We start from the raw sequence: 57,671 nt of genomic DNA on the forward strand, positions 1-57,671 counted from the left end.
GCAGTGAAACGATGCATCGCCGATGGTAGTGTGGGGTTTCCCCATGTGAGAGTAGGTCATCGTCAAGATTAAATTCCGAAACCCCATTTGCGAAAGCAGATGGGGTTTTGTTTTGGGCGCGAAAAAAGCCCAGTAAGGGCCGGTTGGTCCTTTCATCGACGTTTTCAGTCCCGGGCAAGTTTATGATTTTTGAGTGCGTTTCGGTCGCTGCTGGAGTCAATCTACCCGGCACTCCGAAGCGCTCTCCAGCGGGTCCTTGGGGGCTCGTAAGTGGCGATGAGCGGTAGGGGAAAGGGTCGTGTTGCCTTGAGGTGTCTGGGCGCTCCTGGGGAGGGCTCGGCACGATAGATCGCCTGCTAAAGGAAGGCTTGATGCGTTCCGCGCTTTTCTGCAGGCGAAAAAAAAGACCTTGAATTTCAAGGTCTTTTTTTAAGATGGTGCCCCGAGGGAGACTCGAATAATAGCATAACTGTATAATTAATATAGTTTTTTGCATGTGTACACTTCCACGTTGTACCGTGAAGTGTACACCCTACCAGCCTCCAATAAGGGCTGGTGTCGATGGAAGCCTGATTGGATTTCTCCATCCAATTTCCGACGAGCTGTGAATAATATCTACAAAAAATTGGTTACGGATAGACTCCCTGGTCTGCCAAAAAATGTCGAACTGATACATGGCGAACTTTCGCGATTAGTCGGGCGTCATGAGCACAGCAAGCGTTATCTTGATGAACTCCTCGTTTCGATCGATCGTGTCTAGGGCGCCCCGAACATTGTCGGCGACGTCCGCCGATCCGCGCATCTCTACCCAGTTCGAAAGCTCCATGATGGCGGCCTCCAGGGCGAGCTGGTTTTCGTTGATCTTAAATAGCAGGGAAGGGAGTAAGTCTGAGTTTGGCGTTGTGCAATCCTCCGTGAAATTTTCAGCGTAGCAGGAGGATTACTGACCTCGGTAGGGAGTTGCGCATGGTCGGAAGGACACCGGGAGGAGGGTGCATCCACAGTCGACTGCTGCCAGTCATGAAGGGCCGCAGTCGACCGATTCTGTTGAAAAAGTCGACCATGGTTTCCACGGCAGAAAAGTACGCGTCCGAGATTGAAATTTTTACTTTTGGCAGAGGTTTCCAGACGCAGATTTCACGCAGCAGCTTGCAAAAATGGTGTTCTCACTAGGCAATGGCCAGGCAGTTTTGGATAACCGACTTTTTCAACAGAATCGACCCGGAGCGGACATTGGCGAAACTTATGTGTACGAGTACTGAGTAAGCGTCCGGAAACTCACTTTCCGAACGGTAAGCACCAGTGGAAATTCGCTAGCTGGCCCAGTTTTTGTTGCTGGCGCTTGCTGTAGCGTATGCCTACACTCCAAAAGCCTATCGTACCAGTGTAGGAAGACGGACAAGCTCTGCAAGGGCGTTCACAAGGATATGTCGAGTTGGATCGTGAGCAATTACCTACCAGTAGATGCATTTTGAAAACAAAGCCGCGCTGGGGAGCGTTGCTTGCGCTGGGAGGCTTGTTGGTGCTGAGCATGCCATGCGTGGAAGCACGTACGCTGTCCCAGATTCGGGAAAGTGGCGTCCTGCGCATATGCGTGGCTGGCTCAAGCGCTTCCTTCTACCGGACCAATGCGGAGGCGTTCGCGCAATCACTTGGTTTACGCCCACAGGTAACGGAACTGCCGAGTTTCGATGCGCAGTTTCACGACGATCGGGGCGAGACCGTACGCGAGGCAAGCTACGACCCGAAGCTACTCGCCGACGGCAGCTGTGATCTTTATCCAAATGACTTGCAGATCGTCCCTTGGCGCGAAACGAAGATGTTGCTCGTGCCCTACTACCGGGTCCGCAACCTGGTCATCGCCCATCGCTCCAACCAGTCCCTGGGCAACGAGGTGTCTGATTTGCTCGGTCTGACGGCGGCAGTGCAGAAGGGCACGGGCTACGAGCAGTGGATCGATGAAGCCAACCGCGGTCCTCTCTCCAGTCAGCCGGTCAGAATAGTGTATGCGCCAACCGAACAGGCGGTGAAACTGGTCGCCGATGCGAAGGTGGATTTCACGGTGTTGGGTAGTGAAAGCGCGCTGCGCTGGGCTCGTGAAGATCCCGAACGTCTCTCCATTGCGTTTCCGGTCAGCGAAGCGACCAGCGTTGGGTGGGGTGTTGCGCGCAACGCGCCGGATCTCGCACGAGCGCTGGAGCAGTTCTTCCAGTCCAGCAATCGCATTGATTCGCCGCTCGATGCGAGCTGGCGGCGGTACTATCGCGTATCGCTCATGGAGTACCGGCTGTTCGAGGAGTCCCTCAACGAGGACGGCCTCGATATTAAAACCGTAATGAGCTGGGCGATACCGAGCTTGGTCGCGGTCCTGCTGTTGCTCGGCGCCATGCTGGCCTGGAACCGACGCCTCAACCGGGAAGTAGACGAGCGCAAGCGCGTTGCCGCAGAGCTAGCCGAGCGCGAGGCTTTCACCCGCGCGCTCATGGATACCAGCCCCGCCAGCCTGGTGCTGGCAGATCGGAACGGAGCTGTCAGGGAAGTAAGCCAACGCTTTTCACAGGCGACCGGTTATGTCAGCGAGGACCTGCTCGGGCGCAACGCCACGAGCCTGTATTTCGACCCTGAGGAGCGCGAACGCTTCCTCGAACTGCTGACACGAAACGGCAAGGTCGAAAACTTCGAGACCCGCCTGCTGCACAAAAATGGATCAATTCTCTGGGTTCTGGTCGGTGCATCATTCGTGACAATCCACGGTGAGACCCTGGTCGCCAGTTGGGTGCGCGATGTCACGGATCATCATGCGGCAGCAGTGGCGCTTAGCGAAGAACGCGCGCGGCTGCAGGCAATCCTCGATACGAGTCCAATCAACATAGCCTTTTCTACCCAGGGCGTGATCCGCTTCGCCAACCCCCGCTTTTGTGAAACGTTCGGCGTAGGCGTCGGTGACGCTGCTTCGCAGATTTACGCGAATGGGCATGATCGCGAAGCCATCGTCGAACGCCTCACGGACGACGGCATCGCAAAGGACCAGGAAGTACCGATGCGTGACCGGCAGGGGCGCGAACGCACCATACTTGTCACCTACCTGCCAATCCAGATCCAGGGGGAGCAAGGGCTGCTCCACTGGCTGCAGGACATCACCGAGCGCAAGGCAGTAGAGCAGGTGCAACAGCGGGCGAAGGAGATTGCTGAAGAGGCGACGCGGGCAAAAAGCGACTTCCTTGCAAACATGAGTCACGAAATCCGCACGCCCATGAATGCGATCATCGGCATGTCCTACCTTGCGCTGAAGACTTCGCTGGACCAGCGGCAGCGCGATTATGTCTCGAAGATCCACAACGCGGGCACTTCGCTGCTTGGCATCATCAACGACATCCTCGACTTCTCCAAGATCGAGGCCGGAAAGCTCAGCGTCGAGGCCGTGCCGTTTGAGATCGATGCGGTGCTCGACAACGTGTCCTCGCTGATTGCGCAAAAGGCCTACGACAGGGGTATTGAGCTGCTGTTCGACCGGGCGTCGGACGTTCCCGGGACGCTGCTTGGAGATCCGCTGCGCCTGGGCCAGGTCATCCTGAACCTGGTAGGCAATGCAGTGAAATTCACCGAGCATGGGCAGGTGACGGTCGTGGTTCGCAACCTGGGCCGCACCGGCGACAAAGTTCAACTGCAGGTTCGTGTACGCGATACCGGTATCGGCATGACTCCCGAGCAGGCCGGGCGACTCTTTGAGGCCTTTGCCCAAGCCGATAGCTCCACCACGCGACAATTCGGCGGTACCGGCCTGGGCCTTGCCATCTCGAAGCGCATCGTCGAGCTGATGAGCGGAACGATCGCGGTGGACTCCGAACCGGGCAACGGCAGCACGTTCTCTTTCAGCGTCTGGCTTGGTCTTGACCAGCACATGCGTACGCAGCGCCAGATTGTCCCTTCGGAGCTCGCCGGAGCGCGGGTCCTGGTCGTCGATGACAATGCCGACGCGCGCCAGATCCTTTCCGATATGCTTCGCGTAGCGGGACTTTCACCGGTCGCGGTGGCGTCAGGCGAGGCTGCTCTGCAGACCCTTCGCGCTGCGGCGGCCGACGACCCGTTCCGGGTGCTATTGGTGGATTGGCAGATGCCAGAGATGGATGGCATCGAGACGACGCGCCGGGCGCTTGGCCTGCAGCCTACATTGTACGCCGTCATGGTCAGTGCATTTGGGCATGACGAAATGCACGCCGCTGCGCAAGCGGTCGGCATTCGCGCGTTCCTGGTCAAGCCGGTCAACCAGTCCTCGCTGGTAGAGGTACTGGTCAACTTATTCGCGCCGCAAACGGGCGTGGTGGCGGTAACCGTACCCATTGCGCAGGCGCAGGTGCTCGCCGGAGTGCGCCTGCTCGTCGCGGAGGACAACGAAATCAACCAACAGATTGCCAGGGAGCTTCTCGAGGCTGCCGGTGCCCTGGTGGAAGTTGCCGGCAACGGCTGCGAGGCGCTGTCGATGTTGGCTGCAGCGCAATACGACGCGGTGCTGATGGACGTACAGATGCCGCAGATGGATGGTCTCGAGACGACCCGGCGTATTCGCGTCGAGCCTCACTGCGCACAGATCCCGGTGATTGCTATGACCGCACATGCCAGGGTCGAGGACCGGGAGCGCTGCATCGAGGCGGGCATGGTCGACCATGTGACCAAGCCCGTGGATCCGCAAGCACTCATCGCCACGGTTCTGCGCTGGGTCGTACCTCGGTCGGCGGCAGTGGAGCCGTCCAGCGTCGCATCGGGCGAGGAGCGCCTACCGGACATTCCAGGGCTAGATAGCGCCGACGGACTGAGGCGAGTGGCTGGCAATCGCCAGCTATACATCAAGCTGCTGGGTCAATTTGCCGACCGCAGGGCTTTGGAAGGGCAAGCGCTGGGGAACGCGCTGCGCGCGGGTGATCGGGCGACGGCCGAGCGAATGGCCCATACCGTTAAAGGCGTTGCAGGCAACCTCGGCTTCAGCGGCCTGCAAGTCATGGCCGGTAAGCTGGAAACCGCGATCAGGGCGCACGCCGAGTCGGACGCATTAGTGAATGAATTGATCGAAGCGCTCTCGCTGGCCGTGCATGCGATCCGCCAAGCGCTGGGTAGCGGCCAGGCAGCACCGGCGGTGGTATCGAGCGTCGACTGGGCACAGCATGCCATAGCGCTCATGCACCTGCTGGAGGCCAATGACGGAGCAGCGCCGGATTATATGGAGCAGTATGCGGATTCGTTGCGCGGAGCACTCGGCCAGGACAGTTTCGAGCAGTTGCTGAATGAGGTGAACAACTTTGACTTCGAGGCCGCACGGCTAACACTCAAACGTGCATCGACGGCCCGCGATACCCCGTGCTGGAGGGAGCATCATGAGTGAAACGCTAAACTACTCACTTAGCCCGATCATCCTCATTGTCGATGATACGCCGGAGAACATTACGCTGATCAATGGCCTGCTGAAGGACATCTACCGCACGCGGGTGGCCATCAGCGGTGAGCGCGCGCTGAAGGCAGCGGTGCAGGAGCCTCGCCCGGATCTGATTCTGCTCGACATCATGATGCCTGATCTGTCGGGGTATGAGGTGGCAGAGCAGCTCAAGCGCGATCCGCGCACCGCTGATATCCCGATCATCTTCATCACCGCCATGGCGACAATGGAAGACGAGATCCTGGGTTTGCAGATGGGCGCCGTGGACTACATCACCAAGCCGATCAATCCACCCATCGTGCTGGCACGGGTGGAAACCCAATTGAAGGTCAAGGCGGCCGCCGACTTTTTGCGTGATCAGAAGGCTTACCTTGAGCAGGAAGTTCAGCGCCGCACCGCCGAGGTCATCGCCATCCAGGATGTGACCATTCAGGCCATGACCTCGCTGGCCGAAACCCGCGACAATGAGACGGGTAACCACATTCGACGAACTCAGCACTACGTCAGACTACTGGCCGAGATGCTTCGCGAACATCCGAGGTTCCAGCATTTTCTCAATGACGAGAGCATCCGCCTGCTGTTCAAGTCGGCTCCACTGCATGACATCGGCAAGATCGGCATACCCGATGGCATACTGCTCAAGCCGGGGCGCCTCACGCCGGAAGAGTTCGAGACGATGAAGACCCATACGGTACTGGGACGCGATGCCATCCGGAATGCCGAAGAGCAGTTAGGCACCTCGGTGGCATTTCTGCGCCTTGCCAAGGAGATCGCCTACAGCCACCATGAAAAGTGGGATGGTACCGGTTATCCCGACGGGCTGAGTGCCGATGACATCCCCATCAGCGCCAGGCTCATGGCGGTGGCGGATGTCTATGACGCGCTGATTAGCCGACGCGTATACAAGAAGGGCATGTCACACGATCAGGCGCTGGAGATAATCCGCCAGGGATGTGCTACGCATTTCGATCCAGAAATCTGCGAGGTTTTCCTGGCCAACCATGAGCAATTCCAGGCTATCGCGGTGCGTTTTGCTGATAGCGGTCAGGATGGCTAATCAACGCGTCGCCGTGAAATCAATGCCCAGGGCTTTTGGTCATTTTTTTTGAGGTTTTGAAATACCCCGTAGAGGCAATGCGCACTCCATCGATCATTTGGCATCACATCTGCTTGAACGTCCGTCATGGGTCGTTTTCTGCCTCTCGCGATGGACAGAAAACGGCCAGAAGCGGACAGCGCTTACCTAGAGCTTTGCACGGTAAAAATACTCTAATAGCCTGCTGAACAAACTTCGCTCCTGGCCCTCAACATATGCTCCCTTCCGACATCGAAGAATGGCTCCAATCTAACTCTTCCTCTGGCTATAGAGCACATTTGCTAGCTCACCAAGCTGACGTCTGGTTTTACGTCACCACGTTGGAAATCGAGGGTACTGAGCTAGCCGATCTTTATTTTCGTCACGGCGCAATGCCTGTTCGGGGATGGTATGAGTTGATCGAAATCGATCAGGTTGAGCAGGTGACTACCTACGCGATCAACGAGCTTGGAGTACCAGTTGGTTATCTGGCTCTTACCGGAGTAGTGGGGCAAGGCATCGTGCTCTACAACCGCTCATCCCAAGCTGTGTTTGATGTAGAGTTCGGTCAGTTCGACCTTCTTCTAAAGGGCGAATTAGCACCTATCGCAACTACGTTTAGTGGCTTCCTCCGGTGGTGTCGTGACCGCGATCAGGACGACTAAAGCAATGGGGAGCGGAAATAGTTTTTCGTCCGCTTCTGGCCGTTTTCTGACCTTCGCTTAGTGGGTGAGCTGCCAGGATTTTCCTAGACGATGAGTGAGTAATTGTATGGTCAACAAATAGTAATAGCGCGTCGATTCAGTGCGCTGGTTTAGATGGTGATTCAAAAACCATGCAAGGTGTTTTCTCTGCCAAGTCCATGGATTGTCGCATTGCCAGCGCTCAGCGATCGCTGTTTGGATAGTCTTCGCCTGACGCAGGTGGCGTTGGCGTGTGGTGTGTGATCCGGTCAAGACGCCCGCCAGGAACAGCTCCATATCGAATGCCGTGTTCATGCTCGACCACCAATGTAAGCCGATACCACGCCGATACGGCCGTGCCCCAGCTCATAGTTGATTTGTACTCGGGCCTCCTGATCGAGGTGTCGGTTGAGCTGATAGCAATGGCCACCGTTGATAGGCGCGGGATGATGGGTGATTTGCTCGTAACGTTCGCATGCATAGGCTGCCCGCAATTCATGGAAGCCTTTGAGGTTGTTCTTATGGAGGATGTCCCGTGCGGGGCCGACGATTCCCTGCAAGAAATCGAGGTAGCGTTCGTTCGGTGCAAGCAGGTTGCGGCTATCGTCGGGCGAGACCTTTTCGGCAAACTTCAGTGCGTCCCGAATATGATCATCCTCCCCGATCCAGCGAGGTGCTGACGCGCCTGAACGGCCACCTTTGGTACCGTCCTGGATGTTGATCTTGCCGTATTGTTCGGCCTCATGCTTCAAGCGCGGAAGGTCGGCCAAAATCGCCTCGCGTAAGCGCATGCCTGTGGCTCGTGCCAGCTGCACGATGGCAGCCGCGCGCGGTAGTTGGTATTCGCAGAGCGCCTCGACGATCCGCTTCACCTGTTCACGATCCTGGCCTTGCGGGGCTGCTGTGCGGACGGTTGTGCGCTGCAGTCCTAAAGCCTTGCTCGGACTCGACACCTTCACATACTGATCACCTCGCAGCGCGGCCATGGTCCGATTCGCACTGGATAATCGGTTTTGTGCAGTCGCGATAGCGAGCTCACCTTGTTCAACTTGCTGGCGCAGATACCCGGCGTAGTCCAGCAAGGTCTGCCGATCAATTTGTCGCGCATCGTTAAACCCTGGTCCATCCTCCGACCGACACCAGCGTACAAACGCCTGCCAGCGATCACTGTGCGCCTTTACCGTGCCGTAATGCCCACCGCCGAACATGTCTTTCAACGCCTGCGGCCCGGCGTAGCTCAATTGCCGGCCATAGCCAAAATTGCGCTCGTCCCGTTTACCGACCAACGCCATGATCAAACTCCTCTCGAAGTCAAAACGTTGAAGCTTTTCCCCACGTCATCCCGCCAAGAATGTTGAGTGTTATCAGGGATCAAGGCCCCTGCGACCTGTGAGGGTTGTCCACTAACGCGGGACTGGCGGCTCTTTACGACCGGGAGCTTGGGCATCTCATGATCTGGCCTCCTGAACACCGTTACCGGTGGGCGGGTGGAGGCTGCACTGGCTGACGAGACCAGTGCCGCGAGATCCTGAGTCAGGTGAAGGCAGTGAAGCGATGACCGGGGCATGCCTGACTGTCAGTCAGGTGCAGTCAATCCCGTGGGCTGCAGCACCATCATCTGCATCGCTGTTGCTGGTGACTTCGGTGTTTGTCATGCCGATTGTCACGTGGGGAAATGCCGCAATGCCTTGTACGAGTTGGGTTGCAGTAGCGGTAGGAGCGCCCGTCTCTTTCCGGGAGAAAGAGACGGGCGCAGGTTGGCGCAATGAAATGGCCAAGCGGATAGGTTGCTGCAGGGCAGCTATGAAAGGGAATGAGTTGCCGCAGTGGGCACGCTGGTAAAAGTAGGCATCCATCACATCCCTGTGACCGTGCGAACCGCCGGACGCTAATCGCACTTTGGGAGAACCACCACGGTGTGGCGTAGCCTTAAAGGTTCTGGCTACCTGGGTTGCTGTCAACGACAGCGCTTTGCCCGATCTTTTCTACGCCTGTGGATAATTCGGGTCAAGTCTCGAGTTTTGGGAAGTTCTGCGGCGGTGGATGAAATTATCCACCGGTGGAAATCAGTGGTTTTCCACAGATAGCTGTATGGGCTTTAGGTTTTTTAAGTGAGGTCCATCCAAGCAGGGCGGCTTTGCAGCCCTGCTTGGATGGACCCGCGTGGAAGGCTGGGCTGTGAGATCTCACCGACTTACCAGTGTTGGAATGCGCCTCGGTAGTTTTGCAAGGCGATGATGTTGTCGTCGACCGGGTCGAATTGGTTAGGCGTCACGTGATCACTGAGTCGCCGTTGAGTCTGTCTCGATAGGCAACTTTTGGAGGTGATCATCTTTGTGTGCATGGGATGCTGTTAGAGGCGGTGCAGGAGGGCGTGCGAGGAACTGATTAACGCGAGTATCAAATTGATCGCGAAGGTTGGCTGTAATGCCTTCTTTGAGGGCGTCGAGATAGTCTGCATACCACTGCATCATGATCCGACGTTGCGGCAGGTATAGGGCTTGATTGTACTCGCCAGAGATGCCGCCCTCGACGTGAGCCAGCTGGCTTTCGACATGGTCCTTCAGCCAGCCATGTTCGCGCAGCAGCGTGCTTGCGGTATGACGAGTGCCATGGCTGACGAGTCGTCCTTTATAGCCGATCTTGGCGAACACCAGGTTGATCGTGTTTTCACTGATGACTGGCTGCTTTTCACCATTGCCTGGGAATAGATACCGACTGCGGCCAGTGCTTTGGTTCAGTTTGGTAAGCATGGCGATCAATTGATGAGGTAGAGGGCTGACGTAGTCTCTGCGCATCTTCATGCGGGCGGCCGGGATGGTCCATATCCCTTCCTCAAAATCGATTTCCTCCCATTTTGCGTAGCGAACCATGCCAGGGCGGCTCGCCGTCAGAATTGTCATCCATGATGCAATCCTCGCTGGTAGCCGGCTGGTGGTCTTGCTTAAGGCCCGGAGAAACTCAGGTAGTTCGTGTTCGTGCAGATGTGGGTAGTGTTGAGTGGGCGGTGGGGCTATCGCAATGGCATGGAGTTCGGAGGCTGGATTGTGTTCGCACAGGCCGCGTGCAATCGCTTGACTGAAAATCTGTTTCAGCCAGGTCCGGGTCTTGTCCGCAACATTGAAGGCGCCTCGTTTTTCGATGCAGGCCTGCAGTTTTGCGCAGTCGCTTCGCGTGATGAGCTCCAGTTGCTTCTCGCCGAGAGCGGGCAGTAGATCCTTATCGAGATAGTCGCGGATCTTCTTCAGCGTCGCGCTGCTGCGGCCGGAGTCCGATTTGAATTGGTACCAGTACTCCGCGGCTCGCCTGAAGGTGTTGAGCCCGGCCTCCTGCTGTCGCAGTTTGTCATCGCGGCGTTTGGCGCCGGGGTTGGTGCCTTGCTTGAGTAGGTTGCGGCATTCTGCAGCTCGTTCACGGGCTTCCTGTAAGGAGATATGCGGATACACGCCCAGTGACATGCGCGCCGCCCGCCCCTGATAGGTGTACCGGAAGTGCCAATACTTGCTGCCGTTGGGTTTCACCAGCAAGGCAAGACCCGAACTATCACTCAACGTGAACGGTCTGTCGGCAGGCTTGGACGCTTTGATTTGCAAGACGGTCAATGGCATCGCTGTACACCTCCGGTTCTCGAACTGGAATATGTACAGAAAATGTACCAAAAAGAGGCTGGCTTGCAAGAGAAGGGGGTGGAACCCCAGAGACCAAAAAGCCCGCAGTTAGCGGGCTCTAGGGGTGTTACGTAGACGGTGGTAGTCGTCTATGTACTGCAAATGGTGCCCCGAGGGAGACTCGAACTCCCACTCCTTTCGAAAACGGATTTTGAATCCGCCGCGTCTACCAATTCCGCCATCAGGGCTCAATGGCGGCGAAGTATAGAGATGAGATTACCGTTGGTCAATCACCTTTCATGGTCAATTTTCACTATTTCCGCTAGACTTCCCGGCCCTGCTAGACGAACTCCATCATGCGCGTTGCTGACTTTACTTTTGAGCTTCCTGATTCGCTGATCGCTCGCCATCCTTTGGCCGAGCGTCGCGCCAGTCGACTGCTGACCCTGGACGGGCCCAGCGGTGCCCTCGCACACCGTCAATTCACTGATTTGCTGGAGCAATTGCGCCCAGGCGATCTGATGGTGTTCAACAATACCCGGGTGATTCCGGCGCGGCTGTTTGGCCAGAAAGCTTCCGGCGGCAAGCTGGAAATCCTGGTAGAGCGCGTACTGGACAGCCATCGTGTGCTGGCCCATGTGCGCTCCAGCAAGTCGCCGAAACCGGGCTCCTCCATCTTGATCGATGGTGGTGGCGAAGCCGAGATGGTGGCGCGCCATGACGCACTGTTCGAACTCAAGTTCGCAGAAGAGGTGTTGCCTCTGCTGGAGCGTGTCGGCCATATGCCGTTGCCACCCTATATCGATCGCCCCGACGAAGACTCGGACCGCGAGCGGTACCAGACCGTCTACTCGCAGCGCCTGGGTGCCGTTGCCGCGCCGACCGCCGGGCTGCATTTCGACCAGCCACTGCTGGATGCGATTGCCGCCAAGGGCGTCGAGACCGCCTATGTGACCCTGCACGTGGGGGCCGGCACGTTTCAGCCGGTGCGTGTGGATAACATCGAAGACCACCACATGCACAGCGAGTGGCTGGAAGTCAGCCAGGAAGTTGTCGACGCTGTGGCCGCCTGCAGGGCGCGTGGCGGGCGAGTGGTCGCGGTAGGCACCACCAGCGTGCGCTCCCTGGAAAGCGCGGCACGTGATGGCGTGCTCAAGCCGTTCAGCGGCGACACCGACATCTTTATCTTCCCGGGCCGACCGTTCCATGTGGTCGATTGCCTGGTCACCAATTTCCATCTGCCCGAATCCACGCTGTTGATGCTGGTCTCGGCATTTGCCGGCTACCCGGAAACCATGGCCGCTTACCAGGCCGCCATCGCCAACGAGTACCGTTTTTTCAGCTACGGTGATGCGATGTTTATCACCCGCAACCCGGCGCCACGCGGCCCAGAGGAACAACTATGAGTCGTATGTCGTTTGAATTGCTCGCTACCGACGGCAAAGCCCGTCGCGGTCGCCTGACTTTCCCGCGCGGCACCGTGGAGACCCCGGCGTTTATGCCGGTCGGCACCTATGGCACCGTCAAGGGCATGTTGCCGCGCGACATCGTCGCCACCGGCGCCGAGATCATCCTCGGCAACACTTTCCACCTGTGGTTGCGTCCGGGCACGGAAGTGATCAAGAAGCATGGCGACCTGCACGACTTCATGAAGTGGCAAGGCCCGATCCTCACCGACTCCGGTGGTTTCCAGGTGTTCAGCCTGGGGGCCATGCGCAAGATCAAGGAAGAGGGTGTGACCTTCGCCTCGCCGGTAGACGGTTCCAAAGTGTTCATGGGCCCGGAGGAGTCGATGCAGGTGCAGCGCGACCTGGGCTCCGACATCGTGATGATTTTCGACGAGTGCACACCGTACCCGGCCGATGAGGACGTCGCGCGGATCTCCATGGAGCTGTCCCTGCGTTGGGCCCAGCGCTCGAAGAACGCACATGGTGACAACACCGCGGCGCTGTTCGGCATCGTCCAGGGGGGCATGCACGAAAGCCTGCGCAAACGCTCGCTGGAAGGCCTCGACAAGATCGGCTTTGACGGCCTGGCCATCGGCGGCTTGTCGGTTGGCGAGCCCAAGCACGAGATGATCAAGGTGCTGGATTATCTGCCGGGCCTGATGCCTGCTGACAAACCTCGTTACCTTATGGGCGTTGGCAAACCGGAAGATCTCGTAGAGGGTGTGCGCCGCGGTGTGGACATGTTCGATTGCGTGATGCCAACCCGTAATGCCCGCAATGGGCATCTGTTCATCGATACAGGCGTGCTGAAGATCCGTAACGCGTTCCATCGCCATGATGATTCGCCGCTGGATCCCACCTGTGATTGCTACACCTGCCAGAACTTCTCCCGTGCTTATCTGCACCATCTGGACAAGTGTGGGGAAATGCTGGGTAGCATGTTGAATACCATCCACAATTTGCGTCACTACCAAGTCCTGATGGCTGGTTTGCGCGAGGCTATTCAACAGGGTACATTGGCCGCCTTCGTCGATGCCTTCTATGCCAAGCGCGGGCTTCCTGTGCCGCCCTTGGACTGAGTTTTCCGACCCTAAGATTCACTATTTGCAACTGGAGTGCTAAATGAGCTTTTTTATCTCTAACGCCATGGCTGATGCCGCTGCGCCTGCCGCTGCCGGTCCTATGGGCGGTGGTTTCGAGTGGATTTTCCTGGTCGGCTTCCTGGTCATCTTCTACCTGATGATCTGGCGCCCACAGGCCAAGCGCGCCAAAGAGCAGAAAAACCTGCTGGGCAGCCTGCAGAAAGGTGACGAAGTCGTGACCACTGGCGGCATCGCCGGCAAGATCACCAAGGTTTCCGATGCTTTCGTGGTACTGGAAGTTTCCGACACTGTGGAAATGAAGTTCCAGAAGGGCGCCATCGCCGCCACGCTGCCAAAAGGCACGCTCAAAGCGATCTAAGTAACAACCTTTACCAATCGACGGGGCGCGCAAGGCGCCCCGCGTCATAAGCGGGCGGCGTGATGCTGAACAAATACCCTCTGTGGAAATACGTACTGATCCTGGCGGTGCTGGCGATCGGTTTTATTTATTCCGCTCCCAATCTCTACCCTGATGACCCTGCGATCCAGATCACTGGCGCCAGCACTTCGCTGCAGGTCAATCAGGCTGATCTGGAACGCGCGAGCAAAGCGCTCACTGACGCAGGTATCCAGGTCAAGGCGGCAACGTTGGCAGCTGATGCGAAGGGCGGCTTGTTGCGCCTGACCAAGCAAGAAGACCAATTGCCGGCCAAAGATGTCGTGCGCAAGGTCATGGGTGACGACTACGTTGTCGCGCTCAACCTGGCACAGACCACGCCAAAATGGCTGCGCAGCATTGGCGCGCACCCGATGAAGCTGGGTCTGGACTTGTCCGGTGGTGTGCACTTCCTGCTGGAAGTCGACATGGACAAGGCCCTCGACGCACGCCTGAAAGTCTATGAGGGCGATGTGAAGAGCCTGCTGCGCAAAGAGAAATTGCGTTATCGCAGCCTGCCGCAGCTCAACGGTGCCATCCAGCTGGGCTTCTCTGACGAGGCTTCCCGCGAACAGGCCCGTGCACTGGTACGCAAGAACTTCACCGATTTCGACATCGTACCGGCCGACCTGAACGGTCAACCTGTACTGCGTCTGGCGATGACCCCGGCCAAGCTGGCGGAAATCCGCGAATACTCCATCAAGCAGAACTTGACCACGGTACGTAACCGCGTCAACGAACTGGGTGTGGCCGAGCCGATCGTTCAGCGCCAGGGTGCCAACCGCATCGTGGTTGAATTGCCGGGCGTACAGGACACTGCTGAAGCCAAGCGTATCCTGGGTAAAACCGCCAACCTGGAATTCCGCCTGGCCGCTGAGCCGGGAGCTTCCAAGGCCACCTCCGAGGAATTCGAGTTCCGCGAAGGCAACCGCCCGCCTGCACTGATCGAGCGTAGCCTGATCATCACCGGTGACCAGGTGACCGACGCCAAAGCCGGTTTCGGCGAGCACGGCACGCCTGAAGTGAACATCCGCCTGGATGGCCACGGTGGTGAACTGATGAGCCGCGCCACGCGCAGCAACGTCGGTCGCAGCATGGCGGTCATCTTCATCGAGCAGCGTCCGGTCACCACCTACACCAAGCAAGTGGTCGACGGTGTAGAGAAAGATGTGCCGGTACAGTCCTTCAAGGAAGAGAAGAAGATCATCAGCCTGGCGACCATCCAGTCGCCGCTGGGTGCTCAATTCCGCATCACTGGCCTGAACGGTCAGGGCGAGTCGTCCGAACTGGCGCTGTTGCTGCGTGCCGGCGGCCTGGCGGCGCCGATGTACTTCGCTGAAGAGCGCACCATTGGCCCGAGCCTGGGTGCCGACAACATCACCAAGGGTATCGATGCGGCCTTGTGGGGCATGCTGTTCGTGTCGCTGTTCATCATCGCCATCTATCGCTTCTTCGGCATCATCGCCACCGTGGCCCTGGCGGGCAACATGGTGATGCTGCTGGCTCTGATGTCGCTGCTGGGCGCTACACTGACCCTGCCAGGTATCGCCGGTATCGTACTCACCATGGGGATGGCGGTAGACGCCAACGTGCTGATCTTCTCGCGGATCCGTGAAGAGATCGCCGCCGGCATGACCGTACAGCGTGCAATCAACGAAGGCTTCGGCCGGGCATTTACCGCGATTCTCGACTCCAACCTGACCACCTTGCTGGTCGGCGGGATTCTCTTTGCCATGGGCACTGGCCCGGTCAAAGGTTTTGCGGTGACCATGTCCCTCGGTATCTTTACCTCGATGTTCACGGCCATCATGGTGACCCGCGCAATGGTCAACCTGATCTTTGGCGGGCGTGACTTCAAGAAGTTGTGGATTTAAGGGGCTGCCATGTTACGTACAATCAACTTCATGGGCGTTCGCAACGTTGCGTTCGGCGTCACTGTGCTCCTTACCGTTCTGGCGTTGTTCAGCTGGTTCCATAAGGGCTTGAACTACGGTCTGGACTTCACCGGCGGTACGCTCATCGAGCTGACCTACGAGAAGCCCGCCGACGTCACCCTGGTGCGCAACGAGCTGGTCAAGGCCGGCTATCACGAAGCCATCGTGCAGAGCTTCGGTGCAACCACCGACCTGCTGGTGCGTATGCCGGGCGAAGACCCGCAACTGGGTCACCAGGTAGCCGAGGCCTTGCAGAAGGTCGGCGGCGACAACCCGGCGTCGGTCAAGCGTGTCGAGTTCGTCGGCCCGCAGGTGGGTGAAGAACTGCGCGACCAGGGCGGCCTCGGCATGCTGATGGCGCTGGTCGGCATCATGATCTACCTGGCGTTCCGCTTTCAGTGGAAGTTTGGCGTCGGCGCGATCGTGTCGCTGATCCACGACGTGATCGTGACTGTGGGTATCCTGGCGTACTTCCAGGTTACCTTCGACCTGACCGTACTGGCAGCCGTGCTGGCGATCATTGGTTACTCCCTCAACGACACCATCGTGGTATTCGACCGGGTTCGTGAGAACTTCCGCGTACTGCGCAAGGCGTCGTTGATCGAGAACATCAACATCTCCACCACCCAGACTCTGCTGCGGACCATGGCGACATCGATCTCCACCTTGCTGGCGATTGCCGCGCTGATGATCTTCGGTGGCGATAACCTGTGGGGCTTCTCCCTGGCGCTGTTCATCGGCGTTCTGGCGGGTACCTACTCGTCGATCTACATCGCCAACGTGGTGCTGATCTGGCTGAACCTCAACAGCGAAGACCTGATCCCTCCGGCCAGCACTGGCAAGGAGGTCGACGACCGCCCTTGATAGGCCGTTGTTGATCCGCTGTGACAAGAAAGGCACGAGTATTGAACTCGTGCCTTTTTTTTTGCTCCAAGGCTGGGTATAGCGCGGACGTTTCCGTCCGTTTGTGATGGTCAGGAGGTTCATGTGAACAAGTCGTTGCTGGTTGGTGCGGTATTGGGTGCTGTCGGTGTGACTGCCGGGGGTGCTTTTGCCACCTATAGCCTGGTAAAAAGCGGCCCTGAGTATGCGCAAGTGCTGGCGGTGCAGCCGGTGAAAACCCAGATCAAGACACCACGCGAGGTCTGCAAGGACGTCGCTGTGACCCGGCAGAAGCCGGTACAGGATCAACATCAAATAGTCGGCACCGTGGTCGGTGCGCTGGCCGGTGGTCTGTTGGGCAACCAGGTCGGCGGCGGTAACGGTAAAAAGCTGGCCACCGTGGCCGGCGCGGTCGGTGGCGGTTATGCCGGTAACAAGGTTCAGGAAGGCATGCAGAACCGCGATACCTACACCACCACGCAAACCCGCTGTAACACCGTCAATGACATTAGCGACAAAGTGGTCGGTTACGACGTGCGTTACAACCTGGATGGCAAGGAAGGCACCGTGCGTATGGATCGCGATCCGGGTGGCCAGATTCCTGTGGATAAAGAAGGGCGTCTGATCCTCGGCCAGAATCAGCAGTAACCCATAAGCCTGGTGCAGTTCAAAATGTGGGAGCGGGCTTGCCCGCTCCCACATTGAGTATGTGTTGTGGCAGGAAATACAGCATTACCGCAATCCCAGGCAAAAAAAAGCACCCCGAAGGGTGCTTTTTTGTGCTCGCTCGCTTAGCGCTTCAGCGAAGCTGGCAGGTGCGGCTGGATTGCCGTCAATACTGCCTTGAAGCATTTGGTGTTACCCGCAACCACGTGACCTTTCTCAAGGAAGTCGTGACCGCCAGTGAAGTCACTCACCAAGCCGCCTGCTTCCTGGATCAGCAGGGCGCCTGCAGCCATGTCCCACTCGGACAGGCCCGACTCCCAGAACGCATCAAACCGGCCGGCGGCCACGTAGGCCAGGTCCAGGCTCGCTGCGCCAGCGCGGCGGATGCCGGCGGTCTGGCCAACCAGGGCGCGGAACATGCCCAGGTAGTTTTCCAGGTTGTCCATCTGATCGTCACGGAACGGGAAGCCGGTACCCAGCAGGGCGCCGTCCAGGCTGGTGCGGCCGCTGACCCGCAGGCGACGGCCATTGAGTTGGGCGCCACGGCCACGGCTGGCGGTGAATTCTTCCTGACGGACCGGGTCCAGTACGACTGCGTGTTCCAGGCGGCCACGGTATTTGCACGCGATGCTCACGGCAAAGTGTGGAATGCCGCGCAGGAAGTTGGTGGTGCCATCCAGTGGGTCGATGATCCACAGGTAGTCTTCGCCTTCGCCGCTACCTTTGTGCAAACCGGTTTCTTCACCGAGGATGCCGTGGGTAGGGTAAGCCTTGCGCAGCGCGTCGATGATTTTCTGTTCGGCGGCGCGATCCACCTCGGATACGTAATCCTTGGCGTCTTTTTCGTCGACCTTGATGGTATCCAGGCGCTCGATGGAGCGGAAGATCAATTCACTGGCGCTGCGGGCGGCGCGCAGCGCGATATTCAGCATGGGCTGCATGGATGTGTCACCTAAGGTTGTTAAAGAAAGCCGGGCATTCTAGCAGAAACTTTCTTCAGGTGAAGGACGACGTTCGCTTTCATGGCATAACCTTAGGCGGTTCTGTAAGATTTGCTCCCCTTTCCTGTGTCCGAGAGCGCCTCCCTTGCTGCAAAACATTCGTGTCGTCTTGGTCAATACCAGTCATCCCGGCAATATCGGCGGGGTGGCGCGAGCCATGAAAAACATGGGGCTGACGCGCCTGGTGCTGGTCGAGCCGCGCGTGTTCCCGCACCACGAGGCCGATGCCCGCGCTTCGGGCGCCAATGACATCCTTGCAAATGCACAGGTGGTCGCCACGCTGGAAGACGCCTTGGTCGGCTGCAACCTGGTGCTCGGCACCAGCGCCCGCGACCGCCGCATCCCCTGGCCGTTGCTGGATCCGCGCGAATGCGGAACCAAAGTGGTGGAGGAGGCCGCTGGTGGCGCCGAAATCGCCCTGGTATTCGGTCGTGAAGATTCCGGCCTGACCAATGACGAGCTGCAGCGATGTCATTACCACGTACACATTCCATCAGATCCCGAGTTCAGTTCCTTGAACCTTGGGGCGGCGGTGCAGGTGTTGACTTACGAAGTGCGCATGGCCTGGCTGGCCGCTGCTGGCCAGCCGAGCAAAGTGGAAAAGGAAGAAGTCGCTTCGACCAAAAGTGGCGAGCTGGCCACCATGGACGAGCTGGAGCGGTTCTATGAGCACCTGGAGCAAACCCTGGTGGACATCGAGTTCCTCGATCCTGAAAAACCACGGCACTTGATGGCGCGCCTGCGTCGCTTGTACGGACGCAGCTCGGTCAGCCGGGCGGAAATGAATATATTGCGTGGCATCCTCACGGAAACCCAGAAAGCGGCCCGTGGTGAGCTTCTAAAGCGGAAGGATTAAAAAATGTTCGAGCGTTTGCGAGAAGATATCCAAAGTGTTTTCCACCGGGACCCGGCGGCGCGCAACGCCTTTGAAGTGCTGACCTGCTACCCGGGCATGCACGCTATCTGGATTCACCGCTTGTCCAGCGCGTTGTGGGGCATGGGCTGGAAATGGCTGGCGCGGCTGGTGTCGAACTTCGGGCGCTGGATGACCGGGATCGAGATTCATCCGGGGGCCAAGGTGGGGCGTCGCTTCTTTATCGACCATGGCATGGGCATCGTTATCGGCGAGACCGCAGAAATCGGCGACGACGTGACGCTCTACCAGGGTGTGACCCTTGGCGGCACCAGCTGGAACAAGGGCAAGCGCCATCCGACCCTGGAGAATGGTGTGGTGGTTGGAGCGGGCGCCAAGGTGCTCGGCCCGTTTACCGTTGGTGCCGGCGCGAAGGTCGGGTCCAACGCCGTCGTGACCAAGGCCGTGCCGCCTGGCGCCACCGTTGTCGGCATTCCCGGGCGCATTATCGTCAAGCCCGAAGTCGGCGACGAGCAGGAAGCCAAGCGCAAGGCCATGGCCGAGAAGATCGGCTTCGATGCCTATGGCGTCAGCGAAGATATGCCTGACCCGGTGGCGCGTGCCATCGGCCAGTTGCTCGATCATCTGCAAGCGGTGGACGGCAAGCTGGAGGGTATGTGCGGTGCGTTGAAGGATCTGGGGAGTCCTTACTGTGCGAAGGAGCTGCCTGAGTTGCGCGAAGAAGACTTCGCCGAAATCAAGGACGAAGCGGCTACCAAGGCTGGCTAGTTCCAAAGGCCAATACATAACCCTATGGGAGCTGGCATACCGCTATCGCAGGCAAGCCAGCTCCCACATTTGACCTCCATTGGTCTCTCCATCCCAATCCTGCAGCCTTCCCGCTGTTCGTCACCACCCCATCCTGCTATGATTCGCGCGCCCTTTTTACGGGTAATCCTGACTAAAGTACTAGGTCTTATAGTTGACTTAAATACTCGGGAATCGCATACTCGCTCCCATTCTGAAACACCTTGGTACTTGTCCATGAGACTGACTACAAAAGGCCGATACGCGGTGACTGCCATGCTTGACTTGGCTTTGCACGCGCAAACTGGGCCGGTGTCCCTGGCCGATATCTCCGAGCGCCAAGGCATTTCCCTGTCCTACCTTGAGCAACTGTTCGCCAAATTGCGCCGCAGCAATCTGGTTTCCAGTGTGCGTGGGCCGGGTGGTGGCTATCAGCTGTCCCGCGATATGCAGGGCATCCAGGTCGCCCAGGTGATCGATGCGGTCAACGAATCCGTCGACGCCACCAAATGCCAGGGTCTGGGTGATTGCCATGCCGGCGACACCTGCCTGACGCACCACCTGTGGTGTGACTTGAGCCTGCAGATCCATGAGTTTTTGAGTGGTATCAGCTTGGCTGATCTTGTGACTCGCCGTGAGGTGCAAGAAGTAGCCCAGCGTCAGGACCAGCGCCGTTGCAATACCAAGGCGCCGCGTCTGGACAAGATCGAAGCGTCCGCCGTCGAGTGACAGCCGAAGAGCTAACGGCACGCCAGCCAGCCTGATTTAGGAGAAAGTCCATGAAATTGCCGATTTACCTTGATTACTCTGCGACCACCCCGGTTGATCCGCGTGTCGCGCAAAAGATGAGCGAGTGCCTGCTGGTTGACGGAAACTTCGGCAACCCTGCCTCCCGTTCCCACGTATTTGGCTGGAAGGCCGAGGAAGCGGTCGAGAACGCTCGTCGCCAAGTCGCTGACCTGGTCAATGCCGACCCGCGCGAAATCGTCTGGACCTCCGGTGCTACCGAATCCGACAACCTGGCAATCAAGGGCGCCGCGCATTTCTACGCGACCAAAGGCAAGCACCTGATCACCACCAAGATCGAGCACAAGGCTGTCCTCGACACCATGCGCCAACTGGAGCGTGAAGGTTTCGAGGTTACTTACCTTGAGCCAACCACCGACGGTATCGTCACCCCGGCCATGATCGAAGCCGCGCTGCGTGAAGACACCATCCTGGTTTCCGTGATCCACGTGAACAACGAAATCGGCACCATCAACGACATCGCGGCCATCGGCGAGCTGACCCGCTCCAAAGGCGTGTTGCTGCATGTCGATGCGGCCCAGTCCACCGGCAAGGTCGACATCGACCTGTCGAAGCTGAAAGTCGACCTGATGTCGTTCTCCGCCCACAAGACCTATGGCCCTAAAGGCATCGGCGCGCTGTACGTGAGCCGCAAGCCTCGCGTACGCATCGAAGCCACGATGCACGGCGGCGGTCACGAGCGCGGCATGCGTTCGGGCACCCTGGCAACCCACCAGATCGTCGGCATGGGCGAAGCCTTCCGTGTAGCCAAGGAAGACATGGCTGCCGAAAACATCCGTATCAAGGCTCTGAGCGACCGCTTCTACAAGCAGGTCGAGAACCTTGAAGAGCTGTACATCAACGGCAGCATGACCGCCCGTGTACCGCACAACCTGAACTTGAGCTTCAACTACGTCGAAGGCGAGTCGCTGATCATGGCGCTCAAGGACCTGGCGGTTTCGTCCGGTTCGGCCTGCACCTCGGCGTCCCTTGAGCCGTCGTACGTACTGCGCGCCCTGGGCCGCAATGACGAACTGGCACACAGCTCGATCCGCTTTACGTTCGGCCGCTTCACCACCGAAGAAGAAGTCGACTACGCCGCGCAGAAAGTCTGCGAAGCCGTCAACAAGCTGCGCGTTCTGTCGCCGCTGTGGGACATGTACAAAGACGGTGTCGACATTTCCAAGATCGAGTGGGCGGCACACTAAATATAGAAGCCGCCACCCCGGCTCTGTAGGCACGTGGCGGAAAACGCAGGCGTGTCTACAGGGTTCCAGAGCGGCCCTGATGAGTGAGGATTCAGTACCATGGCTTACAGCGAAAAGGTCATCGACCACTACGAAAACCCGCGTAACGTCGGCAAGATGGACGCGGAAGACCCAGACGTCGGCACCGGCATGGTCGGCGCCCCGGCGTGCGGCGATGTCATGCGCCTGCAGATCAAGGTCAACGACGCGGGCGTTATCGAAGACGCCAAGTTCAAGACCTACGGCTGCGGTTCGGCCATCGCCTCCAGCTCCCTGGCGACCGAATGGATGAAAGGCAAGACCCTGGATGAAGCTGTCACCATCAGCAACACCCAGCTGGCCGAAGAACTGGCCCTGCCGCCAGTGAAAATCCACTGCTCCGTACTCGCAGAAGACGCCATCAAGGCGGCCGTTCGCGACTACAAGCAGAAGAAAGGCTTGATCTAAGCATTTGGCGACGAGTAAGGAGTCAACGATGGCTATCAGCATGACAGAAGCGGCTGCGCGGCACGTGCGACGCTCCCTGGATGGGCGCGGTAAAGGTGAGGGGATTCGTCTGGGTGTGCGCACCACGGGCTGTTCCGGCCTTGCCTATGTGCTGGAGTTCGTCGACGAGGTGGTTGCGGAAGACCAGGTGTTCGAAAGTCACGGCGAGAAAGTGATCATCGACCCTAAAAGCCTGACCTACCTGGACGGCACCGAACTCGATTTCGTCAAGGAAGGGTTGAACGAAGGCTTCAAGTTCAACAACCCCAACGTACGCGGTGAATGTGGCTGCGGCGAAAGCTTCAACATCTGAGGCTATTCGTGGGTACTCCTTGTCATTTCGCTTTATTCGAGCTGCAGCCGAGTTTTCGGCTGGACCTTGAGCAGCTTGCCGCGCGCTACCGAGAATTGGCGCGTGGTGTGCATCCGGACCGCTTTGCTGACGCTACCGAACGTGAGCAGCGCTTGGCGCTGGAGCAGTCGGCCAGCCTCAACGAAGCCTATCAGACGCTCAAAAGCCCCCCGAAACGCGCGCGCTACCTGCTCGCGATGAACGGTGGCGAGTTGCCGCTGGAAGTGACCGTGCATGACCCGGACTTCCTGATGCAGCAGATGCAGTGGCGCGAAGAACTCGAAGACTTGCAGGACGAGGCCGATCTGGCCGGTGTCGCAGTCTTCAAGCGTCGTCTGAAAGCGGCCCAGGATGAGCTCAACGAAAGCTTCGCAGCCTGTTGGGATGACGCTGCGCAACGCGAACAGGCCGAACGCCTGATGCGGCGCATGCAGTTCCTCGACAAGCTCACCTACGAAGTGCGCCAGCTAGAAGAGCGCCTCGACGATTAACCCCGTGTGCTGCCCGTGATGCACGCCTGATAGACAGATAAGACCTGATTACCATGGCCCTACTGCAAATCGCCGAACCCGGCCAAAGCCCTCAACCGCACCAGCGTCGCCTGGCGGTCGGGATTGACCTGGGCACCACCAATTCCCTGGTCGCTGCCTTGCGCAGCGGCCTGTCCGAGCCGCTGCCCGACGCCGATGGCCAGGTGATCCTGCCGTCCGCCGTGCGTTACCACGCTGACCGTACCGAAGTGGGTGAGTCAGCCAGGCTGGCGGCGTCTACCGATCCGTTGAACACCGTGCTGTCGGTCAAGCGCCTGATGGGGCGTGGTTTGTCCGACGTCAAGCAGTTGGGTGACCAACTGCCGTACCGCTTTGTCGGTGGCGAATCCCACATGCCGTTCATCGACACCGTCCAGGGCCCGAAAAGTCCGGTGGAGGTGTCGGCCGATATTCTCAAGGTGCTGCGCCAGCGTGCGGAAACCACCTTGGGCGGCGAACTGGTGGGGGCGGTGATCACCGTTCCGGCGTACTTCGATGACGCCCAGCGCCAAGCCACCAAGGACGCGGCAAAACTCGCCGGTCTGAACGTGCTGCGCCTGCTCAACGAGCCGACGGCGGCAGCGGTGGCTTATGGCCTCGACCAGCATGCCGAAGGCCTGGTTGCGATCTACGACCTGGGCGGCGGCACCTTTGATATTTCGATCCTGCGCCTGACCGGCGGCGTGTTTGAAGTGCTGGCCACCGGAGGCGACAGTGCCTTGGGCGGTGACGACTTCGACCACGCCATTGCGGGCTGGATCATCAGCAGCGCGGGCTTGTCTGCCGACCTGGACCCGGGCGCGCAACGCAATCTGTTGCAAACCGCCTGTGCCGCCAAGGAAGCACTGACTGACGCTGCATCTGTTGACGTCTCCTACGGCAATTGGTCGGCCCAACTGACCCGTGAAGCCTTCGATTCGCTCATCGAGCCAATGGTCGCCCGCAGCCTCAAGGCCTGCCGCCGCGCCGTGCGTGATTCCGGTATCGAGTTGGAAGATGTCGGCGCCGTGGTCATGGTCGGTGGTTCAACTCGCGTGCCGCGCGTTCGTGAGGCGGTCGCTGAAGCCTTTGGTCGCCAGCCGTTGACCGAAATCGACCCGGATCAAGTCGTCGCCATTGGCGCCGCCATCCAGGCCGATACCCTGGCCGGCAACAAGCGTGACGGCGGCGAACTGCTGCTGCTTGACGTGATTCCATTGTCCCTGGGGCTGGAAACCATGGGCGGCCTGATGGAGAAGGTGATTCCACGCAACACCACCATCCCCGTCGCCCGCGCCCAGGATTTCACTACGTACAAAGATGGCCAGACGGCCATGATGATCCATGTGCTGCAAGGCGAGCGCGAGCTGATCAGTGACTGCCGCTCCCTGGCGCGCTTTGAATTGCGTGGCATCCCGGCGATGGTGGCGGGTGCGGCGAAGATCCGCGTGACCTTCCAGGTCGACGCCGACGGCCTGCTGAACGTGGCCGCGCGCGAGATGGGTTCGGGCGTTGAGGCGAGCATCCAGGTCAAGCCGTCCTATGGCCTTACTGATGGTGAAATCGCCAAGATGCTCAAGGATTCGTTCCAGCACGCCAGTGACGACAAGGTCGCCCGCGTACTGCGTGAGCAACAAGTGGATGCCCAGCGTCTGCTCGAAGCGGTGCAGGGCGCCCTGGATGTCGACGGCGAGCGTCTGCTGGACGCCGAAGAGCGCATGGTCATCGACCTGCAGATGCAGGAACTGGCCGAACTGATGAAGGGCACCGATGGTTATGCCATCGAGCAGCAGACCAAGCGCCTGTCGCAAGTGACCGATGCCTTTGCCGCCCGCCGCATGGACCAGACGGTAAAAGCCGCCCTGGCGGGACGCAACCTGAATGAAATCGAGGAATAATTAATGCCGCAGGTCATTTTTCTGCCACACGCCGAGCATTGCCCGGACGGTATGGTTGTGGAGGCTGAGACCGGCAAGTCCATCCTCGAAGTTGCCCATGACAACCACATCGAGATCGAAAGTGCCTGCGGCGGCGTCTGCGCCTGCACCACTTGTCACTGCATCATCCGCGAGGGGTTCAACTCCCTGGAAGAGGCCGACGAGCTGGAAGAGGATTTTCTCGATCGCGCATGGGGCTTGGAGGCGCATTCGCGCCTAAGCTGTCAGGCCAAGGTCGGGACTGAAGACATCACCGTCGAAATTCCGAAATATTCGCTCAACCATGCGGCCGAAGCGCCGCACTGATTGGTAGTACTGTCATGAAATATGGTTGGAATGATGTACAGCGCATTGCTGAAGAGCTCGCTGAAGCGAAGCCGGATGTGGACCCGTTGAAGGTCAACTTCGTTGATCTGCAGCGCTGGATCATGGAGCTTCCCGATTTCGACAACACCTCTGGCCGCTGTGGCGAGAAGGTATTGGAAGCGGTCCAGGCGCTCTGGATCGAAGAAATCGACTGATCATCCCCGCAGGTTAGGCAATACCCGATAACCCGCGTATAATTCGCGGGTTTAATTTTTCGTAAATTACCGTTTCTGGAGTTACACCATGGCTGTTCAACGTACTTTCTCCATCATCAAGCCTGACGCTGTTGCAAAAAACGTCATCGGCGAGATCACCACTCGTTTCGAAAAAGCCGGCCTGAAGGTTGTAGCTTCGAAACTCAAGCAACTGTCCAAAGCCGAAGCTGAAGGCTTCTACGCTGAGCACAGCGCTCGTGGTTTCTTCGGCGACCTGGTTGCCTTCATGATCTCCGGTCCTGTTGTTGTTCAGGTTCTGGAAGGCGAAAACGCTATCGCTCTGAACCGTGAGCTGATGGGCGCTACCAACCCTAAAGAAGCTGCTGCCGGCACCATCCGTGCTGACTTCGCTGATTCCATCGACGCCAACGCTGTTCACGGTTCGGACTCCGAAGCCGCAGCTGCTCGTGAAATCTCGTACTTCTTCGCAGCTACTGAAGTAACCACTCGCTAAGCATTGGCTTAAGAGTGAAGGTGAATCCATGACTACATCGACTGTTAAAACCAACCTGCTGGGTCTGACCCAGCCGGAAATGGAGAAATTCTTCGACTCAATCGGGGAGAAGCGTTTCCGTGCCGGTCAGGTAATGAAATGGATTCACCACTTTGGCGTCGATGATTTCGACGCCATGACGAACGTCAGCAAGGCCCTGCGCGACAAGCTCAAGGCTATTGCCGAGGTGCGTGGTCCCGAAGTGGTCAGCGAGGACATCTCCAGCGACGGCACCCGTAAGTGGGTGGTGCGCGTGGCGTCCGGCAGCTGCGTCGAGACCGTATACATTCCCCAGGGCAAACGTGGCACCTTGTGCGTTTCGTCCCAGGCAGGCTGTGCCCTGGATTGCAGTTTCTGCTCCACCGGCAAGCAAGGCTTCAATAGCAACCTCACCGCTGCCGAAGTCATCGGCCAGGTGTGGATTGCCAACAAATCCTTTGGCAGCGTCCCGGCGACCGTCGACCGTGCCATCACCAACGTGGTGATGATGGGCATGGGTGAGCCGCTGCTGAACTTCGACAACGTCATCTCCGCCATGCACCTGATGATGGACGACCTGGGCTACGGCATCTCCAAGCGCCGCGTGACCCTGTCGACCTCCGGCGTGGTTCCGATGATCGACGAGCTGGCCAAGCACATCGACGTCTCCCTGGCGTTGTCGCTGCACGCACCCAATGACGCATTGCGTAACCAATTGGTGCCGATCAACAAGAAGTATCCGCTTAAGATGCTGCTCGAATCCTGCCAGCGTTACATGGCGACCTTGGGTGAGAAACGCGTGTTGACCGTTGAGTACACCCTGCTCAAGGACATCAACGACAAGGTCGAACACGCCGTCGAGATGATCGAGTTGCTCAAGAACACCCCGTGCAAGATCAACCTGATCCCGTTCAACCCGTTTCCCCATTCTGGCTACGAGCGGCCGAGCAACAACGCGATCCGCCGTTTCCAGGATCAACTGCACCAGGCTGGCTACAACGTCACCGTCCGCACCACCCGCGGTGAAGACATCGACGCCGCCTGTGGCCAACTGGTCGGGCAGGTGATGGACCGCACCCGCCGCAGTGAACGTTATATCGCCGGGCGCGAAGTGAATGCCGCCGACGATTTGCCGCTCATTGCCGTGAATCGAATCTGAGAGAGGATATCTATGCCCTTGCGCCTTGCGCTGCTTTTGCTTGTTACCGGCCTTGTGGCCGGTTGTGTTTCATCGGGCTATGAGAGCCCTTTGCAAACCGGCAAAGGCCGTGATGAAGCGCGGGTTGCCTATGTGCAACTGGGGTTGGGTTATCTGCAACAGGGTTTGAGCGAACAGGCCAAGGTGCCGCTGAAGAAGGCGCTTGAACTGGACAGCGACGATGCGGACGCCAATGCCGCGCTGGCCCTGGTGTTCCAGGCCCAGGCCGAGCCGGAACTGGCCGGCCAGTATTTCAACAAGGCCCTGGCCGCCCGTCCTGCCGACCCACGGCTGCTGAACAACTACGGCAGTTTCCTGTTCGAGCAGAAACGTTATGACCAGGCCGCCCTTTATTTCCAGCAAGCCAGCGCCGATACCCTCTATCCTGAGCGTTCCCGTGTCTTCGAGAACCTCGCAGTGACCTCGCTGCGCCTAGGCCAGCGCGACAGCGCTCGCCAGCAACTGGAAAAAGCCCTGCACTTGAATGGGCGTCAGCCGCGGGCCTTGCTCGAAATGGCTGAGTTGTCCTACGAAGACAGGCATTATGTGCCGGCACGTGACTATTACGAGCGTTTTAGCCTGCTCAGCGGGCAAAATGCACGTAGTCTATTGCTCGGTGTGCGGCTGGCGACGGTTCATGAAGAACACGACACGGCCGCACGTTTTGGCCAGCAACTCGAACGACTCTATCCCGGTACGCCGGAATATCAGCAATACCTGTCGGAGCAATGATGAAAGCGGCGCACCCGGAAGTTGTAGCAGCTAATCGCGTAAACCCAGGCGACACCTTGCGTCAGGCCCGCGAAAGCAATGGTTGGTCGCTGGCGGAAGTGGCCCTCAAGCTCAATTTGACCACCACATCCCTGGCCAACCTGGAAGCCGGCGCGTTCGACAAGTTGCCGGGGCATACCTTCGCCCGTGGCTACATCCGCGCCTACGCCAAATTGCTCGGCATCGACCAGGCCATACTGGTCCAGGAGTTCGACCAATTCACCGGTACGGATTCCCAGGGCAGCAATGTCCACGGCTTGGGCCGTATCGAGGAGCCGGTGCGGGTTTCCCACACGATTCTGCGCATTGTCAGCCTGTTGCTGCTGATCGCCGTGATCGGCGGTGGTTTTGTCTGGTGGCAAGACCAGACCTCCCAGCGCACCAAAGACATGACCAGTAACGCCATGGAGCACGTCGAGGTCGAAAGCGCCGACGGCACCACCCAGATTCATCCACTGGATGAGCCGGAAGACCAGGCTGTTGCCGAAGGCCAGGCTGCCCCCGAAGCGCCGGTTGCCACCGAGCAACCCGCGCCGGAAACCGCGCCAGCCGCGACCGCCGCTGCACCGACTCCCGCGACGCCGACTGCACCGGCTCACGCCCAGGCCACCCCAGCCGCTCCGGTTGCGCAGGCGCATACGCCAGCCGCACCGGCACCAGCGCCTGCTCCAGCCACGCCTGCCGCCCCTGCGATTTCCGCGCCGACCACCCCAGCGTTGATCGCCGGTGATGGCCGCGTACAGGTCACTTTCATCGCCGACTGCTGGACGCAAGTCACCGATGGCAATGGCAAGGTGCTGTTTAGCGGTCTGAAGCGTAAGGGAGAGACGCTCGACCAGGCCGGCAAGCCTCCTTTGACGCTGCGTCTGGGCTTTGCCCGTGGCGCGCAAGTGGCCTACAACGGCCAGCCTGTGGACGTGGCGCCGTTCACCAGTGGCGAGACCGCTCGCCTCAAGTTGGGACAATAGTCATGCACGGCGAATCTCCAATCAAACGTCGCGTATCGCGCAAGATCTGGGTTGGCTCGGTGCCTGTGGGTGGCGATGCCCCCATCGCGGTCCAGAGCATGACCAATAGCGACACCAATGACGTGGCCGCCACCGTCGCCCAGATCAATCGTCTGGAAGCGGCTGGTGTCGACATCGTGCGCGTCTCCGTACCGGACATGGACGCCGCCGAAGCCTTCGGTCGCATCAAGCAGTTGGTCAAGGTGCCACTGGTTGCCGACATTCACTTCGACTACAAGATCGCCTTGCGCGTAGCCGAACTGGGTGTGGACTGCCTGCGGATCAACCCGGGCAACATCGGTCGCGAAGACCGTGTGCGTGCCGTGGTGGATGCTGCCCGTGATCGCGGTATTCCAATCCGCATCGGCGTCAACGCCGGTTCCCTGGAAAAAGACCTGCAAAAGAAATACGGCGAGCCTACGCCGGCAGCACTGGTTGAGTCGGCGCTGCGTCACGTTGAGCACCTCGAACGCCTGAATTTCCAGGACTTCAAGGTCAGCGTAAAGGCCTCCGACGTATTCATGGCGGTCGAAGCCTACCGCCTGCTGGCCAAGGAAATCGTGCAGCCGTTGCACCTGGGTATCACTGAAGCGGGCGGTTTGCGCTCAGGCACAGTGAAATCTGCGGTGGGTCTCGGTATGCTGCTCGCCGAAGGGATTGGCGATACCATCCGCATCTCCCTGGCGGCAGACCCTGTTGAGGAAGTGAAAGTCGGTTACGACATTCTCAAATCCCTGCGTTTGCGCTCCCGTGGCATCAATTTCATTGCCTGCCCGAGCTGCTCGCGGCAGAACTTCGACGTGGTGAAAACCATGAACGATCTGGAATTGCGCCTTGAAGACCTGTTGGTGCCACTGGATGTAGCGGTGATCGGTTGTGTGGTCAACGGTCCGGGCGAAGCCAAGGAAGCCCATGTGGGTTTGACCGGCGGTACACCGAACCTGATTTACATCGACGGCAAGCCGTCGCAGAAATTGACGAATGACAATCTGGTGGACGAGCTTGAAAAGCTGATCCGCGAGAAAGCGGCCGAAAAGGTCGCAGCTGACGCAGCGCTGATCGCGCGCGGCTGATTGAACGAATTTAAGGATTTGATGTGAGCAAGTCTCTGCAAGCCATTCGCGGCATGAACGACATCCTGCCGGAGCAGACGCCGTTGTGGCGCTACTTCGAAAGCACCGTCGCGCGCCTGCTGGATAACTACGGTTACAAGCAGATCCGCATGCCGATCGTCGAATTCACCGAGCTGTTCAAGCGCTCCATCGGTGAAGTGACCGACATCGTCGAAAAAGAAATGTACACCTTTGAAGACCGCAACGGCGACTCCCTGACCCTGCGTCCGGAAGGTACCGCCGCGTGCGTGCGCGCCGTGCTGGAGCATGGCCTCACCGGTGCCGGCCAGCCGCAGAAGTTGTGGTACATCGGCCCGATGTTCCGCCACGAACGGCCACAGAAAGGCCGTTATCGCCAGTTCCACCAGATCGGCCTGGAAGTATTCAACATCGACGGCCCGGACATCGACGCCGAGCTGATCGTGCTGACCTGGCGCCTGTGGGGCCTGCTGGGCATCCGCGACGCGGTCAAGCTTGAACTCAACAGCCTGGGCACCAGCGAATCCCGCGGCCGCTATAAAGTGGCCCTGGTCGAGTACCTGTCCGCTCACCTGGACAAGTTGGACGAAGACAGCCAGCGCCGTCTGAAAACCAACCCGCTGCGCGTGCTCGATACCAAGAACGCCGACACCCAAGCCGTACTGGTCAACGCGCCGAAAATGGCCGATTACCTGGACGACGAGTCGCGCATTCACTTCGAGGGCCTCAAGGCTCGCCTGGATGCTGCCGGTATCCCGTTCGTGATCAACACCAAGCTGGTGCGCGGCCTCGATTACTACAGCAAGACCGTGTTCGAGTGGGTCACCGACAAACTCGGCGCCCAGGGCACCGTGTGTGCCGGTGGGCGCTACGATGGCCTGGTCGAGCAGATGGGCGGCAAGCCGACCACTGGCGTGGGCTTCGCCATGGGCATTGAGCGCTTGATCCTGCTGCTGGAAACCCTGGAAAAGGTCCCGGAAGAAATCTCCCGTCAGGTGGATGTGTACCTCTGCGCCTTTGGCGAGGCCGCCGAACTGGCCGCCCTGGCCTTGAGCGAGAAGGTGCGTGACCAACTGCCGAACCTTCGCCTGCAGGTCAATGCCGGCGCCGGCAGCTTCAAGAGCCAGTTCAAGAAGGCCGACAAGAGCGGCGCGCTGTATGCGCTGATCCTTGGCGATGACGAACTGGCCCAGCAAGTGATAGGTTTCAAACCCCTGCGTGGCCAGGGCGAGCAACAGAACATTGCCTTTGATGCGCTCGCTGCGCACTTGGCCACCTGCGTCGTGCAGGGTTGAAGCTGTCGAACAGCCGAATTTAGCGATTAAGGAGTATTGGGGTGTCGAGTACTGATGATGAGCAACTGGCCGAGTTCAAGGACTGGTGGCAGCGTAACGGCAAGCCCCTGGTTACTGGCGGCCTGCTGGCTTTAGTGGTGGTGTTCGGCTGGCAAGCCTGGCACAAGTATCAGGCCAACCAGTCCCAAGGCGCCTCGGTCCTCTACCAGCAGTTGCTGGAAACCACGCTGACTCCGGATGGCAAGCCTGACCCGGCACAGGTTGCAGACCTGGCCGGCAAGCTGAAAAACGAATTTGGCGGTAGCACCTACGCCCAGTACGGCAGCCTGTTCGTCGCGAAAGTCGCGGTCGACACCGGCAAGCTGGATGACGCCGCCTCCGAGCTGAAGGCCATCGCCGACAAGCCGAAGAACCCGACCTTGGGTGAAATCGCACGTCAGCGCCTGGCTCAGGTACTGGCAGCACAGAACAAGGCCGACGAAGCACTCAAACTGCTCGACGGCGATGCTGACAAGGCATTTGTAGCCACTCGCGAAGAGCTCAAGGGCGACCTTCTGGTCCAATTGGGTCGTACCGACGAAGCCAATGCTGCGTACAAAAAAGCCAAGGCGGCGCTGTCTGATGAAGCGGCGGTCGGTGGCTTACAAATCAAGCTCGACGACTTGGCCAAAGGGGATGCGTGACGTGATCCGTTGGAAACATGCAGCATTGCTGGCTCTGGCCGTTCTGGCCGCGGGTTGCAGCAGCAACAGCAAGAAAGAACTGCCTCCTGCGGAGCTGACCAGCTTCAAGGAAGAAGTGGTCCTGCAGAAGCAGTGGAGCCGCTCCATCGGTGATGGCCAGGGCGAGACCTACAACATGTTGGTGCCGGCGATCGACGGTGACAACATTGTGGCCGCCGACGTAACCGGCGTGGTGATCTCCATGGATCGCCTCAACGGCGACGTGAAATGGAAGAAAGACCTCGAACTGCCTGTCTCCGGCGCCGTCGGCGTAGGTTACGGCATGGTGATGCTCGGCACGCTGAAAGGCGAAGTCGTAGCCCTGGATTCCAGCACCGGTGAAGAGAAATGGCGCGCTCGCGTGACCAGTGAAGTTCTCGCACCGCCTGCCACCAACGGTGACATCGTCGTGGTGCAAACCCAGGACGATCGTGTGATTGGCCTCGACGCCAGCACCGGCCAGCAACGCTGGTTGTACGACAGCACCCCGGCGGTACTGACCTTGCGCGGCACCAGTGGTCCGGTTGTGACCAATAATCTGGCCGTTGCAGGCCTGTCGACCGGTAAAGTAGTCGCCCTGGACACCCAGAACGGCGTACCGGCCTGGGAAACCCGTGTAGCTATCCCACAAGGTCGTTCCGAGCTGGATCGCGTTGTGGACATCGACGGTGGCTTGCTGCTGTCGGGCGAAACCCTCTACGTCGCCACTTACCAGGGCCGTGTCGCGGCACTGGACCTGCAGAGCGGTCGTGTGAACTGGCAGCGTGATGCTTCCAGCTACGCCGGTGTCGCCCAAGGGTTTGGCAGCGTCTACGTAAGCCTGGCGTCCGGCACCGTTGAAAGTGTCGACGAGCGTTCCACCACTGCACTGTGGAGCAACGACTCCCTGGCCCGCCGTCAACTGTCGGCACCGGAAGTGTTCTCCAGCTACGTAGCGGTTGGCGACTTCGAAGGCTACCTGCACCTGCTGAGCCAGGTGGATGGTCGCTTCGTAGGTCGCGAGCGTATCGACAGCGACGGCCTGCGTGCGCGTCCGCTGGTCGTGGGTAACATGCTTTATGTGTTTGGCAACAGCGGCAAGCTGGAAGCCCTGACCATCAAGTAAGAACTATGCTTGGGGTAACACCCAGGCGGCCCCGCTTCGGCGGGGCATGCGGCATTTGATTATGCTGCCCCGAGCACCAGCCGCTGCCATGCAGCGGCTTTTGTATTTTCTGAAATAACGAAGTGGAGAGCCGCATGGTTCCCGTAATCGCCCTGGTGGGCCGACCTAACGTCGGCAAGTCCACCTTGTTCAACCGCCTGACCAGGACTCGCGACGCCATCGTCGGCGACTTGTCCGGTCTGACCCGTGATCGCCAATACGGTGAGGCAAAGTGGCAAGGGCGCTCCTACATTATTGTCGACACCGGTGGTATCTCCGGTGACGAGCACGGCATGGACGAAAAAATGGCCGAGCAGTCGCTGCTCGCCATTGAAGAAGCCGACGTCGTGCTGTTCCTGGTGGACGCCCGTGCGGGCTACACCGCTGCCGACCAAATGATTGGCGAGCACCTGCGCAAGCGCAACAAGCGTTCCTATCTGGTCGCGAACAAGATCGACAACATCGATCCTGAAGCTGCCCGTGCCGAATTCAGCCCGATGGGCCTGGGCGATGCGATCCCGGTCGCCGGTGCCCACGGTCGCGGCATCACCCAGATGCTGGAAATTGCCCTGCGCGATTTCCCCAAGGATGACGTCGAGGAAGAAGAGGGCGAAGAGGAAATCGTCGCCGAAGGTGAGGAAGCCAAGCGCATTCCTGGCCCGAGCGAAAAAGACGGTATCAAGATCGCTATCATCGGTCGTCCCAACGTCGGCAAGTCGACCCTGGTCAACCGCATGCTCGGTGAAGACCGCGTCATCGTCTACGACCAACCCGGCACCACCCGCGACAGCATCTACATCCCGTTCGAACGCAACGAGGAAAAGTACACGCTGATCGACACCGCCGGTGTGCGCAAACGCGGCAAGATCCACGAGGAAGTTGAAAAGTTCTCGGTGGTCAAAACCCTGCAAGCGATCAAAGACGCCAACGTGGTGATCTTTGTGATGGACGCCCGCGAAGGCGTGGTGGACCACGACCTCAACCTGCTGGGCTTTGCCCTCGAGGCCGGTCGGGCACTGGTGATCGCGATCAACAAGTGGGACGGCATGACGCCGAGCGAGCGCGATTTCGTCAAGATCGAGCTGCAACGTCGGCTGTTCTTCGTCGAGTTCGCCGACATTCACTTCATCTCGGCATTGCACGGCACTGGCGTGGGCAACCTCTACGCGTCCGTGCAGAACTCGTTCAAGTCTGCCGTGACCCGTTGGCCGACCAACCGCCTGACCCAGATCCTGGAAGATGCGGTTGGCGAGCATGCGCCGCCGATGGTCAACAACCGCCGGATCAAACTGCGTTACGCCCACTTGGGTGGTGCCAACCCGCCGATTATCGTGATCCACGGTAACCAGATCGAGAAGGTGCCGAAGTCCTATGTGCGTTACCTGGAAAACACCTACCGCCGTGTCTTGAAACTGGTCGGTACACCGATCCGTATCGAGTTCAAGGGTGGCGAGAACCCGTACGAAGGCAACAAGAACACACTGACTGACCGTCAGGTGAACAAGAAGCGTCGTTTGATGACTCACCACAAGAAGGCCGACAAGAAGCGCCGTGACAAGAAGTAACGGCAGCTTCAAGTTGTAAGCGTCAAGCCTCAAGAAAGGGCTCCTTTGGAGCCCTTTTTTGTGCGCGAGGGTTTGTGCCTTGACCCCGTGCGATTGGCAGCTTAAAACTTGGGGCTCACCTGCAGGGGCTTTTTGATGATCACCAGCAAGCTGCCGAATGTCGGCACGACCATTTTCACCACCATGTCGCAACTCGCAGCCGAGACCGGCGCGCTCAACCTGTCCCAAGGGTTCCCCGACTTCAATGGCCCCCAAGGTTTGCTTGATGCCGTGGGCAAGCACGTCGCCAGCGGGCATAACCAGTACTCGCCGATGACCGGCTTGCCGGCCCTGCGTCAGCAAGTGGCGGCGAAGATCGTCCGCAGCTACGGCGCCAAGGTCGATGCCGACAGTGAAGTGACCGTGACCCCGGGCGCCACCGCCGCAATCTTTTGCGCGATCCAGGCAGTGATCCGTAATGGTGATGAAGTCATCGTGTTCGATCCCAGCTACGACAGCTACGAGCCGTCAGTCGAGCTGGCCGGCGGGCGCTGCGTACATGTGCAGTTGAGCCTGGATGGCTTTGCGCTGGACTTCGACAAGATCCGCGCCGCGCTGTCGCCCCGTACGCGCATGATCATCCTCAACTCTCCGCACAACCCCACCGGTGCCTTGATCAGCCGTGCCGAGCTGGATCAGTTGGCCGATCTGATCCGTGACCGGGATATTTACCTGGTCAGCGACGAGGTCTATGAACACCTGGTGTACGACGGTGTGCCCCACGTGAGCGTACTGGCCCACGAAGAGCTGTATCAGCGCGCCTTCGTGGTCAGTTCCTTCGGCAAGACCTATCACGTCACCGGCTGGAAAACCGGCTACGTGGTCGCCCCAGCGGCCCTCACCGCTGAGCTGCGCAAGGTGCACCAGTACGTCAACTTCTGTGGCGTGACCCCCTTGCAGTTCGCCCTGGCCGACTTCATGGCCGAGCACCCGGAACACGTCGAGGAGCTGCCAGCGTTCTACCAGGCCAAACGCGACCTGTTTTGCGACTTGCTGGCGCCGTCGCGCTTCAGCTTCAGTCGAGTGGCCGGCACCTACTTCCAACTGGTGGATTACTCACAGATCCGTCCGGAGCTGGATGACGTCGCCATGTCGCTGTGGATGACTCGAGAACACGGCGTGGCGACGATTCCCGTCTCGGTGTTCTACCAGAACCCACCCCAAGGCCAGCGCCTGGTGCGCCTGTGCTTTGCCAAACGCGAGGAGACGCTGCGCCAAGCAGCCGAGAAGCTATGCGTGATCTGAGTGCACTGCCGGACCTGAACATCGCCCTGGTCCAGACCACCCTGGCCTGGCACGACCGCCAGGCCAACCTTGAACACTTCGAGGCACTGCTGGAGCAGGCCAGGGGCGCCGACCTGATCGTGTTGCCGGAAATGTTCACCACCGGGTTTTCCATGGCGTCCGACACCCTCGCCGAACCGGAGAACGGTCCGACCCATCGCTGGCTCCAGGCCCAGGCCGCGAAGTACGACGCGGTGATCACCGGCAGCGTGATCATCCAGGCCGCCGATGGCAGCCACCGCAACCGCCTGCTGTGGGCGCGACCCGATGGCGAGGTGCTGCACTACGACAAGCGCCACCTGTTCCGCATGGCCGGTGAGCACAATCACTACACCCCCGGCGAGCGCCAGGTGCAGTTCGAATTGAAGGGCTGGCGCATTCGCCCGCTGATTTGCTACGACCTGCGCTTCCCGGTGTGGAGCCGTGATGCCCAGGACACCGACCTGTTGCTCTACACCGCCAACTGGCCCGGTGCGCGGCGTTTGCATTGGAACCGCCTGCTGCCGGCGCGGGCCATCGAGAACCTGTGCTACGTGGCGGCGGTGAATCGGGTGGGTACGGACGGCAAGGGTTTTGTCTACACCGGTGACAGCCAGGTGCTGGATTTCCAGGGTGAGACCCTACTCAGTGCGGGGGAGGCGGATGGGGTGTTCCAGGTGTGCCTGAATGCGGCGGAGCTGGCGGCGTATCGCACCCGATTCCCGGCGAATCTGGATGCCGATACCTTTCAGTTTGTCTGATAGGCCGCCTTCGCGAGCAAGCCCGCTCCCACATTCGACCGCGTTTATCCTGTAGGAATGCGGTCGAATATGGGAGCGGGCTTGCTCGCGAAGAGGCCATCAGCACCACCCAAGACCCAAAGCAAAAAAAGGCCCCTGGATTCACACCCAGGGGCCTTTCGCATTTCAGCAGCCGCTTACGCCGCTTTCGCTTCCAACTGGCTCAACGAGCGGTTCAGCGCGCTGAACACCGCCTTGAAGCTGGCAGTGGTGATGTTTTCATCAATGCCCACGCCATGTACCGGCCGCTCACCGTTCACACGCAGTTCAATGTAGGCCGCAGCCTTGGCATTGGTGCCGGCGCCGATTGCGTGTTCGTTGTAGTCCATGATCTCCACCTTGATCGGCAGGGCGGCAACCAGCGCTTCCAGCGTGCCGTAGCCCTTGCCGTGCCAGCGCAGGTTGGTTTCGCCCTGGCCTTTGCCCGAGACTTCCACTTCCACCGAGCTGTTGCCGTTCTCTTCCTGCAAGCGATGGCTGACCAGCGCATACGGGGTGTTGGCTTGCAGGTATTCACGCTGCAGCAAACTGTGGATCTGCTGCGCGGTCATCTCCAGACCCAGGCGATCGGTTTCACCCTGTACTACTTGGCTGAACTCGATCTGCATGCGGCGCGGCAAGCTGATGCCATATTCCTGCTCCAGCAGGTAGGCGATGCCGCCCTTGCCCGACTGGCTGTTCACGCGGATCACGGCCTCGTAGCTGCGACCAATGTCGGCCGGGTCGATCGGCAAGTAGGGCACTTCCCACAGGGCGTCGTCTTTCTGCTGGGCGAAGCCCTTGCGGATGGCATCCTGGTGGGAGCCGGAGAAGGCGGTGTGGACCAGGTCGCCGACGTACGGGTGGCGTGGGTGCACCTGGATCTGGTTGCACTCTTCGACGACTTTGCGCACGCCGTCGATGTCGGAGAAGTCCAGCTGCGGGTCGAGGCCCTGGGTGTACATGTTCAGGGCCACGGTGACGAGGTCGACGTTACCGGTACGCTCGCCGTTGCCGAACAGGCAGCCTTCGACGCGGTCGGCACCGGCCATCAGGCCCAGTTCGGTGGCGGCCACACCAGTGCCACGGTCGTTGTGGGTGTGCAGGCTGATGATCACGCTGTCACGACGGTTGATATGACGACCGAACCACTCGATCTGGTCGGCATAGATGTTCGGCGTGGCGCATTCCACGGTAGCCGGCAGGTTGAGGATCATCTTGTGCTCGGGCGTCGGGTTCCACACCTCGATCACCGCGTCACAGACTTCCTTGGCGAACTCCAGTTCGGTCGCGCTGAAGGTCTCCGGGGAGTACTCGAAAGTCCACTGGGTTTCCGGCTGCTGGGCGGCGTATTTGACGAACAGCTTGGCCGCGTTGACCGCGATGGCCTTGATGCCGTCCTTGTCCTGATTGAACACGATGCGGCGGAACGATGGCGAGGTCGCATTGTACAAGTGCACGATGGCTTTCTTGGCGCCGCGCAGGGATTCGAAGGTGCGCGCGATCAAGTCTTCACGACCCTGGGTCAGCACCTGAATGGTGGTGTCCTCGGGGATGTGGCCGTCTTCGATCAGGGTGCGCACGAAGTCGAAGTCGGTTTGCGAGGCGGCCGGGAACGACGCTTCGATTTCCTTCACGCCCACCGATACCAGGGTCTTCCAGAAACGCAGCTTCTTCGCGGCGTCCATCGGCTCGATCAGCGACTGGTTGCCATCACGCAGGTCGGAGCTGCACCAGATCGGCGCGGTGGTGATGGTTTTCGAAGGCCAGGTGCGGTCCGGGATGTCGATGGTCGGAAACGCGCGGTACTTCGAAGACGGGTCTTTGAGCATGCTCATCGGGAAATCCTTTGTTTAGGGGCCGAGAAAAGGCGGCCTGCCGTGTAACTGTTATTGGGGATAAAGCGGGGACGAGGCAGATCGATTCAGCCTGGCAGTCGTGCGCTGACGAGGCACAGGCTGCGGTGCTGACGGAGCTGAATGAGGGTGTGAGAGGTTTTCATAAGCTCAACCCTAACCGCCGGGGTGAAAGATGGCAAGCAGTCGAGAAAAATTGAGAGAAGTTCTGCTATTGGCTCGAAAAACAGGATTTTATGCCTGAAAGCTGTGAGGGCTCTTACTTTAATTGCGCGCCATTTGGCTGGCGCGCAATCGAGTCGGTCAGGGCTGGAACGCGCCGATAAAGATCGCCGGGTCGACCCGCGCATCGTTCAGGCTGACATTCCAATGCATATGCGGTCCGGTCGCGCGGCCGGTCGAACCGACCTTGCCTACCACCGCGCCGCGGGTGAGTTGATCGCCGACTTTCACGTCGATCTTCGACATGTGGCAGAACATGCTGATAAAGCCCTGGCCATGGTCGACGAACACGGTGTTGCCGTTGAAGAAGTAGTTGCCCACCAGGATCACCTTGCCGTTCGCTGGAGTCTTGATCGGCGTACCGGCCGGTACTGCGAAATCCAGGCCCGAATGCGGGTTGCGCTCCTCGCCGTTGAAGAAGCGACGCACGCCGAACTTGCTCGACAGCGGCCCGTTCACTGGTTTGTCCAGTATCAGGTTGCTGGGCAGGTTCGGGCTGAAGCTGCGGTAGGCCTTGATCTGCACCGCCAGCTCGGCCTCGATGCGCTTGAGCTGCGCCGGGTCCGGGTTCACCTGGCTCTTGTTCTTCAAGGTGATGCGCTGTTCCGGGTACTTCTTGTAGCCGACGATAAATGGCAGGTTGCGTCCACCGCTACTGATGCGTTCATTGCCCGGCTTGACCGTCAGCGGGATGCCGACGATTGCCAGCCAGTTGTCCTGCTCCCTGACCACCAACACCGGCTTGCCCAGGTAAGTGGCTTTCGGCGCCGCCGCCGATGGGCCCAACTCGACCACGGCCACACCGCCCGGCACCGGCTTATTCAAGGTGCGGGTGATGTAGCTGTCGGCGTGGGCGTTGACGGCGAGGCACAACAACATCAACAGGCTGAATAAACGTGGCATCGATCAATCCAATAACGAAAGGGTGACGGGTGTCAGGTGATTGTCTTCCACCCGCACTTGCAGTTGGCCTTCACCGAGGCGTGCGGTCAGGCGCTGGCCGGTGTGGGTTTGTGCGGCGTTGCGAATCGCCTGGCCGCGCTCATCCAGCAGGATGCTGTAGCCACGCCCGAGGGTCGCCAGCGGGCTGACCACCTGCAACGTCTGCACCTGGCTTTGCAGTTGCAGGCGGCGCGCCTTGAGGCCTTCGCGCATGGCGCGGGGCAGGCGCTCGGCGAGGCTGTCGAGGCGCTGGCGCAGCAGGGCCAGTTGACGGCCGGGGTGTTGACCGGCGAGGCGGGTTTCCAGGCGGATCAGGCGTTCGCGACGGGTGTTGAGGCTGCGCTCAAAGGCGCGGCGCAGGCGCATGTCCAGGTCATCCAGGCGCTGGGCTTGCTGGCGCAGGCGCTCGCCGGGGTGACGCAGGCGTCGGGCCATGCCCTCCAGGCGCAGGCGGTCGTGAGTCAGGCGGTTGCGCATCAGCATCACCAGGCGGCGATGCAGGCTGTCGACCTGGCGCACCAGGTTGCTGGAATCGGGGGCCAGTAACTCGGCGGCGGCGGATGGGGTAGGGGCGCGCACGTCCGCGACGAAATCGCTGATGGAAACATCGGTTTCATGGCCGATGGCGCTGACGATAGGTGTTACGCAGGCATCTACTGCACGGGCGACCGCTTCTTCGTTGAAGCACCACAGGTCTTCCAGCGAGCCGCCGCCACGGGCCAGGATCAACGCGTCAAAGCCACGGGCGTCGGCCATTTTCAGTGCGCGCACAATCTGCGGGATCGCTTCGCGGCCTTGCACGGCGGTGGGGATCAATGTCAGTTGCACCTGCGGCGCACGGCGGCGGAACACGCTGATGATGTCGCGGATCACCGCGCCGGTGGGCGAGCTGATAATGCCGATCTTCTGCGGGTGGGCTGGCAGCGGCACCTTGCGCTCGGCACTGAACAGGCCTTCGGCGCTGAGCTTTTCCTTCAGCGCGTCGAAGGCCAGGCGCAGCGCGCCATCACCGGCAGGCTCTACGGTGTCGAGGATCAGTTGGTAATCGCCGCGGCCTTCAAACAACGACACCTTGCCGCGTACCTTCACCGCCAGGCCGTCCTTCAACGCCTGGCGCACCCGCGCCGCATTGTTGCGGAACAACGCACAACGCACCTGGGCGCCGCTGTCCTTGAGGGTGAAATACACGTGGCCGGAAGCCGGGCGCGCGAGGTTGGAGATCTCGCCTTCGACCCAGATATTGGTGAACACGTCTTCCAGCAACACCCGCGCACGGCCGTTGAGCTGGCTGACAGTCAGGACTTCGCGGTCCAGGCCCAGGCGGGCAAACGGGTCTTTAATCATGAGCAGAGGTCTTTAATCATGGGCGGCAGTTTATAGGCATTCACGCAGGGTTTGACAGAATTGCTCCACCAGCGCGCTCGGCGTCTGCGCGCAGGCCAGGGCCACGGTGCTCAGGCAGTCCGGGTCGGCCAGCGGTAGAAACCGCACATTGGCGGGGGCGATGTCCTGCATGGATTTTGGTAACAAGGCAATACCGAAGCCGGCCTGGATCAACTGCAACTGGGTGGTCTTGCGCGACATGACCCGTGCCGCCTTGGGGAAAAATCCTGCACGCATGCACAGCTCGGCGGATAGATAACTCAGCCCCCCACGCTGGGGATGGGGGATCGAGATAAACGCTTCGTCCTTGAGTTGTTCCAGTTCAATCGGCGCATTGCTGCGTGCCAACCCATGGTTCGGCGGCACCGCGAGCAACAGTTGTTCACTATATAAAGGTGTCACGCGCACGCCTTCGCGCTGGCGCAATACCGGCAAACGCAACACGCCCACCTCCAGGCGGCCGTCGGCGATTTCCTCCAATTGCGCCTCCGAGGACAGTTTGACGATGTCCATCGACACGCCCGGGCAGCGTTCCAGCCACGTACTGATGCCATGCAGCAACGCGCCACTCATCGGCACGGTACTGGAATGGCTCAAGCGCAGCGTGCCGCGTTGGCCGTTGCCGATTTGCGTGGTCATCTCGCAGGCCTTGAGCAGCTCACTCAGCAGGTTGCGCGCCCGTGGGTAGAAGGCTTCACCCGCCGCCGTCAGTCGGGGCTGGCGCGCAGTGCGTTCGAACAAGGGGGTTTGCAGTCTGGTTTCCAGCTCCTTGATCTGCCGGCTCAATGCGGATTGGGCGACAAACAAGCGCTCGGCGGCGGCGCTGAAGCTGCCACTGTCGGCGATTTCGACGAAGTAGCGCAGTTGGCGGGTGGAGATCACGCGTCATGCCTTTTCGAGATGGGTGGAGGGCTTTGAAGATATTAGTCGCAACCCTCGTCGATGGCTAAAGTGAAGGCTATCTCTTTTAAGGAATAACCCATGAGCCCGGTTGAGCTGATGAGCCAGTGGTCGTTTGGCGCTGTGGATTGGCTGGTGATCGGCCTGGGCGTGGCGGTGGCCTACGTCGTGTTTGGTATCGCCGGTTTTGGTACGGCGCTGGTGGCGGGGCCGATCCTGATCCTGTTTATGCCGCTGTCCAAGATCATCCCGCTGCTGGTGCTGCTGGATTTTGTCGCGGCGTTCGGCAATCTGCTGCAATCACGGCGCGACGTGAACAAGCCGGAGTTGCTGCGCTTGCTGCCGTGCATGGCGATCGGTTGCACCCTTGGCGTGGTGTTTTTGCTCAACCTGCACTCGGATGTGTTGCTGCTGTTGATGGGCCTGTTTATCAGTGCATATGCGATCTACAGCCTGGCCGTAAAAGCCCGGCCGGCGCAATTGGCGGCGGGTTGGTCGATCCCGATGGGCACCGTGGGCGGCTTGTTTGGGGCGTTGTTTGGCAGCGGCGGTTTTTTATACGCGATCTATCTGAACAGCCGCTTGCCCAAGGACGCGGCGCGCGCCACCCAGAGTGCGTTGATCAGTTGCAGCACGGTGGTGCGCTTGAGCCTGTTCCTGATTGCCGGGGTGTATGCGGATTTGCCGCTGTTGATGTTGGCGCTGTGCCTGTTGCCGGCGATGGTGTTGGGACTTTGGTTTGGACGCAGGCTGACGATGCGCCTATCCCGTGAAACCTTTGTGCGATTGGTGACCTGGCTGGTGCTGGCCAGCGGTATTGCATTGATCGGGCGGTATTTGAGCGCTTGACCTGATTTCTTCAGGGATTAAGCTGCCAGCCTTCAGGGCCTCTTCGCGGGCAAGCCCGCTCCCACATTCGAGCGCATTTCTTCTGTTGGAATGCGGCCACCTGTGGGAGCGGGCTTGCCCGCGAAGGCGCCAGACGGCACACCGCAGGACTCTCAGGCCCCATGAACTCCCAAAGCATCCTTGTCCCGAAAATCTCCACCTTGCCCGTCCACGAACCCCGCGCCCGGGCGATTGTGCGTTGGCTGGTGCGCAAGAACATCATCAAGGAAGAACTCACCACCTGCGGGCGTACTGGCAACCGCATGGCCTACGCCATGGCCGATGGTGCCCGCGCCGTGGTGCTGTACCCCGAGGCGCTGCCGTTCAACGAGCCGATCAACGGCCTGGAGATCATCTACAAGCGCTGTATCTATACGCCGGCCAAGGGCTTCCTCGAAGAAGCGGGCTGCCCGGAATGCCGCAAGGAAGTCGGCGAGGCGCTGTTCGAAAGCCTGGAAGACTGGATGCCGGGCCACACCGACAACTTCACCTGTCCGCTGTGTGGGCATGAAGACGACATCAATGGCTTCCTCTTCCTACAGGAGTGCGGATTTTCCAACCTGGGATTCATCTTCAACAACTGGGCGGAGGCGGGGTTCAAGCAGAGCTTTATCGACGAATTTGCCGATTGGCTGGACCAGAAGATGAGTTGGGTCAAAGTCGAACTTTAATCCATCTATCAGTATTACCAAGTTTGTCAGAGTTTTACATTGAGCCCGGTGGGGTGCATGAGTATAATGGCGCGCTTCCATTTTCCCGCTCGGGAGCCCCCGCGATGCTGCGTATCAGCCAAGAAGCTCTGACATTCGACGACATTCTTTTAGTGCCCGGTTATTCCGAGGTGCTTCCTAACGAAGTCAGTCTCAAGACCCGCCTAACCCGTGGCATCGAGCTGAATATTCCACTGGTTTCCGCTGCCATGGACACCGTCACTGAAGCCCGTTTGGCAATCGCCATGGCTCAGGAAGGCGGCATCGGCATCATCCACAAGAACATGACCATCGAGCAGCAAGCTGCCGAAGTGCGCAAGGTCAAGCGTTACGAAGCCGGCGTGGTGAAAGATCCGATCACCATCGAAGCCGACGCCACCGTGCGCGACCTGTTCGACCTGACCCGCCTGCACAACATCTCCGGTGTTCCGGTGCTGCATGATGGCGACCTGGTCGGCATCGTCACTTCCCGTGACGTGCGTTTCGAAAACCGTCTTGAAGTCACCGTCCGTGAAGTGATGACGCCTAAAGAGCGCCTGGTCACGGTCATGGAAGGCGCCGACAAGAACGATGTGCGCGAACTGCTGCACAAGCACCGCATCGAGCGCGTGCTGATCGTCGACGACAAATTTGCCCTCAAAGGCATGATGACCGTCAACGACATCGAAAAAGCCAAGGCTTACCCGCTGGCCAGCAAGGATGACCAAGGTCGTCTGCGCGTTGGCGCTGCCGTCGGCACCGGTAAAGACACCGGCGACCGCGTTGCCGCGCTGGTGGCGGCTGGCGTTGACGTGGTAGTGGTCGACACTGCCCACGGTCACTCCAAAGGCGTGATCGACCGCGTGCGTTGGGTCAAGCAGAACTTCCCTGAAGTGCAAGTGATCGGCGGCAACATTGCCACCGGCGCTGCCGCCAAGGCCCTGGCCGAAGCGGGCGCGGATGCGGTCAAGGTCGGTATCGGCCCTGGCTCGATCTGCACCACCCGTATCGTTGCCGGTGTGGGCGTGCCGCAAATCAGCGCCATCGCCAACGTTGCTGCTGCCCTTGAAGGCACTGGCGTTCCGTTGATCGCCGACGGCGGCATCCGTTTCTCCGGTGACCTGTCCAAGGCCATCGTTGCCGGTGCTTCCTGCGTGATGATGGGCTCGATGTTCGCCGGTACCGAAGAAGCGCCAGGCGAGATCGAACTGTTCCAGGGTCGTTCGTACAAGGCTTACCGCGGCATGGGTTCGCTGGGCGCCATGTCCCAGGCACAAGGCTCTTCCGACCGTTACTTCCAGGACTCCTCGGCAGGCGCCGAGAAGCTCGTTCCGGAAGGCATCGAAGGCCGTGTACCTTACAAAGGCACCCTGAGCGCGATCATCCACCAACTGATGGGCGGCCTGCGCTCCTCGATGGGCTACACCGGTAGCGCCAACATCGAAGAAATGCGCACCAAGCCAGAGTTCGTACGGATTACCGGCGCCGGCATGGCTGAATCCCATGTCCACGACGTGCAGATCACCAAGGAAGCGCCAAACTACCGCGTAGGTTGATGCTTTCTGCATACGTTAAGTAACCGGGGCTGTTTTCAGCCCCGAGTTGTTTCTGATTCTCTTCACCTGAATTGCATAGACGAGACTGATCCCCATGGCCCTCGACATTCACGCCCACCGCATCCTGATCCTCGACTTCGGTTCCCAGTACACCCAACTGATTGCCCGCCGCGTGCGTGAGATCGGCGTGTACTGCGAACTGCATCCGTTCGACATGGACGACGAAGCGATCCGCGAATTCGCACCGAAAGGCGTCATCCTCGCCGGTGGCCCCGAGTCCGTGCACGAAGCCAACAGCCCGCGCTGCCCGCAAGCCGTATTCGACCTGGGCGTGCCTGTCTTCGGTATCTGCTACGGCATGCAGACCATGGCCGAGCAACTGGGCGGCAAGGTTGAGGGTTCCGAACTGCGTGAATTCGGCTACGCCCGTGTCGACGTGGTCGGCAAGAGCCGCCTGCTGGACGGCATCGAAGACCACGTTGACGCCGACGGCCTGTTCGGCCTCGACGTGTGGATGAGCCACGGTGACAAGGTCACCAAGATGCCGGAAGACTTCCACATCCTGGCCAGCACCCCGAGCTGCCCGATCGCCGGCATGTTCAGCGACGAGCGTCGTTACTACGGCGTGCAGTTCCACCCGGAAGTGACCCACACCAAGCAAGGCGGCCGCATCCTGTCGCGCTTCATCCTCGACATCTGCGAGTGTGAAGCCCTGTGGACCCCGTCGAAAATCGCTGAAGATGCCATCGCCCAGGTTCGCGCCCAGGTCGGCACCGACAACGTACTGCTGGGCCTGTCCGGCGGCGTTGACTCCTCCGTGGTAGCAGCCCTGCTGCACAAAGCCATTGGCGACCAACTGACCTGCGTCTTCGTCGACAACGGCCTGCTGCGCCTGCACGAGGGTGAGCAAGTGATGGCCATGTTCGCCGAGAACATGGGCGTCAAGGTGATCCGCGCCAACGCTGAAGATCAGTTCCTCAACAACCTGGCCGGCGAGTCCGACCCGGAGAAGAAGCGCAAGATCATCGGTCGTACCTTCATCGACGTGTTCGATGCCCAGTCCAACAAACTGGACAACATCAAGTACCTCGCCCAGGGCACCATCTACCCTGACGTGATCGAGTCGGCCGGCGCCAAGAGCGGCAAGGCCCACGTGATCAAGTCCCACCACAACGTGGGTGGCCTGCCTGAGGAGATGAACCTCAAGCTGGTAGAACCGCTGCGCGAACTGTTCAAGGACGAAGTGCGCCGTCTGGGCCTGGAACTGGGCCTGCCGTACGACATGGTCTACCGCCACCCATTCCCGGGCCCGGGCCTGGGCGTGCGTATCCTTGGTGAAGTGAAGAAGGAATACGCCGACCTGCTGCGTCGCGCCGACCACATCTTCATCGAAGAACTGCGCAAGGCCGACTGGTACCACAAGGTCAGCCAGGCGTTCGTGGTGTTCCAGCCGGTGAAATCCGTTGGCGTTGTAGGCGATGGCCGTCGTTACGCGTGGGTCGTGGCCCTGCGTGCCGTAGAAACCATCGACTTCATGACCGCCCGTTGGGCACACCTGCCATACGAACTGCTGGAAACTGTCAGCGGCCGTATCATCAATGAGATCGAAGGCATTTCGCGCGTTACTTATGACGTGTCGAGCAAGCCGCCGGCGACGATTGAGTGGGAATGATCCTGCGCTAGCAGGTGAATGCTGAATGACAAAACCCCGGCCTAGTGCCGGGGTTTTGTATTTTGGAATAAGGTAAATCAAATACAACTGATCTAATTGTGGGAGCTGGCTTGCCTGCGATGGCATCACCTTGGTATGACTTGATACCTAGGGCCTGCATCGCAATAAGGCCACACATTTGATCTCTGTTTGGCCTTACGGCGGTGCGATATCCGAAAAGTAAGACATTGACGTTTTCAACGATCGGCACAGGCTGGCGCAGGTATTAGAGAAACTGTGATCGAATCAAATCCGTATCGAACGGTGTTATCCCTTGATCAGGCGCAAACACCGCCTGGGCCTGCTGCGGCGAAGCTACTCGTTCTCCCCGTGCTTGAACATGTAGATCGAACAAGGTCTCCAAGTCCGGCCTTGGTGTATGTACCAAGGCTCGCAACATCAACGATACCCCACTGAGGTTGTTCTCGACGTTGTTCCATCGCGCAGATGACGTGAGCCCCAGGTCGGCCCAAATCATGCGTCGTTCCTGCAAGTCCATCACGAATGGCAGACAGATCGCTGTATCGGATGCGATATCGATACGGTCGAACACGGAGCGCGGCTCGAAGACTTCACCCGATGCCGTGTCGGCGCGGGCCATCCAGCCTGCGAAGCATTCTGGAAGATCGCAGTACGGCTGCTGGGTGTATGAGTTGATTGAAGTGACGACATAGCGGATACCCTTCTCGACGAGGACATCAAGGTCGAGGTCAATGAACTCCGAAGCCCCTTCCGGCGCGTCGACGATGTCGCCGCTGTGGTAGCCGCCGAAATCTTTCAAGTTGTAGTACGCAAGCGCTTGTTTGAACACGAAGTTGGCGTCGAAAAATGCGGCGGACAAGTCAATGTCCGTGCGTCCACGGCCGTTCTTCCACCACAGGAACAGGCGAATGAAGCGTGTGTCAGGCATAGGCAACCGACTGCCCCGCACAAGCGTACGTAGCGACTTTGATGAGGCGCGCTGCGCCAGCGGCACCCTGTAATCACGCAATGCTGGATCGATGAAACAGCGGCCTAGTGGCGGTAGCGACGCAAAACGCGTTACGAGAGCGTCCTCACAGATACTGGCTGCACGAGCCAACACGTCATGAGCGAGGGGTTCGCGTCGATCCTTGATGCCATAGACTTTGGCCAATGCACCTTTCGGTGTGAAGGCTCGCAAGGGGAGGGGGCGCGGCGCACTTACTTGGGCCAGTAACTGCAGCAGGACAGGTGAGGACACTTGTGTCGCAACCGCCTCGAACGCGTCGAGAACCGACTCTGGTTCCGTCGCGCGTCGCAGTGTCGCGTCCATCCGTCGTGCGAACTCACCAGGACGGCTCTGTAGTAGGGGCGTAAGCGTGGTGATGTCACGCTGGGCAAACAATGTTTCGACACGTGATCCAAATGAGGCTGGCGCTTCGTTGCGACGTGCTGCCGTGATGGCGGCTAGCGCTCGTGGGTACTTATCGGCGTAGTCGCCCGGATGCAGTACTTCAGCCAGGCGCTTCCAGCGCTCAGCATGGCGCATCACGTCTTCTACAGTGTTGGGTGCTTGGTCGAGCAGGCGCAACAGCAGACGGCGCGTTGAGCGCTTCATCGCGGTAAAACGTGTCGACGCTGTCGTCAGTGATACGTCTCCTCCGTTCAGCGCGACCGCGAGTCGTAGCACGTCGGTGACCGTTTCGACGTTCCGCTCCAGGAATGCTTTCACCCGTACATCGCCAGCTACGTGCAGAACAAGTGCGCCGCCAACCTGGGCACGGATCTCCCGGAACGGGACGGCTTCAGGCAGCAGGCGAAACACATCGCTTTTGTACGCTTGGATAAACCAGACGACATCGGCAGTTTCTTCTTCGGAGAGTGAGGTGCGCGATGAAACCAGTGGTTCGAGCAATGACTCGAACTCAGAGACGCTTCCCGGCTCGATAACGCGGGATATGAAGTTGCCTTCAAGCATCGCAGGTCGAGCATGTTCAGACGGTGGTAAACGCCAAAGCGTGAGGCAGTGGATGACGGCGTTAAGGTACAACTCCGCCTCTTCGGCCTTCAGCACCTGCTCTGGAAAGTCAGGATAAAATGGCTTGTGGTGTACATGAGCGCCAGTTTGCCGACGCAGGACTCCGACAATTTCGTGCATCCAGTGCTTGAGTTCTGTCGCTGACAACAAGCCGATTTGCTCAATCAGAGGCTCTGATAGTACGCATCGGAATACCGCGACTTCCCGGACAGCCGACGCGACCTGAGCGCGCGTGGCACCGCCAGTGCCCATCGGAACGTGCACTTTGCTACGGCGACGCAGGAACAGCTCCTGATTCATGCTTGTATTTCTCCCTTGGCCGCCGTCGTAGACGAGTTGCAGCATTGTTTTACAGATGATGTAAAAACGCCTGCAAGAAGCAGGCGCAGTGTGGAGAGCGAAACCCCTAGGTCATAGGAGGTTAGAAGGAAGGTGTTCCATAGCCACGATCGCATTCTACGTATGGACGTATCTGTTTGTCAGGTGGCTGCGTATCTGAACAGTAACAAGCTGCTTCGCCAGGCTACGTTTTTATACCAGCCTGCTTGGCCGCAGGTTTGTGTTTCTGGTGTGTAAACGCTCAAGTAACAGCCGTACGCGAGTAAAGGACTATTCAACTTTAAGTGCATCGTATAGGGTGCATTAACGTAATATTATTTAATTTTGCATTGCATTGGATGCATTTAGGTATGGACGATTTAGGAATACTGATCAAGAAGCTCCGCAAGTCCGCCGGTCTTTCTCAGAGCCAGCTCGCGCAACGGCATGGCATGAGCCGGGCGACCATCTCGGGGATTGAAAACAATACCATTCCAGAAGTGGGTATTCGAAAAGTCGCAGCGATTCTTGAGGGCTTGGGGTATGAGTTGGCTGCCATTCCCATGCGTCGGCGCAAGACCCTTGATGAGCTGAAATCGGGAAACATCCATGACGAGTCAAAGTGAGCGGCTGTATATCGGTGCAGGCGGTGTGCCGGCTGGAATGCTCGGACGGAGTGAGGAAGACCGACGCGATTCGGTTTTTTCGTACAACGACACTGTCGGCGAAGAGAATGCTGTTTCCCTGACCATGCCGGTGCGCCTGGAGAGTTACAACTGGGAGTATGGGGTTCATCCTCTGTTCGAGATGCACATCCCCGAGGGGCATCTCAAGGACGAGCTTGTGCGGCGCTTCAGCAAGTCAGTGCGCGGCTTTGACGACTTTGCGCTGCTGGGCATTGTGGGCCCGCATCAACTGGGTCGTATCAGTGTTGCCCATGACGCAGGGGGCAAGTCACTGCCTGAGGTCAAGCTTTCCGAACTGTTGGTTTATGACGGCGCCAAAGACCTGTTCGATGACCTTCTGAAAACCTACGCCGCCTACTCGGGGGTGTCGGGTGTTCAACCCAAGGTACTGGTACGCGACGTTGACGACATGGCTCCCGGCATTGAGCGTCTCACCCATCGGGGCGCAACGCACTTGGTGAAGGCGTTCAACGAATCTGACTTCCCACAATTGGCGGCCAATGAGTTTTTCTGCATGCGGGCTGCATTCCATTGTGGCCTTGAGGTGCCTGAGTGCCAGCTCAGCCAGCAAGGGAAACTCCTGGTGGTGAAACGGTTCGATGTCGGTGAAAACGCCTACCTCGGATTTGAGGATATGTGTGTGTTATCTGGATGGGGAACCGCGAAGAAATACGACGGCAGCTACCAGGGATGCGCGAAGCTGATCAGATCATTTGTCACGCCCAACCGTATCGCCAGAACGCTGGAAGACTTCTTCTTGATGGTGGCGCTTTCTGCGGGCATCCAGAACGGTGATGCACACCTGAAAAACTACGGCGTGTTGTATGAGAGTTGCGCCGAGGACGCGGACGTTTGGCTAGCACCAGCTTACGATCTGGTGACCACCACCGTGTACAGCAGCAACGACATCATGGGGTTGCTGCTCGGCGGTTCGAAGGCTTGGCCCAAGCGCAAGATGTTGGTCCAGTTCGGACGCAGTTCGTGCAGTTTGTCTGAGGCGCGCTGCAACGAACTGCTCGCCAGAGTGCAAGAAGGCATGACTCGCGCGATGGCAGAGCTTTCAGCGTATCAAAGCACTCACCCAGAGTTTGCGGTGGTCGGGGAGAAGATGACTGCAGCGTGGGCGGCAGGGCTGGCCAAGAGTATCGCTGGGCAGTGATCTCCCCGGTTGATACTCACCGCCGCGCAATATCCGAAAAGTAAAACTTATCCAACGTATGCCGCGACTCGGTGTACTCGAACTGCCGCCCATCCTGCAAAAACGTCTGGTTGCTCACCACGATCACATGGCTTTGGCCTTCGAGGTCGAGGTGTGCCTGGTCGTCCTTGCTGCGGGGCAGGGCTTCGATGGTGCGCTGGGCGTAGGCAATTTGCAGTTGCAGGGTCTGTTCGATAAACGCGTAGATCGACTGCTCGGCGATGCTGCGGTCCAGGCCGGGGATCAGCTCGGCGACGAAATGGTTGATGTCGAGGATCACCCGTTTGCCGCCGATGCGCCGCACCCGTTTGATGCGGGTGATCAGAGTGCCGGGTTCGGCTTCGATATGTTGCAGCAGTGAACCTTCCAGCGGGAACTGGGTGAACTCGACGACGTCGGTGCGTACGTCATCGCCCAGGTCGGCGTGGGTTTCATGGAAGCTGACGATGCCGCCCAGTTGGAATTCAATCGGGTTGGGCGACAGCACGAAGGTGCCCTTGCCGTGGATCTTTTGCGCAAAGCCGCGCTCCTGCAACTGCTCGATAGCCCGGCGCACGGTGCCGCGGCTGGCCTGGTAGCTGTGCATCAGTTCGGTTTCGGAGGGGAGGCGCGTGCCGCGTTGCAGGCGTTCAGTGGTGATGCTGGCAAGCAGATCGGTATAGATCTGGTTGTATTTGCTCATGGGGATGGCTCTGTGCCTTTGCGTTCAGGCAGGAACCTTAGTGGCATGGGTGGGGTTTGTCCATTCGACCTACAGTGAGTCGGGTCCTACACCGAATAAACTTTTTGTAACTCGTCTGTACGAGTTGTTGCTTTAACTCGTACAGACGAGTACTTTTGCCCTCGGCGTGCTGCCAATGACTGCCCCCCAATAAAAAAAACCAAAGTGGAAACCAAGCATGAGCCACGACTATTCGAACATTGCCCGCGAGATCCTCGAACACCTCGGTGGCAGCGACAATCTTGAGCAAGCCGCCCACTGTGTGACCCGCCTGCGCCTGGCGTTGAAGGACCCGAGCCTGGTCAACGGCAGTGCGCTGAACCAGGTTGATCTGGTCAAGGGCTCGTTCTTCACCGGCGGCCTGTTCCAGGTGGTCATCGGCCCCGGCGAAGTGGAAAAGGTCTACGCCGCCCTGCGCGAACAGACCGGCCTCGCCGCCGCCACCATCGCCGACGTGAAGAAAAAAGGCGCCGACAAGACCAACGCTATGCAGCGCCTGGTGCGGGTGTTCTCCGATGTGTTCATGCCGATCCTGCCCGCGCTGATCATCGCCGGCCTGTTGATGGGCGTGAACAACCTGATGGGTGCCAAGGGCATGTTCATCGAGGGCAAGACGCTGCTGGAGGCGTATCCGAACCTGGATGGCCTGTGGAGCCTGATCAACCTGATGGCCAACACCTCGTTCGTGTTCCTGCCGGCGCTGGTGGGTTGGTCGGCGGCCAAGCGCTTTGGCGGCAGTGAAATCCTCGGCATCGTGCTGGGCCTGATGCTGGTGCACCCGGACCTGCTCAATGCCTGGAACTACGGTAAAGCTGTCGCCGGCCTCGACGGCCAGAGCCTGCCGTACTTCGATATTTTCGGCTGGTTCAAGATTGAAAAAGTCGGCTACCAGGGGCAGATCCTGCCGATCCTGATGGCCGCCTATGTGATGAGTGTCATCGAGAAATGGCTGCGGGCGCGGGTGCCCAACGCGATTCAACTGCTCGTCGTACCGATCACCACCATCGTTGTCACCGGCGTGCTGGCCCTGGCGATCATCGGCCCGGTGACCCGCCACCTCGGCATCCTGATCACCGAAGGCGTAGTCACCCTGTTCGACCTGGCGCCGATGGTCGGCGGGGCGATTTTCGGCCTGCTGTATGCGCCGTTGGTAATCACCGGCATGCATCACATGTTCCTCGCCGTGGACCTGCAACTCATCTCGACCCAGGGCGGCACCTTTATCTGGCCGATGATTGTCATGTCCAACCTGGCCCAAGGCAGCGCCGCGCTTGGGGTGTTCTACATGACCCGCAATGCGCGGGACAAAAGCATGGCGTCCACCTCGGCGATTTCCGCCTACTTCGGCATCACGGAGCCAGCGATGTTCGGGGTGAACCTGCGCTTCAAGTTTCCGTTCTACGCCGCGCTGCTGGGCTCGGCGCTGGGCAGCATTTTCCTGTCGCTGAACAAGGTGCAGGCGTCAGCCATCGGGGTCGGTGGCTTGCCTGGGTTTATCTCGATCATTCCGCAGTACATCCCCAGTTTCGTGATCGGGATGGTGATTGCGATCGTGGTGCCGTTTGTTCTGACCTGTGGGTTGAGCATGAAGATTGTCCGGCCGGGTTATCGCGTCGCCTGATCTATCGCCTTCGCGAGCAAGCCCGCTCCCTCCTTTGAAATGCATTCCCCTGTGGGAGCGGGCTTGCTCGCGAAGAGGCCCTCAAAGCCAGCACCAAACTCTACTCAAGGAGCCCCCATGCAAAACTGGCAACACTCGGTGATCTACCAGATCTACCCCAAAAGCTTCCACAGCCACGCGGGTAACGCCACCGGTGACCTGTTGGGCATCGTGGACAAACTCGACTACCTCCAATGGCTGGGCGTCGACTGCCTGTGGATCACCCCGTTCCTGCGCTCGCCGCAGCGCGACAACGGCTACGACATCAGCGACTACTACGCCATCGACCCCAGCTACGGGACCATGGCCGACTGCGAGTTGCTGATCAGCGAAGCCGCCAAGCGCGGCATCAAGCTGATGCTCGACATCGTGGTCAACCACACCTCCATCGAGCACGCGTGGTTCCAGCAAGCACGCAGCAGCCTCGACAACCCGTACCGCGACTTCTACATCTGGCGCGACCAGCCGAACAACTGGGAATCCAAGTTCGGCGGCTCGGCCTGGGAGTACGAGGCGCAAACCGGCCAGTATTTCCTGCACCTGTTCGACCACACCCAGGCCGACCTCAATTGGGACAACCCCAAGGTACGCGCCGAAGTGTTCAAGCTGATGCGCTTCTGGCGTGACAAGGGCGTCGGCGGTTTCCGCCTGGACGTGATCAACCTGATCTCCAAGCCCGCCGATTTCCCCGAGGACAACACCGACGGCCGTCGCTTCTACACCGACGGCCCGAACGTGCACGAGTACCTGCAGGAAATGCACCGCGAAGTCTTCGAAGGCCACGACCTGATCAACGTCGGCGAGATGTCGTCCACCAGCCTGGAACACTGCATTCGTTATTCGAATCCAGCGTCGAAAGAGCTGTCGATGACCTTCAACTTTCATCACCTGAAAGTCGATTACCCGAACCTGCAGAAGTGGGTGAAGGCCGACTTCGATTTCCTCCAGCTCAAGCAGATTTTTTCCGACTGGCAACTGGGTATGCAGGCCGGTGGCGGCTGGAATGCGCTGTTCTGGTGTAACCACGACCAGCCGCGCGTGGTCTCGCGTTTTGGTGACGACGGTTTACACCGCGTGGTCTCGGCCAAGATGCTCGCCACCGCGCTGCACTTTCTCCAGGGCACGCCGTACGTGTATCAGGGCGAAGAGTTGGGCATGACCAACCCGGGCTTCGACCGCATCGAGCAATACCGTGATGTGGAGACCCTGAATATCTTCCGTCTCAAGCGCGATGCGGGCGAGTCCGAAGCCGTGAGCATGGCTGCGATCATGCAGAAGTCGCGGGACAACGGGCGTACGCCGATGCAGTGGAATGCCGGGGCCAACGCCGGTTTCAGCAGCGGCGAGCCGTGGATTGGTATTGCGGCCAATGCCTCGACGATCAACGTCGAATGCCAGCTGGATGACCCGGATTCGGTGCTGCATCACTACCGTGCGCTGATCGCCTTGCGTCGCCACGAGCCGCTGATCCAGCACGGCGTCTATCGCCAACTGTTGCCAGACCATCTCCAGGTCTGGGCCTACCTGCGCGAAGGTCACGGCGAACGCCTGCTGGTGCTGAACAACTTCTACGGCAAACCCTGCGAAATCCAACTGCCTGACAACGTGCTCAACGCGGCGACCGAGCAACGCCTGCTGATCAGCAACTACCCCGACTGCCCGCAGCGAAGCGCGACGGTGGTGTTGCGCCCCTACGAATCGTTTGTGCTGCACCTCAAGGACTGAGACCCGCTGTAACCCCGTGTGGGAGCACGGGGCGCTGCAAAAACCATAATAAAAATTCGGAGTGCGTCATGAAAACAACAATAAAACTGGGCCTCGTTGCGTCCTGCCTGGGCTTGCCCTTCGGCGCGCAGGCGCTGGAATTTGCCGGTTACCTGCGTAGCGGCGCAGGCACTTCAACAGGCAGCGGTCCGCAACAATGCTTCCAATTGCCGGGGGCGCAATCCAAGTACCGCCTGGGAAACGAATGCGAACAATACGCCGAGCTGGAATTGCGCCAGGACCTGCTGACCCTCGACGACGGCTCGGTGCTCAGCGTTGATGCCATGGCCTCGCTCTATAACAAGTACGATCGCGAGCTCAAGTTCCAGGGCGAGAACAACGGCTCGGCGCGCATGCCGCAGATGTATGCGCAGTGGTCCAACCTGCCCAGCCTCAACGGCGGCTCGATCTGGGCCGGGCGGCGTTACTACAAGCGTAACGACATCCATATCTCCGACTTCTACTACTGGAACCAGAGCGCCACGGGCGGCGGTATCGAGGACGTGCTGATCGGCGACCTCAAGTACAGCTATGCGATTTCCCGCAAGGACAACCTGTACCAGAAGGAATACGCCACCCGTCACGACTTCAACGTTGCCGGCTTCAAGACCAACCCTGGCGGTGAGCTGGAACTGGGCTTGAGCTACATCGAAAAAGCCGGTGGGCGCGACACCAACAGCGGCTGGGCGCTCACCGCGCAGCACGTGCAAAAACCTTTCCTGGGCGGCAAGAACAAGTTCGCCTTGCAGTACGGCGAAGGCCCCGGCACCGGGCTCGGCTACACCGGCAGTACATTCCTGGATAACAGCAGCAAGAGTTATCGCGCCGTGGAGTTTTTCGACTGGCAGGTGACTCCGCGTTTCGGCGGGCAGATCGAGGCGGTGTACCAGAAAGACATTCGCCCCGGCAGCCAGGACCAGACCTGGATGTCTGTCGGCGTGCGTCCGGCGTATGCCATCAGCGAGCAGTTCAAGCTGGTCACCGAGCTTGGCCATGATCAGGTCGATGCCAGTGGCGGCACGCGCAAGCTGAGCAAATTTACCTTTGCCCCGACCTGGTCACCCAAAGGCCCGGATTTCTGGGCGCGCCCGGAAGTGCGTTTGTACTACACCTATGCAACCTGGAACGAAGCGGCCAAGCGCGCGGCGAATGAGCTGGCGGCAGGGTCGGCGTTGTCCGACACCGGCTCGTACGGTACGGCGCGGCATGGGTCGAACTTTGGTGTGCAGGTCGAGTACTGGTGGAAGTAAGTATGTGGGTGTACGCGGACTAATAATGTGGGAGCGGGCTTGCTCGCGAATGCGGTGTATCAGCTATGTATTCGGTGACTGACACACTGCATTCGCGAGCAATCCCGCTCCCACATGTTGATCTCCGCCGCCCCAGGGATTTGTATCCAACCGATGATTTTTACAGAACAAAACAACAGGTGAAGTCATGACCACAACTCAACCCCTGGAACTGCTGGCACCGCTGTCCGGCGTGCTGTTGGCACTGGACGCGGTGCCCGACCCGGTCTTCTCCAGCCGCCTGATCGGCGATGGCCTGTGCATCGACCCGACCTCGCAGACCCTCTGCGCACCGTTGGCCGGGGTGATCAGCAATATCCAGGACAGTGGGCATGCGGTCAGCATCACCGATGACCACGGCGTGCAGGTGCTGATGCATATCGGCCTGGACACCGTGAACCTCGCAGGCAAAGGTTTCACCCGCTTGGTGCAGGAAGGCCAGCGTGTGGAGGCCGGGCAGGCGCTGATCGAATTCGATGCCGACTATGTGGCGCTCAATGCCCGCAGCCTGCTGACCTTGATGCTGGTGGTCAGCGGCGAGCCGTTCACCTTGCTGGCGAACGGCTCGGTCGAGATGGGCCAGCCGCTGTTGCAGTTATCCCCAGGCGCGGCGGTTGATGCAGTGGATGAGGAGGAGGGCGATGCGCTGTTCTCCAAACCGCTGACGCTGCCCAACGCCAACGGCCTGCATGCGCGCCCGGCGGCGGTGCTGGCCCAGGCGGCCAAGGGCTTCAAGGCGAGC

At 59.5% G+C, this 57,671-nt stretch carries 51 protein-coding genes and 1 tRNA gene (1 of these 52 running past the window's edge); 40 read left to right on the forward strand and 12 right to left on the reverse strand.

Annotation, left to right across the window (positions count from 1 at the left end; genetic code table 11):
- Window positions 1-691: 691 nt before the first annotated feature.
- Window positions 692-874, reverse strand: coding sequence for a hypothetical protein (locus OPU96_RS19265; protein ID WP_026067433.1), 183 nt, complete (start codon window positions 872-874; stop codon window positions 692-694).
- 561 nt (window positions 875-1,435) lie between these two features.
- On the opposite strand from OPU96_RS19265, the gene OPU96_RS19270 reads away from it, so the two are divergent.
- The 3 genes from OPU96_RS19270 to OPU96_RS19280 all read left to right on the forward strand — a co-directional run bounded on the left by OPU96_RS19270 (window position 1,436) and on the right by OPU96_RS19280 (window position 7,168).
- Window positions 1,436-5,377, forward strand: a complete 3,942-nt coding sequence (locus OPU96_RS19270; RefSeq protein WP_498559518.1) for a response regulator — start codon at window positions 1,436-1,438, stop codon at window positions 5,375-5,377.
- The gene (locus tag OPU96_RS19275; RefSeq protein ID WP_017530054.1) at window positions 5,370-6,485 is read left to right on the forward strand and encodes an HD-GYP domain-containing protein; all 1,116 of its coding nucleotides are present in this window, start codon (window positions 5,370-5,372) and stop codon (window positions 6,483-6,485) included. The genes OPU96_RS19270 and OPU96_RS19275 overlap by 8 nt, the downstream gene beginning before the upstream one ends.
- A 254-nt stretch (window positions 6,486-6,739) precedes the next feature.
- Window positions 6,740-7,168 (forward strand): hypothetical protein, encoded by a 429-nt coding sequence (locus tag OPU96_RS19280; protein ID WP_159937157.1) that lies wholly within the window; start codon window positions 6,740-6,742, stop codon window positions 7,166-7,168.
- 57 nt (window positions 7,169-7,225) lie between these two features.
- Here the strand turns inward: OPU96_RS19280 and OPU96_RS19285 are convergent, their stop codons facing one another.
- The 4 genes from OPU96_RS19285 to OPU96_RS19300 all read right to left on the reverse strand — a co-directional run bounded on the left by OPU96_RS19285 (window position 7,226) and on the right by OPU96_RS19300 (window position 11,042).
- Window positions 7,226-7,501 carry a hypothetical protein gene (locus OPU96_RS19285; RefSeq protein ID WP_068937301.1) on the reverse strand — a complete coding sequence of 92 codons (276 nt, stop codon included), beginning with the start codon at window positions 7,499-7,501 and terminating at the stop codon, window positions 7,226-7,228.
- The gene (locus OPU96_RS19290) at window positions 7,498-8,478 is read right to left on the reverse strand and encodes an integrase domain-containing protein (protein WP_104911668.1); all 981 of its coding nucleotides are present in this window, start codon (window positions 8,476-8,478) and stop codon (window positions 7,498-7,500) included. The genes OPU96_RS19285 and OPU96_RS19290 overlap by 4 nt, the downstream gene beginning before the upstream one ends.
- Window positions 8,479-9,465: 987 nt before the next feature.
- Window positions 9,466-10,794, reverse strand: coding sequence for a tyrosine-type recombinase/integrase (locus OPU96_RS19295; RefSeq protein WP_068937302.1), 1,329 nt, complete (start codon window positions 10,792-10,794; stop codon window positions 9,466-9,468).
- Between the two features lie 163 nt (window positions 10,795-10,957).
- Window positions 10,958-11,042, reverse strand: a tRNA-Leu gene (locus tag OPU96_RS19300).
- A 108-nt stretch (window positions 11,043-11,150) separates the two neighbouring features.
- On the opposite strand from OPU96_RS19300, the gene queA reads away from it, so the two are divergent.
- From queA to OPU96_RS19330, 6 genes are all read left to right on the forward strand, one after another.
- Window positions 11,151-12,200, forward strand: coding sequence for a tRNA preQ1(34) S-adenosylmethionine ribosyltransferase-isomerase QueA (queA, locus tag OPU96_RS19305; RefSeq protein ID WP_498559519.1), 1,050 nt, complete (start codon window positions 11,151-11,153; stop codon window positions 12,198-12,200).
- Window positions 12,201-12,205: 5 nt separating this feature from the next.
- A complete protein-coding gene (tgt, locus tag OPU96_RS19310) occupies window positions 12,206-13,321 on the forward strand; it encodes a tRNA guanosine(34) transglycosylase Tgt (RefSeq protein WP_003175976.1) in 1,116 nt (371 codons plus the stop codon).
- A 43-nt stretch (window positions 13,322-13,364) separates the two neighbouring features.
- Window positions 13,365-13,703, forward strand: a complete 339-nt coding sequence (gene yajC / locus OPU96_RS19315; protein ID WP_003175975.1) for a preprotein translocase subunit YajC — start codon at window positions 13,365-13,367, stop codon at window positions 13,701-13,703.
- 62 nt (window positions 13,704-13,765) lie between these two features.
- Window positions 13,766-15,634 (forward strand): protein translocase subunit SecD, encoded by a 1,869-nt coding sequence (gene secD / locus OPU96_RS19320; RefSeq protein WP_305391486.1) that lies wholly within the window; start codon window positions 13,766-13,768, stop codon window positions 15,632-15,634.
- Window positions 15,635-15,643: 9 nt separating this feature from the next.
- Entirely contained in the window at window positions 15,644-16,558 is a 915-nt protein-coding gene (gene secF, locus OPU96_RS19325; protein ID WP_016977660.1) for a protein translocase subunit SecF, read from the forward strand.
- 123 nt (window positions 16,559-16,681) lie between these two features.
- A complete protein-coding gene (locus OPU96_RS19330) occupies window positions 16,682-17,224 on the forward strand; it encodes a glycine zipper 2TM domain-containing protein (protein WP_192299573.1) in 543 nt (180 codons plus the stop codon).
- A gap of 143 nt (window positions 17,225-17,367) precedes the next feature.
- Here the strand turns inward: OPU96_RS19330 and suhB are convergent, their stop codons facing one another.
- A complete protein-coding gene (suhB, locus tag OPU96_RS19335) occupies window positions 17,368-18,183 on the reverse strand; it encodes a type III secretion system regulator SuhB (protein ID WP_003175971.1) in 816 nt (271 codons plus the stop codon).
- Window positions 18,184-18,328: 145 nt separating this feature from the next.
- On the opposite strand from suhB, the gene trmJ reads away from it, so the two are divergent.
- The 21 genes from trmJ (at window position 18,329) to OPU96_RS19440 (ending at window position 37,129) form a co-directional block, all read left to right on the forward strand.
- Window positions 18,329-19,099, forward strand: coding sequence for a tRNA (cytosine(32)/uridine(32)-2'-O)-methyltransferase TrmJ (trmJ, locus tag OPU96_RS19340; RefSeq protein ID WP_498559520.1), 771 nt, complete (start codon window positions 18,329-18,331; stop codon window positions 19,097-19,099).
- A 3-nt stretch (window positions 19,100-19,102) separates the two neighbouring features.
- Entirely contained in the window at window positions 19,103-19,885 is a 783-nt protein-coding gene (cysE, locus tag OPU96_RS19345; protein WP_226457737.1) for a serine O-acetyltransferase, read from the forward strand.
- Between the two features lie 255 nt (window positions 19,886-20,140).
- Entirely contained in the window at window positions 20,141-20,632 is a 492-nt protein-coding gene (iscR, locus tag OPU96_RS19350; protein ID WP_003194020.1) for a Fe-S cluster assembly transcriptional regulator IscR, read from the forward strand.
- 50 nt (window positions 20,633-20,682) lie between these two features.
- Window positions 20,683-21,897 carry an IscS subfamily cysteine desulfurase gene (locus OPU96_RS19355; RefSeq protein ID WP_226457738.1) on the forward strand — a complete coding sequence of 405 codons (1,215 nt, stop codon included), beginning with the start codon at window positions 20,683-20,685 and terminating at the stop codon, window positions 21,895-21,897.
- A gap of 99 nt (window positions 21,898-21,996) precedes the next feature.
- Window positions 21,997-22,383, forward strand: a complete 387-nt coding sequence (gene iscU, locus OPU96_RS19360) for a Fe-S cluster assembly scaffold IscU (RefSeq protein ID WP_028617851.1) — start codon at window positions 21,997-21,999, stop codon at window positions 22,381-22,383.
- Between the two features lie 28 nt (window positions 22,384-22,411).
- The gene (gene iscA, locus OPU96_RS19365) at window positions 22,412-22,735 is read left to right on the forward strand and encodes an iron-sulfur cluster assembly protein IscA (protein ID WP_010565230.1); all 324 of its coding nucleotides are present in this window, start codon (window positions 22,412-22,414) and stop codon (window positions 22,733-22,735) included.
- A gap of 8 nt (window positions 22,736-22,743) precedes the next feature.
- Window positions 22,744-23,265: a co-chaperone HscB gene (gene hscB / locus OPU96_RS19370; RefSeq protein ID WP_498559521.1), complete on the forward strand. Its 522-nt coding sequence runs from the start codon at window positions 22,744-22,746 to the stop codon at window positions 23,263-23,265.
- Window positions 23,266-23,318: 53 nt separating this feature from the next.
- Window positions 23,319-25,181, forward strand: a complete 1,863-nt coding sequence (gene hscA / locus OPU96_RS19375) for a Fe-S protein assembly chaperone HscA (RefSeq protein WP_226457740.1) — start codon at window positions 23,319-23,321, stop codon at window positions 25,179-25,181.
- Between the two features lie 3 nt (window positions 25,182-25,184).
- Entirely contained in the window at window positions 25,185-25,526 is a 342-nt protein-coding gene (gene fdx, locus OPU96_RS19380) for an ISC system 2Fe-2S type ferredoxin (protein WP_015372914.1), read from the forward strand.
- A gap of 14 nt (window positions 25,527-25,540) precedes the next feature.
- Entirely contained in the window at window positions 25,541-25,741 is a 201-nt protein-coding gene (gene iscX, locus OPU96_RS19385; protein ID WP_192299567.1) for a Fe-S cluster assembly protein IscX, read from the forward strand.
- A gap of 88 nt (window positions 25,742-25,829) precedes the next feature.
- Complete coding sequence (gene ndk, locus OPU96_RS19390) at window positions 25,830-26,255, forward strand: nucleoside-diphosphate kinase (RefSeq protein ID WP_017846179.1); 426 nt, start codon at window positions 25,830-25,832, stop codon at window positions 26,253-26,255.
- A gap of 28 nt (window positions 26,256-26,283) precedes the next feature.
- Entirely contained in the window at window positions 26,284-27,432 is a 1,149-nt protein-coding gene (gene rlmN, locus OPU96_RS19395) for a dual-specificity RNA methyltransferase RlmN (protein WP_192299566.1), read from the forward strand.
- A 12-nt stretch (window positions 27,433-27,444) separates the two neighbouring features.
- Complete coding sequence (gene pilW, locus OPU96_RS19400) at window positions 27,445-28,203, forward strand: type IV pilus biogenesis/stability protein PilW (RefSeq protein WP_226457741.1); 759 nt, start codon at window positions 27,445-27,447, stop codon at window positions 28,201-28,203.
- On the forward strand, window positions 28,203-29,210 hold the full coding sequence (locus OPU96_RS19405; RefSeq protein ID WP_498559522.1) for a RodZ domain-containing protein: 1,008 nt from the start codon (window positions 28,203-28,205) through the stop codon (window positions 29,208-29,210). Before pilW ends, OPU96_RS19405 begins: the two co-directional genes overlap by 1 nt.
- 2 nt (window positions 29,211-29,212) lie before the next feature.
- Window positions 29,213-30,322, forward strand: a complete 1,110-nt coding sequence (gene ispG, locus OPU96_RS19410) for a flavodoxin-dependent (E)-4-hydroxy-3-methylbut-2-enyl-diphosphate synthase (RefSeq protein WP_003175952.1) — start codon at window positions 29,213-29,215, stop codon at window positions 30,320-30,322.
- 23 nt (window positions 30,323-30,345) lie between these two features.
- Window positions 30,346-31,635, forward strand: coding sequence for a histidine--tRNA ligase (gene hisS / locus OPU96_RS19415; RefSeq protein ID WP_192299562.1), 1,290 nt, complete (start codon window positions 30,346-30,348; stop codon window positions 31,633-31,635).
- A 41-nt stretch (window positions 31,636-31,676) separates the two neighbouring features.
- Entirely contained in the window at window positions 31,677-32,318 is a 642-nt protein-coding gene (locus tag OPU96_RS19420) for a YfgM family protein (protein WP_192299561.1), read from the forward strand.
- Window positions 32,311-33,462, forward strand: coding sequence for an outer membrane protein assembly factor BamB (bamB, locus tag OPU96_RS19425; RefSeq protein ID WP_192299560.1), 1,152 nt, complete (start codon window positions 32,311-32,313; stop codon window positions 33,460-33,462). Before OPU96_RS19420 ends, bamB begins: the two co-directional genes overlap by 8 nt.
- Window positions 33,463-33,596: 134 nt before the next feature.
- A complete protein-coding gene (gene der, locus OPU96_RS19430; RefSeq protein WP_016977675.1) occupies window positions 33,597-35,066 on the forward strand; it encodes a ribosome biogenesis GTPase Der in 1,470 nt (489 codons plus the stop codon).
- 135 nt (window positions 35,067-35,201) lie between these two features.
- Window positions 35,202-36,350, forward strand: coding sequence for a pyridoxal phosphate-dependent aminotransferase (locus OPU96_RS19435; protein ID WP_305391484.1), 1,149 nt, complete (start codon window positions 35,202-35,204; stop codon window positions 36,348-36,350).
- Window positions 36,338-37,129 carry an amidohydrolase gene (locus tag OPU96_RS19440; protein WP_192299558.1) on the forward strand — a complete coding sequence of 264 codons (792 nt, stop codon included), beginning with the start codon at window positions 36,338-36,340 and terminating at the stop codon, window positions 37,127-37,129. Before OPU96_RS19435 ends, OPU96_RS19440 begins: the two co-directional genes overlap by 13 nt.
- Window positions 37,130-37,305: 176 nt before the next feature.
- On the opposite strand, the gene leuA is transcribed toward OPU96_RS19440, so the two are convergent.
- The 4 genes from leuA to OPU96_RS19460 all read right to left on the reverse strand — a co-directional run bounded on the left by leuA (window position 37,306) and on the right by OPU96_RS19460 (window position 42,432).
- Complete coding sequence (leuA, locus tag OPU96_RS19445; protein WP_226457744.1) at window positions 37,306-38,985, reverse strand: 2-isopropylmalate synthase; 1,680 nt, start codon at window positions 38,983-38,985, stop codon at window positions 37,306-37,308.
- 321 nt (window positions 38,986-39,306) lie between these two features.
- Complete coding sequence (locus OPU96_RS19450) at window positions 39,307-40,128, reverse strand: peptidoglycan DD-metalloendopeptidase family protein (protein ID WP_226457745.1); 822 nt, start codon at window positions 40,126-40,128, stop codon at window positions 39,307-39,309.
- Window positions 40,129-40,131: 3 nt separating this feature from the next.
- Complete coding sequence (gene xseA, locus OPU96_RS19455; RefSeq protein ID WP_305391482.1) at window positions 40,132-41,511, reverse strand: exodeoxyribonuclease VII large subunit; 1,380 nt, start codon at window positions 41,509-41,511, stop codon at window positions 40,132-40,134.
- Between the two features lie 30 nt (window positions 41,512-41,541).
- Window positions 41,542-42,432 carry a LysR family transcriptional regulator gene (locus OPU96_RS19460; RefSeq protein WP_192299554.1) on the reverse strand — a complete coding sequence of 297 codons (891 nt, stop codon included), beginning with the start codon at window positions 42,430-42,432 and terminating at the stop codon, window positions 41,542-41,544.
- A gap of 99 nt (window positions 42,433-42,531) precedes the next feature.
- Here OPU96_RS19460 and OPU96_RS19465 point away from each other — a divergent pair, with 99 nt between their 5' ends.
- From OPU96_RS19465 to guaA, 4 genes are all read left to right on the forward strand, one after another.
- Window positions 42,532-43,299 carry a sulfite exporter TauE/SafE family protein gene (locus tag OPU96_RS19465; protein ID WP_498559523.1) on the forward strand — a complete coding sequence of 256 codons (768 nt, stop codon included), beginning with the start codon at window positions 42,532-42,534 and terminating at the stop codon, window positions 43,297-43,299.
- A gap of 161 nt (window positions 43,300-43,460) precedes the next feature.
- Window positions 43,461-44,009 carry a sugar ABC transporter ATPase gene (locus OPU96_RS19470; protein WP_192299552.1) on the forward strand — a complete coding sequence of 183 codons (549 nt, stop codon included), beginning with the start codon at window positions 43,461-43,463 and terminating at the stop codon, window positions 44,007-44,009.
- Window positions 44,010-44,113: 104 nt separating this feature from the next.
- Window positions 44,114-45,583: an IMP dehydrogenase gene (gene guaB, locus OPU96_RS19475; protein WP_192299551.1), complete on the forward strand. Its 1,470-nt coding sequence runs from the start codon at window positions 44,114-44,116 to the stop codon at window positions 45,581-45,583.
- A 94-nt stretch (window positions 45,584-45,677) separates the two neighbouring features.
- Window positions 45,678-47,255, forward strand: coding sequence for a glutamine-hydrolyzing GMP synthase (gene guaA, locus OPU96_RS19480; protein ID WP_016977685.1), 1,578 nt, complete (start codon window positions 45,678-45,680; stop codon window positions 47,253-47,255).
- 265 nt (window positions 47,256-47,520) lie between these two features.
- Here the strand turns inward: guaA and OPU96_RS19485 are convergent, their stop codons facing one another.
- Complete coding sequence (locus OPU96_RS19485; protein WP_498559524.1) at window positions 47,521-49,593, reverse strand: TerD family protein; 2,073 nt, start codon at window positions 49,591-49,593, stop codon at window positions 47,521-47,523.
- A 389-nt stretch (window positions 49,594-49,982) separates the two neighbouring features.
- Between OPU96_RS19485 and OPU96_RS19490 the strand changes: the two genes are divergently transcribed.
- Window positions 49,983-50,237, forward strand: coding sequence for a helix-turn-helix domain-containing protein (locus tag OPU96_RS19490; RefSeq protein ID WP_226456310.1), 255 nt, complete (start codon window positions 49,983-49,985; stop codon window positions 50,235-50,237).
- Window positions 50,221-51,456 carry a type II toxin-antitoxin system HipA family toxin gene (locus tag OPU96_RS19495; RefSeq protein ID WP_226456309.1) on the forward strand — a complete coding sequence of 412 codons (1,236 nt, stop codon included), beginning with the start codon at window positions 50,221-50,223 and terminating at the stop codon, window positions 51,454-51,456. Before OPU96_RS19490 ends, OPU96_RS19495 begins: the two co-directional genes overlap by 17 nt.
- Before the next feature lie 16 nt (window positions 51,457-51,472).
- Here OPU96_RS19495 and treR read toward each other — a convergent pair whose 3' ends face one another.
- Window positions 51,473-52,177 (reverse strand): trehalose operon repressor, encoded by a 705-nt coding sequence (gene treR, locus OPU96_RS19500; RefSeq protein WP_192299549.1) that lies wholly within the window; start codon window positions 52,175-52,177, stop codon window positions 51,473-51,475.
- Window positions 52,178-52,394: 217 nt separating this feature from the next.
- On the opposite strand from treR, the gene treP reads away from it, so the two are divergent.
- The 4 genes from treP to ptsP all read left to right on the forward strand — a co-directional run.
- Complete coding sequence (gene treP / locus OPU96_RS19505) at window positions 52,395-53,837, forward strand: PTS system trehalose-specific EIIBC component (RefSeq protein WP_192299548.1); 1,443 nt, start codon at window positions 52,395-52,397, stop codon at window positions 53,835-53,837.
- A gap of 117 nt (window positions 53,838-53,954) precedes the next feature.
- Window positions 53,955-55,601 (forward strand): alpha,alpha-phosphotrehalase, encoded by a 1,647-nt coding sequence (treC, locus tag OPU96_RS19510; RefSeq protein WP_305391478.1) that lies wholly within the window; start codon window positions 53,955-53,957, stop codon window positions 55,599-55,601.
- Between the two features lie 68 nt (window positions 55,602-55,669).
- A complete protein-coding gene (locus OPU96_RS19515; RefSeq protein ID WP_498559525.1) occupies window positions 55,670-56,890 on the forward strand; it encodes a maltoporin in 1,221 nt (406 codons plus the stop codon).
- Window positions 56,891-57,077: 187 nt separating this feature from the next.
- A protein-coding gene (gene ptsP / locus OPU96_RS19520) for a phosphoenolpyruvate--protein phosphotransferase (RefSeq protein ID WP_498559526.1) crosses the window boundary here: on the forward strand, window positions 57,078-57,671 show its 5' end (the start). The gene runs 1,923 nt beyond the window's last position; the window shows 594 of its 2,517 coding nt (coding positions 1-594); it begins with the start codon at window positions 57,078-57,080; the stop codon falls past the right edge of the window.

It is taken from the genome of Pseudomonas sp. RP-B7 (genome assembly GCF_059803535.1).

Bases quoted from the DNA above. Each gene is read 5' to 3' on its own strand.
- OPU96_RS19275 (WP_017530054.1), top strand. From the start codon at position 5,370: ATGAGTGAAACGCTAAACTACTCACTTAGCCCGATCATCCTCATTGTC.
- OPU96_RS19280 (WP_159937157.1), top strand. From the start codon at position 6,740: ATGCTCCCTTCCGACATCGAAGAATGGCTCCAATCTAACTCTTCCTCT.
- OPU96_RS19285 (WP_068937301.1), bottom strand. From the start codon at position 7,501: ATGAACACGGCATTCGATATGGAGCTGTTCCTGGCGGGCGTCTTGACC.
- OPU96_RS19290 (WP_104911668.1), bottom strand. From the start codon at position 8,478: ATGGCGTTGGTCGGTAAACGGGACGAGCGCAATTTTGGCTATGGCCGG.
- OPU96_RS19295 (WP_068937302.1), bottom strand. From the start codon at position 10,794: ATGCCATTGACCGTCTTGCAAATCAAAGCGTCCAAGCCTGCCGACAGA.
- queA (WP_498559519.1), top strand. From the start codon at position 11,151: ATGCGCGTTGCTGACTTTACTTTTGAGCTTCCTGATTCGCTGATCGCT.
- tgt (WP_003175976.1), top strand. From the start codon at position 12,206: ATGTCGTTTGAATTGCTCGCTACCGACGGCAAAGCCCGTCGCGGTCGC.
- yajC (WP_003175975.1), top strand. From the start codon at position 13,365: ATGAGCTTTTTTATCTCTAACGCCATGGCTGATGCCGCTGCGCCTGCC.
- secD (WP_305391486.1), top strand. From the start codon at position 13,766: ATGCTGAACAAATACCCTCTGTGGAAATACGTACTGATCCTGGCGGTG.
- secF (WP_016977660.1), top strand. From the start codon at position 15,644: ATGTTACGTACAATCAACTTCATGGGCGTTCGCAACGTTGCGTTCGGC.
- suhB (WP_003175971.1), bottom strand. From the start codon at position 18,183: ATGCAGCCCATGCTGAATATCGCGCTGCGCGCCGCCCGCAGCGCCAGT.
- cysE (WP_226457737.1), top strand. From the start codon at position 19,103: ATGTTCGAGCGTTTGCGAGAAGATATCCAAAGTGTTTTCCACCGGGAC.
- iscR (WP_003194020.1), top strand. From the start codon at position 20,141: ATGAGACTGACTACAAAAGGCCGATACGCGGTGACTGCCATGCTTGAC.
- OPU96_RS19355 (WP_226457738.1), top strand. From the start codon at position 20,683: ATGAAATTGCCGATTTACCTTGATTACTCTGCGACCACCCCGGTTGAT.
- iscU (WP_028617851.1), top strand. From the start codon at position 21,997: ATGGCTTACAGCGAAAAGGTCATCGACCACTACGAAAACCCGCGTAAC.
- iscA (WP_010565230.1), top strand. From the start codon at position 22,412: ATGGCTATCAGCATGACAGAAGCGGCTGCGCGGCACGTGCGACGCTCC.
- hscA (WP_226457740.1), top strand. From the start codon at position 23,319: ATGGCCCTACTGCAAATCGCCGAACCCGGCCAAAGCCCTCAACCGCAC.
- fdx (WP_015372914.1), top strand. From the start codon at position 25,185: ATGCCGCAGGTCATTTTTCTGCCACACGCCGAGCATTGCCCGGACGGT.
- iscX (WP_192299567.1), top strand. From the start codon at position 25,541: ATGAAATATGGTTGGAATGATGTACAGCGCATTGCTGAAGAGCTCGCT.
- ndk (WP_017846179.1), top strand. From the start codon at position 25,830: ATGGCTGTTCAACGTACTTTCTCCATCATCAAGCCTGACGCTGTTGCA.
- rlmN (WP_192299566.1), top strand. From the start codon at position 26,284: ATGACTACATCGACTGTTAAAACCAACCTGCTGGGTCTGACCCAGCCG.
- pilW (WP_226457741.1), top strand. From the start codon at position 27,445: ATGCCCTTGCGCCTTGCGCTGCTTTTGCTTGTTACCGGCCTTGTGGCC.
- OPU96_RS19405 (WP_498559522.1), top strand. From the start codon at position 28,203: ATGAAAGCGGCGCACCCGGAAGTTGTAGCAGCTAATCGCGTAAACCCA.
- ispG (WP_003175952.1), top strand. From the start codon at position 29,213: ATGCACGGCGAATCTCCAATCAAACGTCGCGTATCGCGCAAGATCTGG.
- bamB (WP_192299560.1), top strand. From the start codon at position 32,311: ATGCGTGACGTGATCCGTTGGAAACATGCAGCATTGCTGGCTCTGGCC.
- der (WP_016977675.1), top strand. From the start codon at position 33,597: ATGGTTCCCGTAATCGCCCTGGTGGGCCGACCTAACGTCGGCAAGTCC.
- OPU96_RS19435 (WP_305391484.1), top strand. From the start codon at position 35,202: ATGATCACCAGCAAGCTGCCGAATGTCGGCACGACCATTTTCACCACC.
- OPU96_RS19440 (WP_192299558.1), top strand. From the start codon at position 36,338: ATGCGTGATCTGAGTGCACTGCCGGACCTGAACATCGCCCTGGTCCAG.
- leuA (WP_226457744.1), bottom strand. From the start codon at position 38,985: ATGAGCATGCTCAAAGACCCGTCTTCGAAGTACCGCGCGTTTCCGACC.
- OPU96_RS19450 (WP_226457745.1), bottom strand. From the start codon at position 40,128: ATGCCACGTTTATTCAGCCTGTTGATGTTGTTGTGCCTCGCCGTCAAC.
- xseA (WP_305391482.1), bottom strand. From the start codon at position 41,511: ATGATTAAAGACCCGTTTGCCCGCCTGGGCCTGGACCGCGAAGTCCTG.
- OPU96_RS19465 (WP_498559523.1), top strand. From the start codon at position 42,532: ATGAGCCCGGTTGAGCTGATGAGCCAGTGGTCGTTTGGCGCTGTGGAT.
- OPU96_RS19470 (WP_192299552.1), top strand. From the start codon at position 43,461: ATGAACTCCCAAAGCATCCTTGTCCCGAAAATCTCCACCTTGCCCGTC.
- guaB (WP_192299551.1), top strand. From the start codon at position 44,114: ATGCTGCGTATCAGCCAAGAAGCTCTGACATTCGACGACATTCTTTTA.
- guaA (WP_016977685.1), top strand. From the start codon at position 45,678: ATGGCCCTCGACATTCACGCCCACCGCATCCTGATCCTCGACTTCGGT.
- OPU96_RS19485 (WP_498559524.1), bottom strand. From the start codon at position 49,593: ATGAATCAGGAGCTGTTCCTGCGTCGCCGTAGCAAAGTGCACGTTCCG.
- OPU96_RS19490 (WP_226456310.1), top strand. From the start codon at position 49,983: ATGGACGATTTAGGAATACTGATCAAGAAGCTCCGCAAGTCCGCCGGT.
- OPU96_RS19495 (WP_226456309.1), top strand. From the start codon at position 50,221: ATGACGAGTCAAAGTGAGCGGCTGTATATCGGTGCAGGCGGTGTGCCG.
- treR (WP_192299549.1), bottom strand. From the start codon at position 52,177: ATGAGCAAATACAACCAGATCTATACCGATCTGCTTGCCAGCATCACC.
- treP (WP_192299548.1), top strand. From the start codon at position 52,395: ATGAGCCACGACTATTCGAACATTGCCCGCGAGATCCTCGAACACCTC.
- treC (WP_305391478.1), top strand. From the start codon at position 53,955: ATGCAAAACTGGCAACACTCGGTGATCTACCAGATCTACCCCAAAAGC.
- OPU96_RS19515 (WP_498559525.1), top strand. From the start codon at position 55,670: ATGAAAACAACAATAAAACTGGGCCTCGTTGCGTCCTGCCTGGGCTTG.